Source organism: Modestobacter sp. SSW1-42 (assembly GCF_046635825.1).
GTDB lineage: Bacteria > Actinomycetota > Actinomycetes > Mycobacteriales > Geodermatophilaceae > Modestobacter.
This window is the reverse complement of the sequence record NZ_JBISCA010000005.1, coordinates 169,420-224,819: the sequence shown is the minus strand read 5'-3', so window position 1 is coordinate 224,819 and position 55,400 is coordinate 169,420. Positions and strand designations below refer to the sequence as shown.

Annotated in this window: 56 protein-coding genes and 1 riboswitch (2 of these 57 only partly in view); of the genes, 31 read left to right on the top strand and 25 right to left on the bottom strand. The window is 75.1% G+C overall.

Annotated elements, in window-relative coordinates; translation table 11 throughout:
• Both ACGBYP_RS18400 and ACGBYP_RS18395 read right to left on the bottom strand, forming a co-directional pair.
• Positions 1-520: the 5' portion of a DUF2382 domain-containing protein gene (locus ACGBYP_RS18400; RefSeq protein WP_411586429.1), read on the bottom strand. The gene continues 431 nt to the left of window position 1, outside the view; 520 of the gene's 951 nt are visible here — the first part of the coding sequence; it begins with the start codon at positions 518-520; its stop codon lies off the left edge, out of view.
• A gap of 211 nt (positions 521-731) precedes the next feature.
• Positions 732-1,532 carry a TetR/AcrR family transcriptional regulator C-terminal domain-containing protein gene (locus ACGBYP_RS18395; protein ID WP_411586427.1) on the bottom strand — a complete coding sequence of 267 codons (801 nt, stop codon included), beginning with the start codon at positions 1,530-1,532 and terminating at the stop codon, positions 732-734.
• Between the two features lie 205 nt (positions 1,533-1,737).
• On the opposite strand from ACGBYP_RS18395, the gene ACGBYP_RS18390 reads away from it, so the two are divergent.
• Entirely contained in the window at positions 1,738-2,733 is a 996-nt protein-coding gene (locus ACGBYP_RS18390; protein WP_411586426.1) for a ferritin-like domain-containing protein, read from the top strand.
• 126 nt (positions 2,734-2,859) lie between these two features.
• Entirely contained in the window at positions 2,860-3,321 is a 462-nt protein-coding gene (locus ACGBYP_RS18385; RefSeq protein ID WP_411586424.1) for a hypothetical protein, read from the top strand.
• Between the two features lie 31 nt (positions 3,322-3,352).
• Here ACGBYP_RS18385 and ACGBYP_RS18380 read toward each other — a convergent pair whose 3' ends face one another.
• From ACGBYP_RS18380 to ACGBYP_RS18365, 4 genes are read right to left on the bottom strand one after another with little or no spacing between them, the layout of a single operon-like run.
• Positions 3,353-3,721: a PaaI family thioesterase gene (locus tag ACGBYP_RS18380; protein ID WP_411586423.1), complete on the bottom strand. Its 369-nt coding sequence runs from the start codon at positions 3,719-3,721 to the stop codon at positions 3,353-3,355.
• A gap of 44 nt (positions 3,722-3,765) precedes the next feature.
• Positions 3,766-4,056, bottom strand: a complete 291-nt coding sequence (locus tag ACGBYP_RS18375) for a UBP-type zinc finger domain-containing protein (RefSeq protein ID WP_411586421.1) — start codon at positions 4,054-4,056, stop codon at positions 3,766-3,768.
• Position 4,057: 1 nt separating this feature from the next.
• On the bottom strand, positions 4,058-5,503 hold the full coding sequence (locus ACGBYP_RS18370) for a sensor histidine kinase (protein ID WP_411586419.1): 1,446 nt from the start codon (positions 5,501-5,503) through the stop codon (positions 4,058-4,060).
• Positions 5,500-7,164, bottom strand: a complete 1,665-nt coding sequence (locus ACGBYP_RS18365; protein WP_411586418.1) for an FAD-dependent oxidoreductase — start codon at positions 7,162-7,164, stop codon at positions 5,500-5,502. The genes ACGBYP_RS18370 and ACGBYP_RS18365 overlap by 4 nt, the downstream gene beginning before the upstream one ends.
• Positions 7,165-7,335: 171 nt before the next feature.
• Here ACGBYP_RS18365 and ACGBYP_RS18360 point away from each other — a divergent pair, with 171 nt between their 5' ends.
• Positions 7,336-7,998, top strand: coding sequence for a maleylpyruvate isomerase family mycothiol-dependent enzyme (locus ACGBYP_RS18360; protein WP_411586416.1), 663 nt, complete (start codon positions 7,336-7,338; stop codon positions 7,996-7,998).
• 6 nt (positions 7,999-8,004) lie between these two features.
• Here the strand turns inward: ACGBYP_RS18360 and ACGBYP_RS18355 are convergent, their stop codons facing one another.
• The 3 genes from ACGBYP_RS18355 to ACGBYP_RS18345 form a co-directional block, all read right to left on the bottom strand.
• The gene (locus tag ACGBYP_RS18355; protein ID WP_411586414.1) at positions 8,005-9,252 is read right to left on the bottom strand and encodes an MFS transporter; all 1,248 of its coding nucleotides are present in this window, start codon (positions 9,250-9,252) and stop codon (positions 8,005-8,007) included.
• Positions 9,253-9,284: 32 nt separating this feature from the next.
• Positions 9,285-10,295 carry an alcohol dehydrogenase catalytic domain-containing protein gene (locus ACGBYP_RS18350; RefSeq protein WP_411586412.1) on the bottom strand — a complete coding sequence of 337 codons (1,011 nt, stop codon included), beginning with the start codon at positions 10,293-10,295 and terminating at the stop codon, positions 9,285-9,287.
• Positions 10,286-10,395: riboswitch (TPP riboswitch) on the bottom strand. Its footprint overlaps the gene before it by 10 nt.
• Before the next feature lie 4 nt (positions 10,396-10,399).
• Entirely contained in the window at positions 10,400-10,603 is a 204-nt protein-coding gene (locus tag ACGBYP_RS18345) for a hypothetical protein (RefSeq protein WP_411586409.1), read from the bottom strand.
• A gap of 180 nt (positions 10,604-10,783) precedes the next feature.
• Here ACGBYP_RS18345 and ACGBYP_RS18340 point away from each other — a divergent pair, with 180 nt between their 5' ends.
• Entirely contained in the window at positions 10,784-11,998 is a 1,215-nt protein-coding gene (locus tag ACGBYP_RS18340; protein WP_411586407.1) for a DUF222 domain-containing protein, read from the top strand.
• 57 nt (positions 11,999-12,055) lie between these two features.
• Here the strand turns inward: ACGBYP_RS18340 and ACGBYP_RS18335 are convergent, their stop codons facing one another.
• From ACGBYP_RS18335 to ACGBYP_RS18325, 3 genes are all read right to left on the bottom strand, one after another.
• Positions 12,056-12,706 (bottom strand): DUF6518 family protein, encoded by a 651-nt coding sequence (locus ACGBYP_RS18335; protein WP_411586405.1) that lies wholly within the window; start codon positions 12,704-12,706, stop codon positions 12,056-12,058.
• A 184-nt stretch (positions 12,707-12,890) separates the two neighbouring features.
• Positions 12,891-14,102 carry an amidohydrolase family protein gene (locus ACGBYP_RS18330; RefSeq protein WP_411586403.1) on the bottom strand — a complete coding sequence of 404 codons (1,212 nt, stop codon included), beginning with the start codon at positions 14,100-14,102 and terminating at the stop codon, positions 12,891-12,893.
• A gap of 13 nt (positions 14,103-14,115) precedes the next feature.
• Positions 14,116-15,036, bottom strand: a complete 921-nt coding sequence (locus ACGBYP_RS18325; RefSeq protein ID WP_411586401.1) for a succinylglutamate desuccinylase/aspartoacylase family protein — start codon at positions 15,034-15,036, stop codon at positions 14,116-14,118.
• Between the two features lie 295 nt (positions 15,037-15,331).
• On the opposite strand from ACGBYP_RS18325, the gene ACGBYP_RS18320 reads away from it, so the two are divergent.
• The 13 genes from ACGBYP_RS18320 to ACGBYP_RS18260 all read left to right on the top strand — a co-directional run bounded on the left by ACGBYP_RS18320 (position 15,332) and on the right by ACGBYP_RS18260 (position 28,722).
• Positions 15,332-16,861: an ABC transporter substrate-binding protein gene (locus ACGBYP_RS18320; protein WP_411586398.1), complete on the top strand. Its 1,530-nt coding sequence runs from the start codon at positions 15,332-15,334 to the stop codon at positions 16,859-16,861.
• Between the two features lie 45 nt (positions 16,862-16,906).
• The gene (locus tag ACGBYP_RS18315) at positions 16,907-17,866 is read left to right on the top strand and encodes an ABC transporter permease (RefSeq protein WP_411586396.1); all 960 of its coding nucleotides are present in this window, start codon (positions 16,907-16,909) and stop codon (positions 17,864-17,866) included.
• Complete coding sequence (locus tag ACGBYP_RS18310; RefSeq protein WP_411586394.1) at positions 17,863-18,744, top strand: ABC transporter permease; 882 nt, start codon at positions 17,863-17,865, stop codon at positions 18,742-18,744. Before ACGBYP_RS18315 ends, ACGBYP_RS18310 begins: the two co-directional genes overlap by 4 nt.
• 2 nt (positions 18,745-18,746) lie before the next feature.
• Positions 18,747-19,793: an ABC transporter ATP-binding protein gene (locus ACGBYP_RS18305; protein WP_411586391.1), complete on the top strand. Its 1,047-nt coding sequence runs from the start codon at positions 18,747-18,749 to the stop codon at positions 19,791-19,793.
• Positions 19,790-20,833, top strand: coding sequence for an ABC transporter ATP-binding protein (locus ACGBYP_RS18300; RefSeq protein ID WP_411586390.1), 1,044 nt, complete (start codon positions 19,790-19,792; stop codon positions 20,831-20,833). The genes ACGBYP_RS18305 and ACGBYP_RS18300 overlap by 4 nt, the downstream gene beginning before the upstream one ends.
• A complete protein-coding gene (locus ACGBYP_RS18295; RefSeq protein ID WP_411586387.1) occupies positions 20,830-21,666 on the top strand; it encodes a M55 family metallopeptidase in 837 nt (278 codons plus the stop codon). The genes ACGBYP_RS18300 and ACGBYP_RS18295 overlap by 4 nt, the downstream gene beginning before the upstream one ends.
• The gene (locus ACGBYP_RS18290; RefSeq protein WP_411586385.1) at positions 21,663-22,583 is read left to right on the top strand and encodes an isoaspartyl peptidase/L-asparaginase family protein; all 921 of its coding nucleotides are present in this window, start codon (positions 21,663-21,665) and stop codon (positions 22,581-22,583) included. Before ACGBYP_RS18295 ends, ACGBYP_RS18290 begins: the two co-directional genes overlap by 4 nt.
• Before the next feature lie 31 nt (positions 22,584-22,614).
• On the top strand, positions 22,615-23,520 hold the full coding sequence (locus ACGBYP_RS18285; protein WP_411586383.1) for a MurR/RpiR family transcriptional regulator: 906 nt from the start codon (positions 22,615-22,617) through the stop codon (positions 23,518-23,520).
• Positions 23,513-24,211 carry an SDR family NAD(P)-dependent oxidoreductase gene (locus ACGBYP_RS18280; protein ID WP_411586380.1) on the top strand — a complete coding sequence of 233 codons (699 nt, stop codon included), beginning with the start codon at positions 23,513-23,515 and terminating at the stop codon, positions 24,209-24,211. Before ACGBYP_RS18285 ends, ACGBYP_RS18280 begins: the two co-directional genes overlap by 8 nt.
• 19 nt (positions 24,212-24,230) lie before the next feature.
• Positions 24,231-25,934, top strand: a complete 1,704-nt coding sequence (locus ACGBYP_RS18275; RefSeq protein WP_411586377.1) for a DUF885 domain-containing protein — start codon at positions 24,231-24,233, stop codon at positions 25,932-25,934.
• The gene (locus tag ACGBYP_RS18270) at positions 25,925-26,770 is read left to right on the top strand and encodes an alpha/beta fold hydrolase (RefSeq protein ID WP_411586375.1); all 846 of its coding nucleotides are present in this window, start codon (positions 25,925-25,927) and stop codon (positions 26,768-26,770) included. The genes ACGBYP_RS18275 and ACGBYP_RS18270 overlap by 10 nt, the downstream gene beginning before the upstream one ends.
• Before the next feature lie 24 nt (positions 26,771-26,794).
• A complete protein-coding gene (locus ACGBYP_RS18265) occupies positions 26,795-27,841 on the top strand; it encodes a zinc-binding dehydrogenase (RefSeq protein WP_411586373.1) in 1,047 nt (348 codons plus the stop codon).
• A gap of 71 nt (positions 27,842-27,912) precedes the next feature.
• Positions 27,913-28,722, top strand: a complete 810-nt coding sequence (locus ACGBYP_RS18260; RefSeq protein WP_411586370.1) for an SDR family NAD(P)-dependent oxidoreductase — start codon at positions 27,913-27,915, stop codon at positions 28,720-28,722.
• Positions 28,723-28,772: 50 nt separating this feature from the next.
• Here ACGBYP_RS18260 and ACGBYP_RS18255 read toward each other — a convergent pair whose 3' ends face one another.
• Entirely contained in the window at positions 28,773-29,786 is a 1,014-nt protein-coding gene (locus ACGBYP_RS18255) for a LacI family DNA-binding transcriptional regulator (RefSeq protein ID WP_411586368.1), read from the bottom strand.
• 260 nt (positions 29,787-30,046) lie between these two features.
• Between ACGBYP_RS18255 and ACGBYP_RS18250 the strand changes: the two genes are divergently transcribed.
• From ACGBYP_RS18250 to ACGBYP_RS18215, 8 genes are read left to right on the top strand one after another with little or no spacing between them, the layout of a single operon-like run.
• On the top strand, positions 30,047-33,469 hold the full coding sequence (locus ACGBYP_RS18250) for a TM0106 family RecB-like putative nuclease (protein ID WP_411586367.1): 3,423 nt from the start codon (positions 30,047-30,049) through the stop codon (positions 33,467-33,469).
• Positions 33,466-33,927 carry a DNA mismatch endonuclease Vsr gene (gene vsr, locus ACGBYP_RS18245; RefSeq protein WP_411586364.1) on the top strand — a complete coding sequence of 154 codons (462 nt, stop codon included), beginning with the start codon at positions 33,466-33,468 and terminating at the stop codon, positions 33,925-33,927. Before ACGBYP_RS18250 ends, vsr begins: the two co-directional genes overlap by 4 nt.
• Before the next feature lie 60 nt (positions 33,928-33,987).
• Positions 33,988-34,983: a siderophore-interacting protein gene (locus ACGBYP_RS18240; protein ID WP_411586362.1), complete on the top strand. Its 996-nt coding sequence runs from the start codon at positions 33,988-33,990 to the stop codon at positions 34,981-34,983.
• 18 nt (positions 34,984-35,001) lie between these two features.
• Entirely contained in the window at positions 35,002-35,154 is a 153-nt protein-coding gene (locus ACGBYP_RS18235; RefSeq protein ID WP_411586360.1) for a hypothetical protein, read from the top strand.
• On the top strand, positions 35,151-35,573 hold the full coding sequence (locus ACGBYP_RS18230; RefSeq protein ID WP_411586358.1) for a hypothetical protein: 423 nt from the start codon (positions 35,151-35,153) through the stop codon (positions 35,571-35,573). Before ACGBYP_RS18235 ends, ACGBYP_RS18230 begins: the two co-directional genes overlap by 4 nt.
• On the top strand, positions 35,570-36,577 hold the full coding sequence (locus ACGBYP_RS18225; RefSeq protein ID WP_411586357.1) for a dihydroxyacetone kinase subunit DhaK: 1,008 nt from the start codon (positions 35,570-35,572) through the stop codon (positions 36,575-36,577). The genes ACGBYP_RS18230 and ACGBYP_RS18225 overlap by 4 nt, the downstream gene beginning before the upstream one ends.
• Positions 36,574-37,194, top strand: a complete 621-nt coding sequence (gene dhaL / locus ACGBYP_RS18220; RefSeq protein ID WP_411586355.1) for a dihydroxyacetone kinase subunit DhaL — start codon at positions 36,574-36,576, stop codon at positions 37,192-37,194. Before ACGBYP_RS18225 ends, dhaL begins: the two co-directional genes overlap by 4 nt.
• Positions 37,195-37,216: 22 nt before the next feature.
• Positions 37,217-37,813 (top strand): TIGR03086 family metal-binding protein, encoded by a 597-nt coding sequence (locus ACGBYP_RS18215; protein WP_411586353.1) that lies wholly within the window; start codon positions 37,217-37,219, stop codon positions 37,811-37,813.
• A 3-nt stretch (positions 37,814-37,816) separates the two neighbouring features.
• Here the strand turns inward: ACGBYP_RS18215 and ACGBYP_RS18210 are convergent, their stop codons facing one another.
• Entirely contained in the window at positions 37,817-38,776 is a 960-nt protein-coding gene (locus ACGBYP_RS18210) for a hypothetical protein (protein WP_411586351.1), read from the bottom strand.
• A 235-nt stretch (positions 38,777-39,011) separates the two neighbouring features.
• Between ACGBYP_RS18210 and ACGBYP_RS18205 the strand changes: the two genes are divergently transcribed.
• Both ACGBYP_RS18205 and eutC read left to right on the top strand, forming a co-directional pair.
• On the top strand, positions 39,012-40,427 hold the full coding sequence (locus ACGBYP_RS18205) for an ethanolamine ammonia-lyase subunit EutB (RefSeq protein ID WP_411586349.1): 1,416 nt from the start codon (positions 39,012-39,014) through the stop codon (positions 40,425-40,427).
• Positions 40,424-41,200, top strand: coding sequence for an ethanolamine ammonia-lyase subunit EutC (eutC, locus tag ACGBYP_RS18200; RefSeq protein ID WP_411586348.1), 777 nt, complete (start codon positions 40,424-40,426; stop codon positions 41,198-41,200). The genes ACGBYP_RS18205 and eutC overlap by 4 nt, the downstream gene beginning before the upstream one ends.
• On the opposite strand, the gene ACGBYP_RS18195 is transcribed toward eutC, so the two are convergent.
• Positions 41,160-41,477 (bottom strand): hypothetical protein, encoded by a 318-nt coding sequence (locus ACGBYP_RS18195; protein WP_411586346.1) that lies wholly within the window; start codon positions 41,475-41,477, stop codon positions 41,160-41,162. The genes eutC and ACGBYP_RS18195 overlap by 41 nt on opposite strands.
• Positions 41,478-41,496: 19 nt before the next feature.
• Here ACGBYP_RS18195 and ACGBYP_RS18190 point away from each other — a divergent pair, with 19 nt between their 5' ends.
• The gene (locus tag ACGBYP_RS18190; RefSeq protein WP_411586345.1) at positions 41,497-42,168 is read left to right on the top strand and encodes a hypothetical protein; all 672 of its coding nucleotides are present in this window, start codon (positions 41,497-41,499) and stop codon (positions 42,166-42,168) included.
• A gap of 4 nt (positions 42,169-42,172) precedes the next feature.
• On the opposite strand, the gene ACGBYP_RS18185 is transcribed toward ACGBYP_RS18190, so the two are convergent.
• Genes ACGBYP_RS18185 through ACGBYP_RS18165 form a run of 5 tightly spaced genes read right to left on the bottom strand, consistent with a single transcriptional unit; the run spans position 42,173 to position 49,337 of the window.
• The gene (locus ACGBYP_RS18185) at positions 42,173-42,547 is read right to left on the bottom strand and encodes a DUF1801 domain-containing protein (RefSeq protein ID WP_411586344.1); all 375 of its coding nucleotides are present in this window, start codon (positions 42,545-42,547) and stop codon (positions 42,173-42,175) included.
• Between the two features lie 30 nt (positions 42,548-42,577).
• A complete protein-coding gene (locus ACGBYP_RS18180; RefSeq protein WP_411586342.1) occupies positions 42,578-43,309 on the bottom strand; it encodes a GAF domain-containing protein in 732 nt (243 codons plus the stop codon).
• A 38-nt stretch (positions 43,310-43,347) separates the two neighbouring features.
• Positions 43,348-46,758, bottom strand: a complete 3,411-nt coding sequence (gene cydC / locus ACGBYP_RS18175; RefSeq protein ID WP_411586341.1) for a thiol reductant ABC exporter subunit CydC — start codon at positions 46,756-46,758, stop codon at positions 43,348-43,350.
• On the bottom strand, positions 46,755-47,771 hold the full coding sequence (cydB, locus tag ACGBYP_RS18170) for a cytochrome d ubiquinol oxidase subunit II (RefSeq protein WP_411586339.1): 1,017 nt from the start codon (positions 47,769-47,771) through the stop codon (positions 46,755-46,757). Before cydB ends, cydC begins: the two co-directional genes overlap by 4 nt.
• Before the next feature lie 12 nt (positions 47,772-47,783).
• Positions 47,784-49,337, bottom strand: coding sequence for a cytochrome ubiquinol oxidase subunit I (locus ACGBYP_RS18165; RefSeq protein ID WP_411586338.1), 1,554 nt, complete (start codon positions 49,335-49,337; stop codon positions 47,784-47,786).
• A 113-nt stretch (positions 49,338-49,450) separates the two neighbouring features.
• On the opposite strand from ACGBYP_RS18165, the gene ACGBYP_RS18160 reads away from it, so the two are divergent.
• Both ACGBYP_RS18160 and ACGBYP_RS18155 read left to right on the top strand, forming a co-directional pair.
• On the top strand, positions 49,451-49,813 hold the full coding sequence (locus ACGBYP_RS18160; RefSeq protein WP_411586337.1) for a BlaI/MecI/CopY family transcriptional regulator: 363 nt from the start codon (positions 49,451-49,453) through the stop codon (positions 49,811-49,813).
• A gap of 2 nt (positions 49,814-49,815) precedes the next feature.
• Complete coding sequence (locus tag ACGBYP_RS18155; RefSeq protein ID WP_411586336.1) at positions 49,816-50,745, top strand: M48 family metalloprotease; 930 nt, start codon at positions 49,816-49,818, stop codon at positions 50,743-50,745.
• Positions 50,746-50,850: 105 nt separating this feature from the next.
• On the opposite strand, the gene ACGBYP_RS18150 is transcribed toward ACGBYP_RS18155, so the two are convergent.
• From ACGBYP_RS18150 to ACGBYP_RS18135, 4 genes are all read right to left on the bottom strand, one after another.
• A complete protein-coding gene (locus tag ACGBYP_RS18150; protein WP_411586334.1) occupies positions 50,851-51,198 on the bottom strand; it encodes a helix-turn-helix domain-containing protein in 348 nt (115 codons plus the stop codon).
• Between the two features lie 73 nt (positions 51,199-51,271).
• The gene (locus tag ACGBYP_RS18145) at positions 51,272-51,757 is read right to left on the bottom strand and encodes an Hsp20/alpha crystallin family protein (protein WP_411586332.1); all 486 of its coding nucleotides are present in this window, start codon (positions 51,755-51,757) and stop codon (positions 51,272-51,274) included.
• A 219-nt stretch (positions 51,758-51,976) separates the two neighbouring features.
• A complete protein-coding gene (locus ACGBYP_RS18140; protein WP_411586330.1) occupies positions 51,977-53,092 on the bottom strand; it encodes a YihY/virulence factor BrkB family protein in 1,116 nt (371 codons plus the stop codon).
• Positions 53,093-53,129: 37 nt separating this feature from the next.
• Positions 53,130-53,741 (bottom strand): TetR/AcrR family transcriptional regulator, encoded by a 612-nt coding sequence (locus ACGBYP_RS18135; protein ID WP_411586328.1) that lies wholly within the window; start codon positions 53,739-53,741, stop codon positions 53,130-53,132.
• Between the two features lie 68 nt (positions 53,742-53,809).
• On the opposite strand from ACGBYP_RS18135, the gene ACGBYP_RS18130 reads away from it, so the two are divergent.
• Positions 53,810-54,949, top strand: coding sequence for an MFS transporter (locus ACGBYP_RS18130; RefSeq protein ID WP_411586325.1), 1,140 nt, complete (start codon positions 53,810-53,812; stop codon positions 54,947-54,949).
• Here ACGBYP_RS18130 and ACGBYP_RS18125 read toward each other — a convergent pair.
• Positions 54,912-55,400, bottom strand: the 3' portion of a protein-coding gene (locus ACGBYP_RS18125; protein WP_411586324.1) for an oxidoreductase. The gene runs 402 nt beyond the window's last position; 489 of the gene's 891 nt are visible here — the last part of the coding sequence; the start codon falls outside the window, past its right edge — the gene reads right to left on this strand; its stop codon occupies positions 54,912-54,914. The two genes, ACGBYP_RS18130 and ACGBYP_RS18125, sit on opposite strands and share 38 nt — an antisense overlap.

Genomic DNA, 55,400 nt, shown 5'->3' with positions numbered 1-55,400 from the left:
GGAGCTGCTCCTCCGAGCGCGTCATGGCGTCGTCGGTCGTCGGGCCGGAGGTGTCGTGGCCGACGGTGCCGTGGCGGTTGGTGTCGGTGCCGACGCCGGTGGTGCGGTCACGGTCGGTGTCGATCCCGGCGGTGCCCGCGGCGGCGTAGCCGGTGGTGTCGGTGCCCGTCGTCCGGGTGGTGTCGGTGTCGTAGCCGGCGGTGCCGGTGCCCACGCCGTAGTAGCGGTAGAGCTCCGACTCCTCCTCGGGGGAGAGGTGGCCCTGGTCGGCGTCGACGCGGGGGGCGTCCTTGATCTTGGCCTTCTGGTACGGCACGGCGAGGGTGCCGCCGGAGACGCTGGCGTCGGTCAGCGGCACGAAGTGCTCCTGGCTGCCGAACAGGCCCATGCTGATGGTCGCCCACTCCGGGCTGCCGGTCTGGTCGTCCAGGTAGACCTGGCCTACCTTGCCGAGCTTGTCGCCGTCGGCGTCGACCGCGTTGCTGCCGATGATGTTGGTGATGTCGTTCTGGGTGATCACAGTGCTCCTCCAGGGGGGATCTGGGTGGTCTGTGGACGGCGCGGACTCGCGCTCGCCGTCCGACGGACAGCACTGTGCCCGACCGTTTACGGTGTAAACGATCACGGGCTCACGAATTGTCACTTCTCCCCGGGCGGCACCTGACCTGCGATCTCGCCGTGGCCGGGAGCGCTGATCGGTCACCGCTCGCTCACTCGCGGTGACCGCACCCTCAGACCAGGTCGGCGACGTGCCCGTCGGAGTTCCTGGCCTCGTGCAGCACCCGCTCCAGCCGGTCGAGCAGGTTCTCCAGGGCCTCCTCGAACTCCGCGGCCGACTTGTCCAGCGACAGCAGCTCCTCGGTGCGCAGCAGCGCCGGGAACCGGGTCAGGTCGGTGCGGGCCTGCGCCTCGGGATCGCCCTCGGGCTGGTCGAGCAGGCTCACCTGGGCGCCGATCTGGGTGACCTCGAGCAGCAGGTGGCCCAGCAGGAAGCTGGAGTAGGCGCGGTACGCGGCGACCGCGGCCTGGTCGGAGAAGCCGGCGTCGGTCAGCGTGCCGAGGAAGGACTCGACCATCCGCAGGCTGCGCAGCGGCGGCCGGACCCACGGGGCCGCCGGCGGGCGGCTGGCGACCAGCGGGAAGACCGACGGGTGGGCCAGTGCGATCCGGCGGACGCCGTGCGCCAGCCGCATGAGGTAGTCCTGCCAGCCGTTGTGGTCCTCGACGTAGATGTCGTCGCCGTCGTCCTTGTCGAACAGGGTCTCCACGACCCGGTCGACCACGCCGTCGAGCAGGTCCTCCCGGCCGGGCACGTAGCGGTAGAGGGCCATCGCCTCGACGCCGAGGGCGGCCCCGAGCCGACGCATGGTGAGGGCGGACAGGCCGTTCTCGTCGATGAAGGCGATGGCCGCGGTGAGGATGCGGTCCCGGTCCAGCCCCACCGGGCGGGTCATCTCGCCGGCGGCCGCGGTGCCCTCCTGGACCGCCACCAGATCCGGGTCCCGCGGGTCGTCGCTCGTCGTCTTCGCCACTGCCTTCTCCTCCAGAGTCACCGCCCACTGTCCTCGCCTTCGCGGAGCGGGGCCGACCTGCCCGTCCTGCCTACCCCGCCCGGGGTGGTCCCGCGCGCGCGGGGGTGACGCCCCTCACTGCTAGCCGTGTGCTTGCTCCTGTTAGCGCCCCCGCTGGACGGGGCATGGAGGAGGTGCCCGGTCGCACCCCACCCTTGGAGTCCCCATGGCCGCCACCACCACCCAGACCGCCACGCTCATCACCCAGCTCCGTGCCCTGCTGCAGCTCACCCAGACCGAGCAGCAGATCGCCCGGATCCGGATGGGCCAGGCCCGCACCGACGCCGTCCGCCGCGAGCTGGCCCAGAACGCCGAGCACGCCGGCGAGCGCAGCGCCGCCATCGCCGAGCAGCTGCGCGAGCTCGGCGGGATGACCGACGTCGTCACCCCGGCGCTCGGCCGGCTCGCCGCCCTGGTCAAGGGCACGCTGGAGCAGGCCGAGCCGATCGACGAGGCGCTGCTGCAGGACCTCCAGCTGGAGCACCAGCTGCTGGACCGGGCCACCTACCTCAAGGTGCTGGCCCAGGCCGCCGATCAGCCGCAGGTGCACGCGCTGGCCGAGCGGCTGGTCACCGCCCACTCCGCCACCGTGGAGTGGCTGACCGTGGTGCTGGCCGAGGAGGCCCTCGGTGGCCCGGCGGCGCTGCGGGCCACGCCGCTGCAGCGCGTCGCGGGCGGGGCGACCCGGCTGGCCAACCTGCCGGTGCGGTTCGCCGCCAACACCGTCAACCGGGCCGTGGACTCCGTCCAGCAGGCCGGCGGTCAGGCCGGGGGCGCCGTCACCGGCGTCGTCGACGACGTCACCGGCCGGGCCGGCGCCCTCACCGACGCCGTCCGGGAGACGCTCACCGTGGGCCGGATGGCCTCGCTGCGCCGCGCCGAGCGGATCGCGCAGCGGGAGGGCGACACCGCGGCGGCCGAGGCGGTGGCCGCCACCCGCCGGGAGCTGGGCGACGTCACCGCCGACGAGCTGCCCATCCAGGGCTACGACTCGATGACGACCGCCCAGATCGCCCGGGCGGTGCGCGCTCTCACCGACCCGCAGCAGGTGCGCACGGTCATCCGCTACGAGGAGACGCACAAGGCCCGGGCCAGCGTCGTCAGCGCCGTCCAGACGCGGCTGGCGGCCTTGGCGAAGGAGGCCGTCGGGGTCCAGGACTGACGTCCGTGGAGCGGGGTCGGGACACACCGTCCCGACCCGGCTCCGCAGCGCCAGCACCCCGCCCACCTCCGAGATGAATGTCACGACGGCGTCACACCCCGTGTGGTTGCAGGCAATACTGGCGTCATGACGACGATTCCGGAGGTCGCCACCACCCCCGATGTGCTCGAGCGCGAGTTCTCGCTCATGACGGCGGTGTCCCGGCTGGACTTCCTCAGCCGGCGGGACAACGTGGTGGTCGACGCGCCGAACGACAGCGCGGACGACGACGACGACTGGGCCAGCTTCAAGGCCGGCACGAACACGCAGCTGGACACCGAGGAGGCGCTCGAGCTGCTCGCCCTCGGGGAGGTCGTGGCCCGCAAGGCGCACGAGAACCGCCAGCTGGGCATCGCCGCCGCGCTGCGCGGCGGCGCCGACTGGACCCGGATCGCGCGGGCCCTCGCGGTCACCCCGCGCTCGGCCTGGGAGCGGCACGTCTCCTGGCTGGACGCGCAGGCCGCGGCCCGGCGCAGCGGCGAGCCCGACGCCCTCACCGCCGAGGAGGTCGCGGTGGCCCGCACCCGCGCCGGCCGCCGTCCGGCCTAGTCCGGAGCCGACCCCGCCCGCCCGGGCGGGGTCAGCGGTGGAGCACCGCGAAGGTGGCCACCGCGTGCACGAGGGTGCGGCCGTCCTGCTCCACGTCGGCCTCGCAGACGGTGAGGTGCTCGCCCTGGGTGACCACCCGCCCGGTCACCTGCAGGGTCCCGGGCGCGCCCGGGTGCAGGTAGGTGACCGTCAGCTGGCTGGTCGCCGGGACGTCGTGCTCGCCCGTGCTACTGCGCACCGCCGCCCCCATCGCGGTGTCGGCGAGCGTGGCGAGGACCCCGCCGTGGAGCGTGCCGGCGGGGTTGAGGTGCTCCTCGGTCGCGTCGAGCCGCAGCCGCGCCGTCCCGTCCTCGGCCGTCGTGCCGTACACCCCGAGCCGGTCCACGAACGTCTGCGTCATGCACCGCCCGCTACCCGCCGCGGCCGGGCGCACACGGCCGGCCGTCAGGGACGGGGGAGGAGCAGGGCCCGGTCGGGGTAGCACCAGGCCCAGTGCTCGCGGGGCTCGGCCGAGGCGACCACCGGGTGCTCGGTCGCGGTGGCGTGCGCGGCGGCGTGCCGGTGCGGCGAGGAGTCGCAGCAGCCGACGTGGTCGCAGGTCAGGCACCGCCGCAGGTGCACCCACCGCCCACCGGTGCGCAGGCAGTCCTCGCACGCCTCCGCCGGTCCGAGCGCCGGTGGCAGCCCGTCGGCGTGCGGGCAGACCGCGCCCGCCTCCACCCGCCAGCCGGTCACGTCACCGCGACCGGCGCAGCGGCAGGCGCACGCAGAACGTCGTCCCCTCCGGCCCGGTCGTGTAGCTCAGCGACCCGCCGTGCCGGCGCTCCACGATCCGCCGGGCGTTCTCCAGGCCCAGGCCGCTGCCGCTCCCGGCGGACTTGGTGGTGACGAAGGCGTCGAACAGACGGGTGCGCACCTCCTCGGGAACGCCCGGCCCGTCGTCGGCGATCTCGACGAACACCGCGTCGGCGTCGGCCCGGGTGCGCAGGGTGAGCACGCCCCGGGCGACGCCGTCGCGGGTCATGGCGTCGGCGGCGTTGTCGATGAGGTTGGTCCAGACCTGGTTGAGCTCGGCGGGGTAGCCGGGCACCGCGGGCAGGGCGGCGGTGTACTCGCGCTGCACGCGGATGCCGGTGAGCTTGCGGGCCAGCATGACCAGCGTGCTCTCCAGCCCGGGCTTGACGTCGAGGTCCTGGTGCTGGGCCTGGTCCAGGTGCGAGTACTGCTTCACCGCGCCGACCAGCGAGGAGATGCGGGTGGCCGCCTCCTCGATCTCGCTCATCAGCGTCTCGGTCTCCAACGTGTACCGCAGCCAGCCGAACGCCGCGGACCACTCCAGCCCCGAGTCGACCTGCTCGACGACGTCGTCCACCCAGTGCGCGTCCATGCCGGCGGCGGCGAACACCGGCGCCAGGTCGTAGGCCTGGGCCTCCTCGACGCCGACCTCGACCAGCCGCTCGGCGATCGCGTCCTCGAGGTCGCTCTCCTGCAGGGCGGTGAGGTCGGGACGCGGCTTGAGCGCGCGCTCGACCGCGGCGTCCTGGGCGCGCACCAGCCGGGACACCAGCTCCGGCGACAGCCCGCTGTCGGCCAGCAGCGCGAGCTTGTGCCGCATGGCGCTGGTGCGCCCGCGCAGCTGCTCGGTGGCCCGCACCGCCGCGGCCGCGGGGTTGTTCAGCTCGTGCGCCAGGTTCGCCGACAGGTGCCCGAGCTGCACCAGGTGCTCCCGCTGGCGCAGCGCCGACTCGGTGGCCCGCACGCCCTCGTAGAGGCCGTCGAGCAGGTGCACCGCCATCGGACACTGCTCGCGCACGAGCGTGGTGAAGTCGTCGGCGGCCAGCCGCAGGAACCGGCTGGGCCGGGTGGTGCGCATCGTCGTCGGGTAGGCCTCCGGGGCGCCGGTGGCGTAGGCCCGGGTCGCCCCGGAGTAGGCCCCGCGGTGGGTCGTGTCGTTGATGACGACGTCCTCGCCGTCGGCGTGCTTGGTGAGCAGCAGCCCGCCCTCGAGCAGGACGTACAGCGACTCGGCCGGTTGACCCTCGGAGAAGACGACGACGTCGGCGTCGAACACCCGGATGTCGGCGCGGGCGGCGGTCCAGGCCAGCTCCGCCTCGCCCAGGGTCTCGAAGAGGAAGAGCGTGCGCAGCTCGGCGGTGCTGATCTGCGGGCTGGTCGCGGTCATCCGATGGCCTCCAGGTAGCGGTGCACGAGCGTGACGGCCATGGCGCCCTCGCCGACGGCGGAGGCGACCCGCTTCACCGACTCGGCGCGGACGTCGCCGGCGACGAAGACCCCGGGGACCGAGCACTCCAGGTGGTACGGCGCGCGCGACAGCGGCCAGCCCCGCGGCGGGCGGCCCTCGGCGTCCAGCAGCGAGGGGCCGGTGCGCAGGAAGCCGCGCTCGTCGCGGGCGAAGTCGTCGCCGAGCCAGGACGTCGGCGGCTGCGCGCCGATGAAGACGAACAGCCGGGACGCCGGCACGGTCGTGGTGTGCCCGTTCGCGGAGTTGGCCAGCACCAGCTGCTCGACGTGGTCGGTGCCCTCCACGGCGACCACCTGCGTGCAGGTGAGCACCTCGATCGCCGAGTTGGCCAGGATCCGGGCGACCAGGTACTCGGACATGCTGGCCCGGATGTCGGTGCCGCGGCACAGCAGCACGACCCGGCTGGCGAACTTGGCGAAGTGCAGCGCCGCCTGCCCGGCCGAGTTGGCCGCGCCGACGACGTAGACCTCCTCGCCCTGGCAGTCGGCGGCCTCGTGCGCGGCGGCGCCGTAGTAGACGCCGCGGCCGGCGAAGTCCTCCGCGCCGCGGGCCGGCAGCCGGGTCCAGGAGACCCCGGTGGCCAGGACGACGGCGTGCGCGGTGACCTGGCTGCCGTCGGCGAAGCTCAGCGCCCGGCCGTCGCCGTTGGGCGTGATCGCGGTGACCTCGCTGGCGGTGAGCACCTCGACGCCGAAGCGGACCGCCTGGTCGCGGGCCCGCTGGGCGAGCTCGGCGCCGGAGACGCCCTGGGGGAAGCCGAGGTAGTTCTCGATCCGGCTGGACTGCCCGGCCTGCCCGCCGGTGGCGGTGCGCTCGACCAGCAGCGTGCGCAGCCCCTCGCTGGCGGCGTACACCGCCGAGCCGAGCCCGGCGGGGCCGGCGCCGACCACGACGACGTCGTAGAACGGGCTGCCGGCGGTGGTGGCCAGCCCGCAGCGGGTGGCCACCTCGCGCAGCGACGGGCGGCTGAGCACGGTGCCGTCGGGCAGGACCGTGGCCGGCAGCGCGGCGTCGTCCTCCAGCCCGGCGGCGGTGCGGATGGCGGCGGCGTCCTCGCCCTGCAGGTGCCGGTAGGGCACCTGGTTGCGGGCCAGGAACTCCTTGAGCTCCTGGGTCTCCGGCGACCACTGGTGGCCGAGCAGCGTGAGGCCCTCGAACGGCGCGGGGGTGGCGCGCGACCACTGCTCCAGCAGCTCGTCGAGGACCGGGTAGAGCTGCTCCTCCGGCGGGTCCCAGGGCTTGAGCAGGTAGTGGTCGAGGTCGACGTCGTTGATCGCCCTGATCGCGGCGTCGGTGTCGGCGTACGCGGTGAGCAGCACCCGCTTCGCGCCGGGCACCAGGTCCATGGCCTGCTCGAGGAACTCGACGCCGGTCATGCCGGGCATCCGGTGGTCGGCCAGCAGCAGCGCGGTGAGCTCACCGCGGGCGGTGAGCTCGCGCAGCGCGGCCAGGGCGTCGGCGCCGCTCTCGGCGCGCACCACGCGGTAGCGGTCGCCGTAGTGGCGGCGCAGGTCGCGGGCGACGGCGCGGCTGACCGTGCGGTCGTCGTCGACGGTGAGCAGGACGGGGCGAGCGGGCACGGCACCTCCGGTCTGGGGCCGCCGGGGCGGGCGCCCGGTGGGGCCGCTCCCGGTGGCACCTCCATCCAACCCCTTCGCACCCGCCACCGGAAGCCGCGCGGGCTCCGCTCGCCGCGACCGGTCGCAGGCGGCAGGGTGGAGGCGTCCCGCCCCGCGACCCGAGGAGACCCGATGACCGCGCCGACCGAGCAGCTGGACCGGTGGCGACGAGGGGAGGAGCACCTCGGGACGGCGCTGGGGCGGCTCACCGACGAGGAGTTCGACGGTCCGTCGCTGCTGCCCGGGTGGACCCGCGCGCAGGTGCTGGCCCACGTGGCGCACGGCGCGGACGCGCTGGCCGCCCACCTGACCGAGGCCCGCACCGGCGTCGCCCAGCAGGTGGCCGACGACCTCGCCGGCCTGCCGCCGGCGGAGCTGCGTGCCGCGGTGCTGGCCGCGACCCAGCGGCTGGCCGAGACGGTGCGTGCGGTGCCGGACGACGTGTGGAGCGCGCAGGTGCGCACCGGCGAGGGACACGTCGTCCCCGCCGCCGACCTGCCCTGGCTGCGGGCCCGCGAGGTGTGGGTGCACGCGATCGACCTCGACGCCGGGATCGGGTTCGCCGACGTCCCCGACGACGTGCTGGCCGCGGTGGTCGACGACGTGTTCCGCCAGTGGGACGCCCGCGACACCGTCCCCGACGTGGCGCTGTTCGCCGGCGACCGCGAGTGGGGGACCGGCGCGCTGGCCGTGGCCGGCACCCTGCCGGCGGTCACCGCCTGGATCACCGGCCGCAGCGACGGCGCCGGGCTGCAGGCCGACGGCCCGCTGCCCACCCTGGCGCCCTGGCTGTGAGGTGGGTCAGGCGGGCGTGACGGTGCGGGGCATCGCCAGCGCGGCGAGCAGCCCCAGGCCGAGCACGCCCGCGCTGACGGCGAAGGCCACCTGGAAGGAATAGGTGTCGGTGAGCCAGCCGGCGGCCAGCGGGCCGGCCACGGCGCCCAGGTCGGCCACCATCTGGAAGACAGCCACCGCCTTGCCGCCCTTGGCCGGGCTCACGTCGCCGACGATCGCGGCGGGCACGCTGGCCAGGAACGAGGCGCCCAGCCCGAAGGTGGCCATCGCCAGCAGGAAGACGCCCGTGGCCGGCGGCAGCACCAGGACGGCGATCGACGTGGTCGCGAGCCCGGTGCCCACCAGCAGCGAGGGCCGGCGTCCCCAGGTGTCCGACAGCCGCCCGGCGCGCAGCAGCCCGAGGGCCTGGGCCACCGACCCGGCGAGCAGGCCTGCGCCGGCCCAGGCGACGGTCTTGCCCAGCTCCTCGGTCACGTAGAGCGGCACCAGGGAGTTGCGCACCCCGAACAGCACCCACCCGACGCCGAGGTTGGCCACGAGCGCGGCCAGGTAGGCCCGCGAGCGCAGCGCCGCGCGCAGCCCACCGCCGTCCGTGCCGGGTGGGGGCACCGCGGCGGTGGAGGGCTCGCCGCCCCCGCCCTGGTCGACGGCGGGCGTGACCGGCGGGTCGGCCGGCGGCAGCGCCGCCGGGCGCAGCAGCACCAGCGCGACGCTGCCGGCGACGAGCAGGAACGCGGCGTAGACGAAGAACGGCACCCGGGGGGAGATCTCGGCGAGGAAGCCGCCGGCGGCCGGGCCGGCGATGCCGCCGAGGATGAAGCCGCCCTGGTACGTGGCCGCGGCCCGGCCGCGGGAGGCCGCCGGTGAGGTGCGCAGCAGCAGCGACAGCGCGGCCACGGTGAACATCGCGCTGCCGATGCCGCCGGCCGCCCGCAGCGCGACGAACAGCGGGAAGTTGCCGGCCAGCCCCGCCAGCCCGCTGGTCACCGCGACGATCCCGAGCCCGGCGGCGAGCACCACCCGCTCACCGACCCGCTCGACCAGCGCCCCGCCGCCGAACGCCGAGACGAACCGGAAGAAGGCGAACGCGCTGATCGCGAAGCCGACGGCCGTCGTCCCGACGCCGTAGTCGCGGACGAAGAGCGGGATGGCCGGGGCCACGACACCGAAGCCGAGCGCGACGACGAAGGCCACGATCGCCAGGACGCCGACCTCGCGGGGGAGCGGGTCGGCCTTGCTGTTGCGTCGGGCCACGGGGGTCGATGGTTGCACGGCCCCCCGAAGGGTCAGGGGTGCAGGACCAGCCGGCCGGTCACCTCGCCGGCTCGAAGACGGTCGAGCGCATCGTTGACCTGGGACAACGGCATCGTCGCCGCGACCGGCGGGCTCAGCTGGCCGGTGGCGGCCAGCGAGACGGCGGTCTCCAGCTCGGCCAGGGTGTTGCCGACGCTGGCGATCACGCGCTGCTCGGCGACCACCATCCCCAGCGGGCTGACGGTGAGGGGGTCGGCGCTGTAGCCCACGAGCACGAGCCGCCCGCGCCGCCCGAGCACGCTCGTGGCCAGCTCCAGGGTCGCCGTCACCCCGGCCAGCTCGACCACGACGTCCGCGCCCTGCCCGCCCGAGAGCCGGGCCACCGCGTCAGCGGTCTCGCCGGGGGTGACCGCGGCGGTGGCGCCGGAGCGCAGCGCGGCCTCGCGGCGGGCGGCGTCGCGGCTGACCGCTATCACGGTCGCCCCGCGCCGGCGTGCGTCCTGGACGACGGCCAACCCGACGCCGCCGCTGCCCAGCACCACGACCACCTCACCCGGTTCGACCGCAGCCTCGGTGAGCGCGTGCACCGCCGTCGTCCCCGCGCAGCACAGCGGTGCCGCGGCGTCGAAGGACACCGCATCGGGCAGCCGGACCAGGCAGTGCGCCGGGACGACGAGCTGCTCGGCGAACGCGCCGTCGGCGGCGAAGGCCAGGACGCCGCGCGGGGCCAGGCACAGGTTCTGCCGGCCGCGCAGGCACCAGCGGCAGCGGCCGCAGAACAGGTAGTAGTACACGGCCACCCGGTCGCCGGGCGCCCAGCCGGTGACGTCGGCGCCGACCGCGTCGACCACGCCGGCGGCCTCGTGGCCCAGCGTCATCGGCGTCCGGGACGGGGCGTACAGCCCGTCGGTGAAGTGCAGCTCGGTGCCGCAGACGCCGGCGGCGTGCACCCGCACGCGCACCTCGTCCGGGCCGGGGTCGGGCACCGGGACGTCGTCCAGGGCGAGTGGCTGGTGGGCTCCGTGAAAGCGCGCCGCGAGCATCGGGCAGCTCCCTCCGCCGGCATGAACCGGATCAGGTGTGGACGGTCGGCGGGGGACGTCCGCCATCTCAGCCCGCGCCCGGGCTCCCGTGTGCACGGGCGAACCTACCGGGGCTGCTCCAGGGGGTCGACGCGGCGGAGGAAGCCGCGCACCGAGAGGTGGTCGGAGAGCTGGTCGCGGTGCTGGGCGCAGGCGGCCCAGACCTTCTCCCGGTCGGGGGTGTGCAGCTTCGGGTTGTTCCAGATCAGCCGGAAGGCCGCCGGCTCGCGGCAGCCCTTCGCCGAGCAGATCACCGGGTCGGTCGTCACCGGGCGAGTCTGCCGCGCGGTCTGGGACGTCGTACGGCCGGTCGCCGATCGGGTTGACCTGTTGCGCGTCAAGAGGTCTGGCACATCTGTGGATGAGCATGTGACCTGCGGTTTCGCGTTGCTCTGGTCGGTCGTCATGGATAGGATTCGTACACCTGTTCGAACGGCTGAGGGGGTGTCGTGAGCGAGTTGCAGTCGGCTCTCGACGCCCTGGCGACGGATGAGCTGCACGTCTTGTCGGATGGTCAGGTGCTGGACCGGGTGGCCCTGCTGGTGCAGGTGGTGAACCGGGCCAGCGCCGAGCTCACGCGCACGGTGCGGCACGGAGAGGCGACACAGGCCGCGGAGCACGACGGCATCAGGACGATGCGGTCGTGGCTGGTCGGGCGCGCTCGGCTCGCACCAGCGGAGGCGTCGCGGATCGTGCGGTCGGGACGGGTGCTGGAGCACTTCCCGGTGCTGGCGAACGGGTTCGCCGAGGGTGCCGTGAGCGCGGGGCAGGTGGACGTGGTGGCCCACGCGGTCGGCGCGACGGAACGGGCCCGAGCCGAGGAGCAGGGCATCGACCTGGCGCCGTTCGACGAGGCATGGACGACCGTGGCAGCCGAGGCGCCGCATCAGACGCTGGTCGTCGCGGTGCGGGCCTTCGAGGCCGCACTCGATCCCGACGGCGCCGAACCGGACCCGACCGAGGGGCGGCGGTTGTCGATCGCGAAGCACGCTGATGGCAGCGTCACGGGTCGGTTCGACCTGGATGCGGTGGGTGGGGAGAAGGTGCAGGCTGCCCTCGAGTCGATCGTGCAGGCCGACCGCCCGAAGGGCGACACCCGCACCCGGAGCCAGCAGAATGCCGATGCCCTCGTGCAGCTGGCCGACAACCAGCTCGCCGGCGGGAGCCTGCCGGTGCTGCGGACGGTCAAGCCGCACGTCGTGATCACCGTCGACCTGGAGGACCTCGTCGACCCGTCCACCGGCCCGGACGCCGCTCGGACCGGGTTCGGCGCGACGCTGTCGGCGGCGCGGGCCCGCTGGGTGGCGTGTGACGCGACGGTCACCCGGATCGTGCTGGGGCCCGACGGGTTGCCGTTGGACGTGGGTCGCACCCACCGGGTGGTGCCGTCGCACCTGCGCCGGGCGGTGGAGAACCGGGACGGGCACTGCGTGTTCGCCGGGTGCGGGGCGCCGACGCACTGGTGCGACGTCCACCACCTCGTCGAGTGGATCAACGGCGGCGAGACGTCGTTGGATAACTCCGCGCTGCTCTGCGAGCGGCACCACACCAAGGTCCACCACGGGTTCCGGGTCGAGCGCGACGACGGCGCGCCGCCGGGGCACCGCTGGCGCACCTGGAGACCCGACGGCACCGAGATCCTGATCGGCTCCCTCCTGACCTGAACGGCTCGCCGCCTCGTTGGTGCGGCCGGGCGGCCGGGGGAGAGGCGTCCGCCTGGGTCAGAGGGAGCCGGTGATCAGCAGCTGCTCGAGGAGGTCGGGAGCCGAGACGAGCACCCAGCCGGCGGCTGCCGCCGGCACCGTCCAGAGGGCGACCTCGGCGAGCTGCCGCGGCGAGCGGACGGCGACCGCCAGCACCGCGACGGCGGCCAGCACGGCGAAGCCGACCACCACGACGGCGTCCGCCGGGTAGTTCGAGCTGCGGCGGTAGGCGTCGGCGAGCAGCAGTCCCAGCGCCGCGGCGGTCGAGGCGGCGCCGGCGTGCCCTGGGCGGCCGATCCGGCGGAACGCCCAGCCGAGCAGCGAGCCGGCGACCACCGACAGCACCAGCCACTGGACGAGCTCGCCGAGGTCCACCGCGTACGGCTGCCCGGGGTACTCGATCCCGTACATGACGTCCTTGCCGACGTAGAACGCCACGACTGCGGTTGCCAGCGCCAGCACCGACCGCAGCACCGCCTCGCGCACCGGGCGCCGGGCGCTGAGCAGCGCCAGCAGCGCGATCCACAGCCCGAAGCTGTGCGCCAGCGGCCGGAACGCCTCGCCGTAGTACGCCCAGGCGGCGAACCCGCCGGTGACCAGCCCGCCGGCGACCGCCAGCACGGGGCCGGCCGCCGCACGCGTGCCGGGGGAGACGGTCAGCTGCGTCATCGGTGCACCTCCGCTCGAGCGTGCGGGCGAGCGTGGCAGGTCCGGGGCCGACGACGGCGGCGGCGCGCGCGGGAAACCGGTACGGGATCGTCCCGTCAGCTGGCCAGGGTGCCGCCGTGAACAGCACCGAGCCGGCGAGCCAGGTGCGGCGCAAGGCCGTCTGCCCCGCCGAGCGGGAGGCCGGTCAGCCGGCGACCACCCGGCCGCGGCTGACGACCGTCGCCAGCGTCTCCTCCGGCCGCGACAGCACCCGTACGTCGACCGAGGGGTCGGTGCGGCAGAGCAGGACGTCGGCGGCCGCCCCCGGCGCCAGCACGCCCAGCCGGCCGGCCTGCCCGAGCAGCTCGGCGCCCACCAGGGTGGCGCTCTCCAGCACCTCCCACGACGACTGCACCGCGGCCCGCAGGGTGAACTCGCGGTTCTGCTCGGCGGCCATCGGGCCGAGCAGGTCGGTGCCCAGCGCGATCCGCACCCCGGCCGCGGCGGCGGTGCGCACGGCCGCGGCGCCCCGGTCGGCCACCGCGGCCAGCTTGGTCATGCTGTCGGCCGGCAGGCCGAACTCGAGTCCGCGCTCGGCCAGCACCGCGTAGGCGCTCAGCGTCGGCACCAGGAACGTGCCGGCCTCGGCCATCAGCTCGGCGTCGGCGGTCTCGATGAGGTTGCCGTGCTCGATCGTGCGCACGCCCAGCCGCACCGCCCGCTGCACCGCGGCCCCGGCGTAGGCGTGCCCCGCGCAGTACAGGCCCAGCCGGTCGGCCTCCTCGACGGCGGCCCGGATCTCGGCGTCGGAGAACTGCACGCCGTCGACCCGGTCGGCCGGGCTGGTGATCCCGCCGGACAGCATCAGCTTCACGAACGTCGCCCCGCGCCGGCCCTGCTCGCGCACCGCCCGCGCCACCTCGTCGCCGCCGTCGACGATCCGGCCGATGCCCGGGACGTCGGGGTGGGCGTCCCACAGCTCCCGCCCGCGCGGGCGCAGGTCGGCGTGCCCGCCGGTCTGGGACAGCGCCTTGCCGCAGGTGGACAGCCGCGGGCCGGTCAGCACGCCCTCGTCCAGCGCGCGCGCCAGCCCGGCGTCCGCGCCGCCGGCGTCCCGCGCGGTGGTGAAGCCGCGCCGCACCATCGCCGCCAGCGCCCGGGTGGCGTGCGCGGCGACGTAGCTGGCCGGGTGTCCGGAGTCGGCCCACTCGTCGGCCGACAGCGACGTCACGTGCACGTGGCAGTCGATCAGCCCCGGCAGCGCGAACAGCCCCCGCCCGTCGACGTCCCCGGCCTCCAGCGGGCCGTCGTCGTCGGGGCCCACGGTGGTGAGCACGTCGCCGTCCCAGGCGAGCAGCTGGTCGGGGACCGTCCGGCGGGCGGCGACGTCGACGACGGAGACGGAGCGGATGCGCATGACCGGCACCCTCTCAGGCGCGGGCGAGCCCCAGCAGCAGCCCGTCGGCGTCCACCGCCGGGCTGGAGGTGAGGAACAGCGGGACGCCGTCAGCCGGCGCCACCACCCGGTGCAGCTCGGCGCCCCACGGGTCCAGCAGCACGCCCAGGACGTCGCCGGTGCGCACGTCCGCGCCCACCGCCACCGCCGCCTGCCAGAAGCCGCGGACCGGGCTGCGCAGCCACACCCACCCCTCGTGCTCGACCGGGGCCGCGACGGGGACGGCCACGTCACCGGGCAGCATCCCGAGCGAGGCCAGCACGTTGAGCACCCCCTGCAGGTGGCCGGCGACCGACGCCGGGTCGCAGATGCCGTTCGCGCCGATCTCGGCGGTGATCGCCGGGACGCCGATGTCGGCGGCCGCCGCGCTGGTGCTGCCGCCGACCGTGCGCGCCGCCCGCGACTGCCGGACGACGTGGCCGGTGCCGTAGGCCAGCGCGAGCGCGCGGGACTGCTCCTGCACCGGCGACTCCTCGTACAGGCAGAACGGCTCCAGCGCCTCGGGCAGGTCGCCGGCGTGCAGGTCGACCAGCACGTCGGTGGGCCGGATGAACGCCTCGAACAGCCCGTGCGCCAGCGCCTCGGTGTAAGAGCCGGCCGGGTCGCCGGGGAAACTGCGGTTCAGGTTCGCCCCGTCGACCGGGACGACGAACGGCGTCCGGGCCCAGAACGCCGGCTGGTTGAGCACCGGCACCACGGTCAGCCGCCCCCGCAGCCGGCGGGCGTCCAGGGTGGCGATCAGCCGCAGCAGCGCCGCCATCCCCGTGTACTCCGCGCCGTGCACGCCGGCGACCACGGTCAGGTGCGGGCCGGCGTTGCCGCCGGTCACCGAGGCGTAGGGCACCTCGACGGGCGGTCCGGGCAGGTCGTCGAGCGTCAAGGTCGTCCGGTCCACGACCGCATCGTGCAGGTTGCGATCCGGCAACGAAAGCGTGCGCCAGGTCACTTTCCAAACGTAACAACGGGGTAATGTCCGCCTCCTACTGTAACGATCACTACAGCCGAGGGACGCCGCTCGCGACGGCTCCCGCGGCACCTCCCGCGCCGTCCCGACCGGTCTCGAGCACGCCCGGCCGGACGGCGGAACGGTGCTCCGCTGTCCCGGAAGTCCCCACCCACCCGCTGCGGCGGTCCGAACGATGAGGCAGTCCATGACACGTGCAACCCGATTGAGGTCCGCAGGGATCGCGGTGACCGCCGCGGTCGCGCTCACCGCCTGCGGCGGTGGCTCCACCAGCTCCACCGGCACAGCAGCCGGCTCCGGCCCCGTGGAGGGCGGCGACCTGACCATCGCCCGCGCCGCGGACATCCTGGCGATGGACAAGACCACGACGTTCGACAACAACTCGATCTACGTGATGCAGCAGATCATGGAGCCGCTGTTCACCGTCAGCGAGGACGGCAGCGAGGTGCAGCCGCTGCTGGCCACCGACTACACCGTCTCCGACGACAAGCTCACCTACACGATCAAGCTGCGGCAGGGCGTGACGTTCTCCACCGGCGCCCCGATGACGGCGAAGGACGTGAAGTTCTCGATCGACGAGAACACCAAGACCGGCGCCGACGGCTGGGGCTTCGTCAACGCCGCCATCGACACCGTCGAGGCCACCGACGACTCGACCGTCACCATCACGCTCAAGTACGCCTGGGCCCCGCTGCTGGCCGACCTGGCACTGTTCAGCAACGGCGTCATCCCGGCCGACTACGGCGGCAAGACCGTCGAGGAGTTCTACGAGGCCCCCGTCGGCACCGGCCCGTTCCTGTGGAACGAGTGGAAGCAGGGGCAGTACCTCAAGCTGACCAAGAACCCCGACTACTGGGGTGAGGACGGCCCGTACCTCGACAGCGTCACCTGGACCGTCGTCCCCGACGCCAACACCCGCAAGCTGCAGGTGCAGGGCGGCCAGGTCGACATCGACGAGTTCCCGGACTGGTCCAGCTTCGAGTCGCTGAAGACCGCCCCAGGCGTCACCGCCACGGCCTTCCCCTCCACGCGCATCGACTACGTCGCCTTCAACCAGCAGAAGACGCCCTTCGAGGACGTCCACGTGCGCCGGGCGATCAGCTACGCCATCGACCGCGAGTCGATGGTCAAGACCGTGCTGTACGGCAACGGCCAGGCCGCGGACTCGCTGCTCTCCCCGGGGACGCCGTTCTACGCCGCCAACCCCGACGCCCCGCAGCTGGACCTGGAGAAGGCCAAGGCCGAGCTCGCGCAGTCCTCGCAGCCGGGCGGCTTCGCCACCAGCATCCTGATCAACGCCGGTGACCCGAACCAGGCCTCGGTCGCCCAGATCATGCAGGCCCAGCTGAGCGAGCTGGGGATCCAGCTGGAGATCAAGACGCTGGACCCGACCGCGGTCAAGCAGGCCCGCAACGCCGGGGACTTCGACATGATCATCAGCGGCTGGACGATGGACATCCCGGACCCCGACCAGTGGACGTCGTTCGCGGTGGACCCCGAGGGCGGCTCGCACTCGGCCTACACCTACTACGACAACCCCGAGGTCGTGGCGCTGAACAAGCAGGCGCAGGCCGAGACCGACGACGCCAAGCGCGCCGACCTGTACGAGCAGCTGCAGAGCCAGGTCGCCGAGGACAGCTTCGCGGCCTACCTCTACTACTCGCCGTACGCCTACGCCATGAGCACCAAGGTGCAGGGCTTCCAGGTCACGCCGCTCGGCAACTACCCGCTCGCCGGGGTCTACAAGACCCAGTGATCCCCGGCCCCCTCCCCGCGAGTCCCCGAGTCAGGAGGTGGGCGCGTGCTCGACCGTTTCAGGTTCGTCCCGGCCAGGTTGCTGCAGTCGGTCCCGGTGGTCTTCGGGGTCACCGTCCTGGTCTTCTTCATGGTCCACCTGCTCCCCGGCAACCCGGCGCTGACCATCCTCGGTCAGTCGGCGACCCCGGAGCGGGTGGCGGCGCTCAACACCCAGCTCGGCCTCGACGAGCCGCTGTGGGACCAGTACCTGCTGTTCCTGCAGCACCTGGTCACCGGCGACCTGGGCACCAGCCTCACCTACCAGCGGCCGGTCTCGGAGCTGGTGCTCGACGCCGTCCCGATCACGCTGTCGCTGCTGTTCTTCGCGCTGGTGCTCTCGCTGCTGATCAGCGTCCCGCTCGCGGCGATCGCCGCCTCGGCCCCGGGCCGCGGGCGCGACCTCGCCGTCCGGGTGTTCACGCTGCTCGGCCAGGGGATGCCCCAGTTCTGGGTCGGCATCATGCTCATCCTGCTGCTGGCGGTGAAGGCCCGCGCCTTCCCGGTCGGCGGGTACGGCCTGACCGCCGCCGACCACCCCTACTTCCTGTTCCTGCCGGCGCTGACCCTGGCCATCGCCATGTGCCCGACGACGATCCGCAGCCTGCGCGCTTCCACGATCAACGTGCTCGGCTCGGACTACGTCGGGACGGCGCGGTCGAAGGGCGCCGCCGGCGTCTCGCTGTTCCGCGGGCACGTGCTGCGCAACGCCGCCATCCCGACCGTGTCGATCATCGGCGTCAACCTCGGCTACCTGGTCGGTGGCTCGCTGGTCATCGAGAAGGTGTTCGCCATCCCGGGTCTGGGCTCGCTGATGATCAACGCGATCTTCACCCGCGACTTCCCGACCATCCAGGCGGTGGCCCTCTTCGTGGCCCTGTTCGTCATCGTCGTCGGGATCCTCACCGACGTCGTCTACACCGCCATCGACCCGCGGGTCGACCTCTCCAGCAAGGAGCGCGCATGACCACCGTCGCGGTCGCGACCGCGACCAGGGCGATGCGCCGGCCGGCCCGGTCGCGCTCGCTGCGCGCCTGGTACCGCAACGGCACGCTCGTCACCGGGCTGGTGATCGTCGGCCTGCTCGTGCTCGCCGCCGTCTTCGCCCCGCTGCTCACGCCTTACGACCCGATCCAGCAGGACCTGCAGAACGCGCTGCAGTCGCCGAGCTCGGCGCACTGGCTGGGCACCGACAAGTACGGCCGCGACGTGCTCACCCGGCTGCTCTACGGCGCCCGCGTCGACCTGCGGATCGGCTTCCTCGCCGTCCTCATCCCGTTCGTCGTCGGCTCGGTGCTCGGCGCGCTGGCCGGCTACTTCGGCGGCTGGTTCGACACGCTCGTGATGCGGGTGGTCGACGTGTTCTTCGCCTTCCCGTTCTACGTGCCGGTCATCGCGCTGGTGTTCATCCTGGGCGCCGGCGAGAGCAGCATCTACCTGGCCATCGCCGCGGTCTCGTGGGTCTCCTACGCGAAGATCATGCGCGGCGAGCTGCTGGTGGCCAAGAAGCAGGACTACGTGGTCGCCGCCCGCCTGGGCGGCATGTCGCACACCCGGATCCTGGTGAGGCACATCGGGCCGAACGTGCTCAGCCAGGCCCTCATCTACGCGATGAGCGACATCGTCATGGACATCATGGCGATCGTCACCCTCGGCTACCTGGGCCTGGGCATCGCCCCGCCGACCGCCGAGTGGGGCTCGATGATCCTCGACGGCCAGGAGTTCATCACCACCCAGTGGCTGCAGGCCACCATCCCGGGCCTCGCCGTCGTGGTGACCAGCCTCGGGCTCTCCCTGCTGGGCGACGGGCTGTCGGACCAGTTGTCCCCGGAGCGGAGGAAGTGACCATGTCGATCGACCAGGCGCAGCCGGCCGGCGCCACGGCCAGCGGGCACCAGCCGCTGCACGCGGGCGTCCCGCTGCTGCGGGTGCAGGGCCTGTCCGTCGGCGTCCGCAGCGGCGCCCGCGCGGTGCAGATCGTCGAGGACGTGTCCTTCGACGTCGACCCCGGGCAGCGGATGGGCATCGTGGGGGAGTCCGGGTCGGGCAAGTCGCTGACCCTGCGCGCCATCGCCGGACTGCTGCCCACGCCGGTCGAGGTGCTCTCCGGTGGCATCGAGTACAACGGCGCCGACCTGCTCGCGATGCCGGCGAAGAAGCGCCGGGCGCTGATGGGCCCGGAGATCGCGATGATCTTCCAGGAGCCGATGACGGCGCTGAACCCGGTGATGCGGGTCGGCGACCAGATCGCCGAGGGCCCGCGCCGGCACCTGGGGCTGTCGGCGAGGGCCGCCGGGGAGCTGGCCGTGCAGATGATGGCCCGCACCGGCATCCCCGACCCGGCCCGCCGGGCCCGGGCCTACCCGCACGAGCTCTCCGGTGGGCTGCGCCAGCGGATCATGATCGCGATGGCCGTCTCGTGCGGCCCGCGGCTGCTGCTGTGCGACGAGCCGACCACCGCCCTGGACGTCACCGTCCAGCTGCAGGTGCTCCGGCTGCTGGAGCGGCTGTGCGCCGACACCGGCACCTCGCTGGTCTTCGTCACCCACGACCTGGCCGTGGTGAACCAGACCTGCTCGGAGCTGGCCGTCATGTACGCCGGGCACATCGTGGAGTCCGGCCGGGTCAAGGACACCTTCCGCCAGCCGCGGCACCCCTACACCCGCGGCCTGCTGGAGTCCGCCCCCGACTTCGACCGGCCCGACCGGGCGCTGGTGCCGATCCCCGGCTTCCCGCCGAACGTCTCCGACCGGCCTGCGGGGTGCCCGTTCGCCCCGCGCTGCGGCTACGTCCGCGACCACTGCACCGAGGCCGTGCCCCCGCTGGCCGAGGTGGCCCCCGGGCGGCTGGCCGCCTGCTTCGAGAGCGACCGGCTGGACGAGGTGCTGGCATGAGCGCGGCCGTGCAGGACCCCACCCTCGAGCCCTCGGTGCTGCGGGTCAGCGCGCTGACCAAGCGCTACGGCGGGCACGGCTCGTGGCTGTCCCGGCTCACGTCGGGGCCGTCGGTGGCGCTCAAGGCCCTCGACGGGATCGACCTGCACCTACGGCCCGGGGAGATCCTCGCGCTGGTGGGGGAGTCGGGGTCGGGGAAGTCGACGCTGGCCAAGATCCTGGTCGGCAGCTCCACCCCGACCAGCGGCGACGTGTCGGTGGCCGGGCAGCCGGCGCCGGCCCGGCGGGACAAGGAGTCCTCGCGGCGGGTGCAGATGGTCTTCCAGGACCCGTACTCGTCGCTGAACCCGCGGATCACCGTGGGCAAGATGCTCGCCGAGCTGCTGCTGCTGCACCGGATCGTGCCGCGGTCGCAGGTGCGGGCCGAGAGCGTGCGGCTGCTCAACCTCGTGGGCCTGGAGGAGGACGTGCTGGGCGCCTACCCCAGCCAGTTCTCCGGCGGTCAGCGGCAGCGGCTGGCCATCGCCCGGGCGCTCGCCGTCCGGCCCGACGTGCTCATCGCCGACGAACCGGTCTCGGCGCTGGACGTGTCCGTGCAGGCCACCATCCTCGAGCTGTTCGCCACGCTGCGGTCCGAGCTGGGCCTGAGCATCCTGTTCATCGCCCACAACCTGGCCGTCGTGCAGCACCTGGCCGACCGGGTGGCGGTCATGTACCTCGGCCGGATCGTCGAGGTCGCCGAGACCGCCGAGCTGTTCACCGCACCGCGGCACCCCTACACCCGGGCGCTGATCGACTCGATCCCGCGGATGACCGAGACCAGCGTCAACGACGGCTTCGAGCTCGACGGCGAGCCGCCGAGCCCCTACGACGTCCCGGCCGGCTGCCGGTTCCACCCGCGCTGCCCGCTGGCCAGCGAGGTCTGCACCCAGAACGACCCGCCGCTGCTCACCGTCGGCCGCGCGCACGAGAGCGCCTGCCTCAAGGCCGACGAGCTGGCGGCCATCCCCGTCCCCAACGCCCCGCAGGAGCACGCATGAAGATCTGGATCAGCTTCGACATGGAGGGCGTCGCCGGCATCGTCGACTGGGACCAGTGCCGGCCCAGCGGCGGCGCGCGCTACGACCTCGGCTGCCAGCTGATGCTCGCCGAGGTCAACGCCGCCATCGAGGGCGCGATCGCCGGCGGCGCGACCGAGGTCGTGCTCAACGACTCGCACGGCACGATGGCCAACCTCGACCCGCGCGCGGTGGCCGGCAACGCCAGCTACATCGCCGGCCGGCACAAGCCGCTGTACATGATGCAGGGGCTGGACGAGACCGTGGACGCGGCGTTCCTCGTCGGCTACCACGGGTCGATCTCCGGGCAGCCCTCCACGCTGAGCCACACCTACAACCCCGAGGTGTTCGCCGCGGCGCGCGTCAACGGCGTCGAGGTGGGGGAGAGCGGCATCAACGCCCTGGTCGCCGAGCACTTCGGCGTCCCGATCGCGTTCCTGTCCGGGGACGCCGTCACCTGGGAGCAGACCGCTGCGTTCGCCCCCGGCGGCGTGCACGTGGTGACCAAGGAGTCGCTGACCCGGTTCAGCGCGGCGAACCTGCACCCGAGCGAGTCCTGCCGGCTGATCCGGGAGGGCGCCGAGGAGGCCGCCCGCCGGGTCGCCGGCGGCGCCGTCGGCACCCCGGGCATCACCCGGCCGGCGACGCTGGAGCTGGACGTGCAGACCGGTGACATGGCCGAGGTGGCCACCTGGGCGCGCGGCGTCGAGCGGGTCGCCGAGCGCACCGTGGCGATCTCCGGCGAGGACCTGCTCGCGGTCTTCCGCTCCTTCGTCGCCGTCAACTACATCACCCGCCAGGCCGGTGGCCGGTGACCGTGCAGCTGTTCCAGGTGCCCCCGTCGGGCAGCGGCTGGGCGCTCGTCCTGCACGGCGGCGCCGGCGGCCGGGTCGAGGAGCTCTCGCTGGAGGAGGCGGGCACCTACGCCGAGGGCCTCACCGCCGCCCACCGGGCCGGCGCCGCGGTGCTGGCCGCCGGCGGCAGCGCGCTGGACGCCGTCTGCGCGACCGTCGCGTGCCTGGAGGACGACCCGCTGTTCAACGCCGGCCGCGGGGCCGCGCTCACCTCCGAGGGCACCGCCGAGCTCGACGCCTGCGTGATGACCGGGGAGGGCCGGGCCGGCGCGGTCGCGGCGTCGCAGTTCGCCCGCAACCCGGTGCACGCCGCGCGCAAGGTGCTGGAGGAGACCCCGGCGGTGCTGCTGATCGCCCCCACCGCCGAGCGGATCGCCGGCTGGGACCTGCAGACGGTGACCCCCGACCACTTCACGACGCCGGCCCGCCAGCAGCAGCTGCGCCGGGTGCAGGACGGCCTGCTCGCGGGCTCCCGGCACGGCACCGTCGGCGCGGTCGCCGTCGACGCGCACGGCCGGGTCGCGGCCGCCACCTCCACCGGCGGCATGGTCAACCAGAGCGAGGGCCGGGTCGGCGACACCCCGATCGTCGGGGCCGGCACCTACGCCCGCGACGGCATCGGCGCCATCTCCTGCACCGGCGAGGGCGAGGCGTTCATCCAGGGTGTGGTCGCCCACGACGTCGCCGCCCGGGTGCGCTACCTCGGCGTCGGCCTGGCCGAGGCGATCACCGACACCGTGACCGCCGAGCTCGCCCCGCGGGCGGCCACCGGCGGGCTGATCGCGGTCGGCGCCGACGGCTCGGTCGTGGTCGCGCACAACTCCCCGGCGATGTTCGCTGCCTACCACGACGGTGACCGCCTCGTGGTCCACAGCTGAGCGGGCCGGGCGTGCACACGGGGGAGGACGGATGACCGCCATCCGGGACGAGGTCTTCGACCGGATGGACGAGCTGACGCCGGCGGAGAAGAAGGTCGCCCGCTCGCTGCTGGCCAACTACCCGAGCGCGGGGCTGGCCAGCGCGGCGACGCTGGCCCGCACGGCCGGCACCAGCACGCCGACGGTGCTGCGGCTGGTGGCCCGGATCGGCTTCGGCAGCTACCCGGAGTTCCAGGAGCGGCTGCGCGAGGAGGTCACCCAGCGGCTCAGCTCACCGGTCAGCCGGGCCGCCGACCGGCTCACCGGCGAGGGGGACGGGACGCTGTTCCAGCGCTCGCTCACCCAGCGGCTCGGGCTGGTCGAGGGGCTGGCGGCGACCGTCCCGCCGAGCGAGTTCGACGCCGCGGTCACGCTGCTGGCCACCCCGGCCCGCAGCATCGTGGTCAGCGGTGGCTACTTCTCCCGCTTCGTGGGGCAGATCCTGGCGCTGCAGCTGGACCAGCTGGTGCCCGGCGTCGAGCTCGCCCACGAGCCGCTGGGCCGCGACATCGGCCGCTACCTGTCGATGGGCCGGGACTCCGTCGCCGTCATCTTCGACCTGCGCCGGCACGAGCTGCCGGCCAAGCGGCTGGCCGCGCTGGCCAGGCAGCAGGGCGCCGCGGTCCTGGTGATCACCGACGAGGAGCTCTCCCCGGCCGCCGACGACGCCGACGTCGTCCTGCCGGTGCCGGTCGACGGCGTCCCCTTCGACTCCTTCGCCGGCCTCGTCGTGCTGGTCGAGGCCCTGGTCGAGGGCGTGTTCCAGAAGGTCGGCACCGCCGGCCTGGACCGGATGCGGCAGTGGGAGGAGTCGGTGGTCATCCACCGCGCCTTCCGCGCCGGGCCCGAGCCCGCCGAGGTCGAGGACGACGACGAGGAGGAGGACGGCGATGGGTGAGCTGGACGGGAGGGTCGCCGTGGTCACCGGCACCGCGCAGGGCATCGGGCAGGCGATCGCCGGCACGCTGCGCGCGGCCGGGGCCACCGTGCACGAGGTCGACCGCGACACCGTGGACCTGTCGGTGACCGCCGAGGTCGAGCAGTTCTTCGCCTCCGTCGGCGACGTCGACGTCCTGGTCAACAACGCCGGCGGGGTCACCGGCCAGACGCACGTCCCGATCGACGAGCTCACCGACGACGCCTGGGACGCCGTGGTCGACGCCAACCTGCGCACGACGATGAACTGCACCCGCGCCGCGGCCCGCACCATGAAGCGCCGCGGGTTCGGCCGGATCGTCGTCATCTCCTCCGGCGCCGGCCGCAGCGTGAGCCTGACCGGCATCCAGGCCTACGCCTCGGCGAAGGCCGCGCAGATCGGGTTCACCCGGCAGATGGCCCACGAGCTCGGCCCGCACGGCGTCACCGTCAACTGCATCGCCCCGGGCTTCGTGCTGTCCAACCCCACGACCCGGGCGCAGTGGGAGAGCTACGGCCCCGACGGCCAGCAGGCGCTGCTGGAGCGGATCGCCGTCCGGGCCACCGGGACGCCCGACGACATCGCGCGCGGGGTGCTGTTCTTCGCCGTCCCGGCGGCCGGCTGGGTCAGCGGCCAGACGCTGTCCATCGACGGCGGCCACTCACTCTTCTAGACCGATCGGGACGGGGACCATGACCCAGGCAGCAGCGAGGCTCGCCGAGCTCGGCGAGCGGTACTTCCGCATCCAGCACACCTACGACCCCTACAACGCCACGCTGCTCGGGATCCCCGACTTCGACGGCCTGGCCGGGGACCCCAGCCGGGCGGCGAGCGAGGCCGCGGCGGCGGCGTTCGCCGCCCTCGACGCCGAGATCGCGGCGATCGACCCGGACGAGCTGGACGACGCCGGCCGGGTCGACCTCGGCGTGCTGACCGTGCTCTCCCGGGGCGCAGGCCGGGACGCGCACCACGCGCTGTGGGCGGCCAACGCCTCGGCCAAGGGCTACGTCAGCCGGCAGGGCCTGGTCTTCCAGGCGGTCCCGGCGATGACGATCGCCGACGCCGACTCCGCCGCGCGCTACGAGTCGCGGCTGGCCGGGCTGGGTGCGTTCTTCACCGCGCTCGCGCAGCGGTACGCCGAGGAGGCCGCCGCCGGCCGGGTCTCCACCCGGCTGGGCATCGAGCACGCGATCGGCCAGCTGACCGGGCACCTGGCCCGCGACCTGGACGACGACGCGCTGCTGGCCCCCACGGCCGGCGCCGACGCAGGCCTGCGCGAGCGCGCCCGGGAGGTGGTGCGGGGGCAGGTCCGCCCGGCGATGGCCGCGCTGGCCGACCAGCTGCGCGCGCTGCAGCCCGGCGCCCGGCCCGACGACGCCGTCGGGATCAGCAACGTCCCCGGCGGGGAGCAGGCCTACGTCGACGCGGTCGCCCGGCACACCACGACCGAGCTGACCCCGGCGCAGGTGCACCAGATCGGCCTGGACACCCTCGCCGAGCTGCGCCCGCGCTGGCTGGAGATCGGCGCCCGGGCGCTCGGGGTGGGCACCTTCGGCGAGATCGCCGAGCGGCTGCGCACCGACCCGGCGCTGCGGTTCCAGACCAGCGGGCAGATCGTGGAGGTCGCCGAGCAGGCGCTGCAGCGCGCGCAGGCCGCGCAGGACTCCTGGTTCCCCCACTACGACATCCCGCCGTGCGTCGTCGAGGAGATCGACCCGGTCGACGCCGCCGGCGCGGCGATGGCCTACTACCGGCCACCCGCGGTCGACGGCAGCCGGCCGGGTGCCCACGTGCTGCTGGCCACCCACCCGACCGAGCGCTTCCGGTTCGAGTACGAGGCCCTGGCCTTCCACGAGTCGGTGCCCGGCCACCACCTGCAGCTGGCCACCGCCCAGACCCTCGACCTGCCCCGCTACCGGCAGCACCTCGACATCGAGGCGTGCAGCTTCAACGAGGGCTGGGGGCTGTACGCGGAGTCCCTCGCCGAGGAGATGGGCCTCTACAGCGGCGACGTCGCGCTGCTGGGCATGCTGTCGTTCGCCTCGCTGCGGGCCTGCCGGCTGGTCGTCGACACCGGGGTGCACGCCTTCGGCTGGTCCCGCGAGCAGGCCGTGCAGTTCATGCTCGACAACACCGCCACCATCCGCGAGCACGTCGTCAGCGAGGTCGACCGCTACATCTGCTGGCCGGGGCAGGCGCTGGCCTACGTGATCGGCAAGCGCGAGATCGTCCGGCTCCGCGCGCAGGCCACCGCCGCGCTCGGCGACCGCTTCGACCTCGTCGGCTTCCACGGCGCCGTGCTCGGCAGCGGCGCGCTGCCGCTGCCGGTGCTCGAGCAGAACATCGCCCGCTGGACCGCCGGTCTGGCCTCCACCGAGGAGCACGCATGGACCTGACCGTCAACGGCGCCCGGCTCACCGTCGAGGTCTCCGGGCCCGAGGACGGTCCGGTCCTCATCGCCCACCACGGCGGCGGCGGGATCGGCTCGCTCGCCGAGCCCCGGTCGACCTTCGGCACCCTGGCCGACCGGTTCCGGGTCGTCGTCTTCGACGCCCGCGGCTGCGGCACGAGCGAGGGCGTCCCGCCGTACTCGCACGAGCAGTGGGCCGCCGACGTCGAGGGCCTGCGCGCGTGGACCGGTGCCGAGCAGATCGTGGTGGCCGGCGGCTCCTACGGCGGGTTCATCGCCCTCGAGTACGCCGTCCGGTACCCGGGCCGCGTGCAGGCGATGGTGCTGCGCGACACCTCCGCCGACGGCAGCAACCTGGAGCTGGCGTTCCAGAACGCCCGCGACCAGGACCGGGTCGAGATCGACTGGGAGCGGTTCAACCGCTACTGGCACGGCGAGACCCGGGACGACGCCGACCTCAAGCAGCTCTGGTCCGAGCTGATCCCCCTGTACGACAAGCACTACGACGCCGAGGAGTCGGCCGCCGCGGTCGAGGCCGGGCACTACCGGCACGAGGCGCACAACTGGTGCTTCCAGCACAACTGGGGCAGCTACGACCTCAAGGCCGACCTGCCCGCGGTGACCGCGCCGACCCTGGTCACCGTCGGCCGCCACGACTGGGTCACCCCGGTCAGCTCCTCGGAGACCATCGCCGCCCTGCTCCCGAACGCCGAGCTGGTGGTGTTCGAGGAGTCCGGGCACTCACCGCAGAACGAGGAGCGCGAGCTCTTCCAGGCCACGATGCGCGGCTTTCTCGACCGCGTCGTGCCCGCCACCCGCTGACCCCCTCCCGAGAGGAACCCCCCCATGCGCGCTGCCCTCTACCAGGGCGCCGGCGTCGTCACCGTCGAGGACGTCCCCGACGCGGCGATCGCCGAGCCCACCGACGCCGTCGTCCAGGTGCTCCGCTCCTGCATCTGCGGTTCCGACCTGTGGTCCTACCGCGGCGTCGTCACCCGCGCCGCCGGCGGCCGGCAGGGCCACGAGTTCCTCGGCGTCGTCACCGACGTCGGCGCCGAGGTGACCACGGTGCGCCCCGGCGACCTGGTGGTCGCCCCGTTCACCTGGTCGGACAACAGCTGCCCGGCCTGCGCCGACGGGCTGCAGAGCAAGTGCGACAACGGCGGCACCTTCGGCGCCCCCGGCACCGACGGCGGCCAGGGCGAGGCGGTCCGCGTGCCGCAGGCCGACGGCACGCTCGTCGCCGTCCCCGGCGGGGTGGACGGCGTGGACGACGCGATGCTGCCGGCGCTGCTGGCGCTGTCGGACGTGATGGCCACCGGCCTGCACGGCGCGGTGCTCGCCGGGGTGACCGAGGGGTCGACCGTCGCGGTCGTCGGCGACGGCGCCGTCGGTCTCTGCGCGGTGCTGGGCGCCCGGCACGTCCTCGGCGCGGAGCGGGTCGTGCTGATGAGCCGGCACGCCGACCGCAGCGCGCTCGGGCGCACCTTCGGCGCCACCGACGTCGTCGCCGAGCGCGGCGAGGAGGGCATCGCGGCGGTGCGCGAGCTGACCGGCGGCCGGGGCGTGCCCTTCGTGGTCGAGGCCGTGGGCACCCCGGAGTCCTGGGAGATGGCGCTGGGCATGGCCCGGGTCGGCGGCCACGTCGGCGCCGTCGGCATCCCGCACACCATGCCGGAGCTGCCGCTGTTCCCGATCGTGCGCTCGCACCTCACCGTCGGCGCCGGCATCGCGCCGGTGCGCCGCTACCTGCCCGACCTCATCGACCGGGTCACCAGCGGGCGGCTGGACCCCGGCCCGGTGTTCGACCTGACCCTGCCGCTGGCCCGGGTCGCCGAGGGCTACGCCGCCATGGACGAGCGCCGGTCGATCAAGACGATGCTGGCCGGCTGAGGGGCGCCCCGGGCCGCACCCGGCCGCCCCGCGGGGTTCGGCGGGGTGCGGCCGGGGGTATCCGGCACCGCATGACCCAGAACGTCACCGAGCCCCAGACCAAGCCCCTCGCGCTCGTGACCGGTGCCTCCAGCGGCATCGGGTTCGAGCTGGCCAAGCAGTTCGCCGAGCACGGATTCGACGTCGTGGTGAACGCCGAGGACGCCGGCATCGAGAAGGCCGCGATGCTGGTGCGCGCCTCCGGCGCCCACGTCGTCCCCGTCCAGGCCGACCTCCGCACCGAGCAGGGGGTGGCGCAGCTGTGGTCGGCGGTCCAGCAGCTGGGCCGGCCGCTGGAGGCCGCCGCGCTCAACGCCGGCGTCGGGCAGAGCGGTGCCTTCGTCGACACCGACTGGGCCGACGACCTGGCGATCATGCAGCTCAACGTCGTGGGCACCGCCGCGCTGCTCAAGCTCGCACTGGTCGAGATGACCGCCCGCAACTCCGGGCGGATCCTGGTCACCTCCTCGATCGCCTCGACCATGCCCGGCGCCTACCAGCCGGTCTACAACGCGTCGAAGTCCTTCATCCAGTCGCTCACCGAGGCCGTGCAGGCCGAGTTGGCGGACAAGGACTCCGCGGTCACCGTCACCTCGCTGATGCCCGGCCCCGTGGACACGAACTTCTTCGACCGGGCCGGTCTCGACGACACGGCCATGGGCCAGGGCCCCAAGGACGGCGCCGACGCGGTGGCCGCCCAGGGCTTCGAGGCGCTGATGTCCGGCGAGCGCAAGGTCGTCGCGGCATCGCTGGCGACCAAGGCGCAGGAGGCGGCCACCAAGGTCATGCCCGACGCGCTGAAGGCCGCCGCCCACAAGGTGATGGCCAAGCCGCGCGACTGACGGGCACCGGCCGGGGACGGCGGTGACCGGCCGCACCGCCGTCCCGGGGGTCAGCGCGGAGGGGCGGTGGACGCCCGCTCGACCAGCTCGGGGTCGACCAGCTCGACGCGCCGGACCGGGGGGTCGCCCACCGTGCCGGTGAGCTGCTCGAGCAGCAGCTCGGCCGCCCGCCGGGCCAGCAGTTCGGCGCGGTTGTCGACCGTCGTGAGCGCCGGGGACCACCAGGCGTAGAACGGCTCGTCCTCGGTGCAGATCACCGACAGCTGCGCCGGCACCTGCAGCGGGCCGTCGCCGAGCACCGGGAGCGCGCCGAACGAGGCCTCGTGGTTGCTGATCAGCAGCGCCGTCGGCGGCTCGGGCAGGGCCAGCAGCTCGGTGGCCGCCTCCCGACCGAAGTCGGGCGTGAACGGCCCCCGCCGCACCAGGTCCTCGTCCAACGGCACGCCCGCGTCGGCCAGCGCGCCGGCGAACCCCGCGTGGTGCAGCCGGCCCGAGGTGATGTGCGGCAGGCCCTCGATCGCGGCGATCCGCACGTGCCCGAGGCCGAGCAGGTGCCCGGTGGCCACCCGGGCCGCCGTCTCGTAGGCCGACATGACCGACGGCGCCAGCGAGCCGGGCACCTCCCGGTTCATGGTGACCACGGCCTGCCCCTCCTGGACCAGGGTGTTGACCAGCTCGGTGTTGGCCCCGGTGCCGGCCACGACCACGCCGTCGAACCGGTGCTGGCGCACGGTCTGCAGGAACGCCGCCTCGCGCGCCGGGTCGCCGCCGGTCGTGCAGACCAGCACCTCGTACTGCTCCTCGACGGCCCAGGCCTGCAGCGTCTCGGCGATGGTGTGGAACGTCGCGGTGCGCAGGTTGTTCACCACCAGCCCGATCAGCCCGGTGCGTCGGGTCCGCAGGGCGCTGGCCATCCGGTTGGGCTGGTACCGCAGCGCCACCGCGGCGGCCTCGACCCGGGCGCGGGTCGAGGGCAGCACCGCGGGATGGCCGGACAGCGCCCGGCTCGCGGTGCTCGTGCTCACCCCGGCGGCGGCGGCCACGGAGTTCAGGGTCGCCGTCACAGCTGTTTCCTACCGGTGCTCCTCCGACCTCAAACGGTCACCCCCCTGTCCGGGGTGGGTGTGTAGGTGTGCCGTCGAGCAGGACACATCCGGCCATGGGCCGAAGGACACATCCGCCGGTGTCCATGCTGGTCAGGCGGTCGATGGGCGGGGCCATGACCCCGCCGCGCGCGCCGGGGTGGGGCGTCCCGGGAACCGTCGGACCCCCGTCGTACGGTCGCCCGAGGTCCTCCGCCGGAGGGTCGCCGAGAGGGGGAGACGTGTACGAGGTCGACGGCGGGCTGGTGGTCAGCGCCAGCGACCTCACCGGCTTCCTGGAGTGCGAGCACCTCACCCGGCTGTCGGTGGAGGTGGCCCGCGGCGCCCGCGACCGGCCGCCGGCGGTCGACCCGATGACCGCGCTGGTGGCCGAGCACGGCATCGCCCACGAGGCGCGGCACGTCCAGCGGCTGCGCGACCGCGGCCTGGGCGTGGTCGAGATCGCCGGCCCGGCCGGCAAGGACGCGGCCGGGCTGCTGCGCGCCCAGGCCGAGACGCTGGCCGCCATGCGCGCCGGCGCCGACGTCGTCTACCAGGCGACCTTCTTCGACGGCACCTGGCGCGGGCACGCCGACTTCCTGCTCAAGCGCACCGACCGGGTCAGCGCCCTGGGCCCCTGGGCCTACGACGTCGCCGACACCAAGCTCGCCCGGCGGGTCAAGGTACCCGCGCTGCTGCAGATGGCGCTCTACGGCGACCTGCTCGCCGGCCTGCAGGGCGTACCGCCGGAGCTGCTCACCGTGGTCACCGGCGACCAGCAGGAGCTGGTCTTCCGGTACGCCGACGCCGAGGCCTACACCCGTGCGGCGCGCGCCCGGTTCCTGGCCCGGCTGGCCGACGGCGAGCTGGCGCCGCCGTACCCGAACGCGCACTGCGGGGTCTGCCCGTGGCGCGAGACCTGCACCGCCCGGTGGCGGGCCGAGGACTCGCTGTCGCTCGTGGCCACCATGCGCCGCGACCACGCGACGGCGCTCGCCGAGGCCGGCATCACCACGGTGGCCGCGCTCGGCGCCCGCCGTCCCGAGGAGCTGCCGGAGTCGATCGGCCGCACGTCGGCGCAGCGGCTGACCCAGCAGGCCCGGCTCCAGCTCGACGAGCGCGCGACCGGCGTGCCCTCCTACGAGTTCCTCCCGCGCGAGGCCGGCCGCGGCTTCCAGCTGCTGCCCCCGCCGAGCACCGGTGACCTCTTCCTCGACATCGAGGGCGACCCCTTCGCCGGCGACGCGGGGCTGGAGTACCTGTGGGGTGTCCTCGACACGGCGGGGGAGTTCACCGCGCACTGGGGGTGCGACCCGGCCGCCGACGACCAGTCCGCCGCCGAGCAGGCCGCCTTCGAGGCCGTCGTCGACCAGCTGACCGCGGCGCACGCGGCCGACCCGACCATGCACGTCTACCACTACGCGCCCTACGAGCCGACCCGGCTGAAGACCCTGTCGGCGCGGCTGGGCACCCGCGAGGCCGCGGTCGACCGGCTGCTGCGCGCCGACGTCCTGGTCGACCTGTACGCGGTGGTGCGGCAGGGGCTGCGGCTGAGCAAGGAGTCGTACTCGATCAAGCAGGTCGAGGACTACTACCGCGGCCACACCCGGGCGCACGGCGAGCAGGTCTCCGACGCCGGCGAGAGCATCGTGGCCTTCGAGCGCTGGCTGGCCACCCGCGACCAGCAGCTGCTCGACCAGATCGAGGCCTACAACCGCGACGACTGCGTCTCCACAGCTGAGCTGCGCGACTGGCTGGAGGAGCGGCGCACCGAGCTGCTCGCCACCGGCGCGGGGCTCGGCCGGCCCGAGGACGGCGACCCCGAGGGCTCCGCGGAGAACCTCGCCGCGCAGGGGCTGCGCGAGGCGCTGGAGGGCCGGCTGCTCGCCGGGCTGCCCGAGGTCGGCCGCACCCCCGAGCAGGAGGCCACCTGGCTGCTGGCCCAGCAGCTGGGCTGGGACGCCCGCGAGGCCCGGTCGGCCTGGTGGGAGTACTTCCGGCTGCGCGACCTCACCGCCGAGGACCTCGAGCGCGAGACCCCGGCGCTGGGCCCGCTGGAGGGCCCGGAGCTGCTCGGCGTCTCCGGGCGCTCGCAGCAGTGGCGCTACCGCTTCCCGCCGCAGGAGACCAAGGTGTCGGCCGGCAGCCGGTACGAGCACCTGCTCGCCGCCGCCGACGGCACCCGGGTCACCAGCTCGGTCGTCGCCGTCGACCCGACCGCCGGCTGGGTGGTGCTGGCCCGCGCCGCGAGCTCCGTGCACGAGCACCCCACCGGGCTGCTGCCCACCTCGCCGCCCAGCGACCGGCTGTTCCGCGCCGCGCTGCACGACCTGGGCGAGCAGGTCGCCGGCAGCGGCATCGACGGGCCCGGGCCGGCCCGGGCGGCGCGCGACCTGCTGCTGCGCCGGCCGCCGCGGCTGGTGCCCGGCGCGCCGCAGCGGGAGCCGGGGGAGGGGTCGGCCGCCGCGGCGCAGCGGTTGGCCGGGCTGCTCGACGGGGGCGTGCTCGCCGTCCAGGGCCCACCCGGGGCGGGCAAGACGTACACCGGCGCCCGGGCGGTCGTCGAGCTGGTCCGCGCCGGCCGGAAGGTGGGGCTCACCGCCTCCAGCCACAAGGTGATCGGCAACCTGCTCGACGCGGTGATGGCCGCCGCGCGCGAGGCCGGCGTGCCGGTGCGGGCGCTGCAGAAGGCCGACGACGCGCAGCGGTGCAGCGACCCCGGCGTGCGGTGCGTGACCTCCAACACCCAGGTGGTCGACGCCCTCGACGGCGGCGACGTCGACCTGGTCGCCGGCACCTCGTGGCTGTTCGTCCGGCCCGAGCTCGCCGGGCGGCTCGACGTGCTCGTCGTCGACGAGGCCGGTCAGCTGAGCCTCGCCCGCACGCTGGCGGTGAGCCGGGCCGCGACCAACCTGGTCCTGCTCGGCGACCCGCAGCAGCTGCGCCAGCCCGGTCAGGGCATCCACCCCGAGGGCGCCGACGTGTCCGCGCTGCAGCACGTGCTGGGTGCCGACGCGGTGCTCCCCGCCGACCGCGGGGTCTTCCTCGACCGCAGCTGGCGGATGGCCCCGGCGCTGTGCCGGGTCGTCTCCGACCTCTCCTACGGCGGGGAGCTGCAGCCGGCCCCGGTCACCGCCGACCACGCCCTCGACGTCCCAGCGCGGTGGCCGGCCCCGGCGGGCCTCGGCTGGGTCCCGGTGGTGCACGAGGGCAACGGGTCGGCCTCGGTCGAGGAGGCCGCGGTCGTCGCCGAACTGGTCGGCGACCTGATGGGGCGGCGGTGGCGCAGCGGCGGCGTCGACCGGGTGATGGGCCCGGCCGACGTCCTGGTGGTCACGCCGTACAACGCCCAGGTCAACCAGGTGCGCAGCGCGCTGGCCGCGGCCGGGCTCGCCGGGGTCGAGGTCGGCACGGTCGACAAGTTCCAGGGCCGGGAGGCCGCGGTCGCGGTGTTCTCGCTGGCGGCCTCCAGCGGTGCGCACGTGCCGCGGCGGCTGGACTTCCTGCTCGACCGGCACCGGCTCAACGTGGCCCTGTCCCGCGCCAGGACCGTCGCCTACCTGGTCGGCAGCCCGGCGCTGCTCACCTCGCCGGTGCAGACCCCCGACCAGCTGCGGCTGGTCAACGGCCTGTGCCGGCTGGTGGAGATCGCCACCGGCCGATGACGTCCGGCCCGGTGGACCTGCGCACCGCACCGCCGCCCAGTTCGGCGGCGGTGCAGGACAAGTTCCGCCGGCAGGGTCGCCGCGACACCGCGCCGGAGCTGGCGGTGCGCCGGCGCCTGCGCGCCCGCGGGGTGCGGTTCCGGGTCGACGTCCGGCCCTGCCGGGAGACGCGTGCCCGCGGAGACCTCGTGTGGAAGGGCCGCAAGCTGGTCGTCTTCGTCGACGGGTGCTTCTGGCACGCCTGCCCGAGCTGCGGTCACCTGCCCACCGCCAACGGCGGCTGGTGGGCCGAGAAGCTCGCCGCGAACACCGCCCGCGACCGGCGCACCGACGCGGTGCTGGCCGGGCTGGGCTGGCGGGTGCTGCGCTTCTGGGAGCACGAGGACCCCGACGCCGTGGTCGAGGTGATCTGCGCGGAACTGGACCGGATCGGGGCTCGACCCGGTGTGAGTGGTTAGGCTAACCTCACTGACATCCGGTGGCGCCGTCGCCGGGACGACCAGGTTCGGGAGACAGCGATGACCACCGCGGTGCGCGAGACCGGACGGGTCCAGACGGCGGTCGCCGAGCCCGGGCTGCGGGTGGTCCCGGAGCCCGTCGCCGCTCCCGGCTACCGGTTCTTCCCCGTGACCGTGGCCCGCGTGCAGCGGCTGAGCCCGAGCTTCCTGCGGCTCACCCTCACCGGCCCCGAGCTCGCCCGCTTCGGCGCCGGCCGCGACGACCAGCGGATCAAGCTGGTGCTCTCCCGCGACGGCTCCCCGGTGGTCGACCTGCTCACCGACGGCCCCGGCTGGTACGCCGAGTACTGCGCCCTGCCCGACGAGGTCCGTCCGCACCTGCGCACCTACACCGTCCGCGCCGCCCGCCCCGACCTGGCCGAGCTCGACGTCGACGTCGTCCTGCACGGCGTCGACGGCGGCAACGCCGGCCCGGCCGCGAGCTGGGCGGTCGCCGCGCAGCCCGGCGACCCGATCGTCGTCCTCGGCCCCGACCGGCCCCGCCCCCGCAGCGCCGGCAGCGGCCGGGCCTGGGGCGTCGAGTGGACCCCGCCGGCCGACGGCACCCTGTTCCTCGCCGGCGACGAGACCGCCGTCCCGGCCATCAGCGCCATCCTGGAGGCGCTGCCCGGCGGCCGCCGCACGGTCGCGGTGCTCGAGGTCCCCGAGGCCGGCGACGTCCTGAGCCTGGACCTCGCGCCCGGCATCGAGGTGCACTGGCTCGTCCGTGGCCGCCGCGAGCACGGCGCCGCCCTCGGCCCGGCCGTGCACGCCGCGCTGTGCACCCTGGGGCTCGCCCGGGCCGGTGCCGGTCAGGAGCCCGAGGACATCGACCTCGACGGCGGCATCCTCTGGGAGGTCCCCGACGTGCGGCCCACCGGCTGCTACGCCTGGCTGGCGGGGGAGGCGGGCATGGTCAAGGCGCTGCGCCGCCGGCTGGTGCGCGACCTCGGCATCCCGCGCACGTCGGTCGCCTTCATGGGCTACTGGCGCCGCGGCGCGGCCGAGGGCGCCTGACCCGCCACGGTCGCAGAGGTGCGCCCCTTCCTGCTCGTCCTGCTGGTCCTGTTCGCGGTCTGGGTCGTCCTCACCGTGATCGGCTCCCTCGTCACGGCCCTGTGCTGGCTCGCCGTCGTCGGCCTCGTCTGCGCGCTCATCGCGGCCCGAGGCAGGTCCCGCCGCCGGTGACGGTGCTGCTGGTCGACGTCGCCAACACCCTCGGCGCCCGGCCCGACGGCTGGTGGCGCGACCGCGCCGGGGCGACCGCCCGGCTGCTCGACCGGCTCGCCCGGCTGCCCGGCCGCACCCTCCCCGGCTCCGACGGCGCGCCCGTGCCGGTCACCGCGCTGGTCGCCGTGGTCGAGGGTCGCGCCCGGGACGTCATGGCCCCGCCCGGGCTCCGGCTGGTGCGCGCCCCCGGCAGCGGGGACGACGCCCTGGCCGCGGCGGCCACCGAGCTGGCCGGCGACGACCTGCTGGTGGTCACCGCCGACCGCGAGCTGCGCACCCGGTTGCCTCCCGGCGTCCGCACCGCCGGCCCGGGCTGGCTGCGCACCCTCGCCGACCAGGCGGTCGGCGCGGAGGAGGAGCAAGATCGGGGCTCGTGAGCGTCAAGAAGTTCCTCAACGACCCCGACGACCTGGTGGTCGAGGCGCTGGAAGGCCTGGTCACGGCCTCGGCCGGCCGCCTCCGCCTGCACCGCGACCCGCTGTGGCTGCAGTCCGCGGCCGGCGACGAGGGCCGCCGGGTGGCGCTGGTCTCCGGCGGCGGCTCCGGCCACGAGCCGCTGCACAGCGGCTTCGTCGGCCCGGGGATGCTCGACGCCGCCGTCCCCGGCGCGGTCTTCGCCAGCCCCACCGCGCTGCAGGTGGTCGCCGCCGTCCGCGGGGTCGACCGCGGCGCGGGCGTGCTGCTCGTCGTGAAGAACTACACCGGCGACGTCCTCAACTTCCGGATCGCGGCGGAGATCGCCGCCGAGGAGGGCATCGAGGTCGAGACCGTCCTGGTCGACGACGACCTGGCCAGCGAGTCCGACGACGGCCCCGGCCGGCGCGGCACCGCGGCCACCGTGGTCGTGGAGAAGGTGTGCGGCGCCGCCGCCGCACGCGGGCTGCCGCTGGCCGAGGTGGCCGCCCTCGGCCGCCGGGTCGCGGCCGGCGCTCGCAGCATGGCCGTCGCGCTGGAGGGCGCGGTGCACCCGGGCGAGGACGTGCGCTCCTTCGACCTGGCCCCCGACGAGGTCGAGCACGGCGTCGGCATCCACGGCGAGCGCGGCATCGACCGTCGCCCGATGTCCACCGTCCACGAACTGGTCGGCGCGCTCACCGAGCCGCTGGTCGAGGCGCTCGGGCTCGCCGACGGCGACCGGGCGGTCGTCGTGGTCAACGGCCTGGGCTCGACCCACCTGCTGGAGCTCTACGTGGTCCTCCGGGAGGTCGCTGCCCTGCTGGAGGCCCGCGGCATCGGCCTCGCGCGCAGCCTGGTCGGCCCCTACGTGACCGCGCTCGACATGGCCGGCGCCTCGGTCACCCTCGTCCGCGCCGACGACGAGCTGCTCGGGCTCTGGGACGACGCCGTCACCACCACCGCGCTGACCTGGGAGAACCGATGACCGCCGCGCTCGACCGCACCGCCGCCCGCCGCTGGGTCGAGGCCTTCGCCGCCGACTTCGAGACCCAGCGCGAGCGGCTCACCGAGCTCGACCGGGCCGCCGGCGACGGCGACTTCGGCGCCAACCTGCGTTCGGCGCTGGGCAAGGTGCAGCAGCGGCTGGCGGCCGACCCCGACACCGCCCGCGGGGTGTTCGCCGCCGTCTCCGACGCCTTCCTCGACACCGGCGGCACCAGCGGCCCGCTGTTCGGGATGTGGTTCCGGGCGCTGTCCCGGGCGCTGCCGGAAACCGACCCGGCCGACCTGACCCAGCTCGCCGAGGGCGTGCGCGAGGGCACCGCCACCGTGCAGCGGCTGGGGGGCGCCGAGGTGGGCGACAAGACGATGGTCGACGCGATGGTCCCGGCCGCCGCGGCGCTCGTCGACGCCGCAGGTGCCCAGAAGGCGCTGACCGCCGCGGCCGAAGCGGCGGAGCAGGGCGCCGCCTCGACCGAGGAGCTGGTCGCCCGGCGCGGGCGGGCCAGCTACGTCGGCGAGGTCGCCCGCGGGGTGCTCGACCCCGGTGCGCTCGCCGTCGCGCTGTTCTTCCGGGCCGGCGCCCGCGCGCTCGACGGCTGACGCCGTCGGGCAGGGTGGCGGCATGACCGGGATCCCGCCGTCCGCGGTGCGCGCCGCCGCCGACCTCGCCTCCACCGCGCTGGCCGCGGTGACCCCCGACCGGCTCCTCGCACGCACGCCGTGCCGAGACCTCGACGTACGTGCGCTGCTGGACCACCTGGCCTGGGCGGCGGTGCTGTCGCAGCGGGCGGCGGTGCGCATGCCGCTGGAGCACGACGCGCGCAGCCTCACCCCGGCGCCGTTCCTCGACGGCCTGCCGGTGGAGCAGTGGGCCGCTGCCGTGCCGGTCGAGCTGGACACCGCCGCCGACGCCTGGGCCGACCCAGCCGCGTGGGAGGGCGAGACGCTGATGGGCACCGCGCCCATGCCGGCCGCCGTCGTCGGCCCGCTGATGCTGGCCGAGTTCGTGCTGCACGGCTGGGACCTCGCCCGGGCGGTCGGGGCGCCCTACGACGTCCCGGCCGCCCTGGGCGAGGTCACGCTGGCCGCGGTCGTGCCCCTCGCCCCGCTGGGCCGCGACGGCGGGTGGTTCGGCCCCGAGGTGCCGGTGCCCGCCGACGCCCCCGCGTTCGACCGCGCGCTCGGGCTCACCGGCCGCGACCCCGGCTGGACGCCCTGAGGGTCAGTCCAGCGGCTTGACCAGGGTGAGCCGGGTCGAGCGGCGACGGCCGGGCAGGCAGGCCACCGCGGCCAGGGTCAGCGCGACGCCGTCCTCGATCAGCCCGGCCCGCAGCGCGGGCATCCGGGTGCTCGCCCACTGACGCCAGGCCAGGCCGCCGAACGAGCCGGCCGCCGAGCCGACCATGCCGGCGACCACCGGCCACGCGGCGTTGGCGCCCTGCCGCCGGGCGAGCAGTCCGGCACCGGTCGCGCCGCTGGCCAGCCGCGGCGGCAGGCCGGCGCCGCTGGTGCGGTCGGGGGTGCTCGGCTGCTTGTCGGCGTACAGCTCGCCGCCGAGGGAGGTCAGCGACGCCAACTTCTTCAGCGCCCCGGTGTCGGCAGCGGTGAGCGTGGGGGCGGCCAGGCCCAGCGAGCTGCGGCTGCCGGTGGCGATGCCGAGCAGCAGCGAGCGGCGCACCAGGTCGGCGGAGGCCTTCTGCCGGGGGAGCACCCGCTCCTTCGGCGTCGGCAGGCTCTGCACGACCGCCTGCACGGCCGCGCCGTAGGCCAGGTGCGGGAGGGCGTCGGCGAGCCAGTCCTCGCGCGACCAGGTGCGCGGGTCGCTCACGCCGAGCAACGCCACCGGGACGTCGGTGGTGGCCATCGACGCCGCGCCCTTGACCACGGTGCCCACCGGGAACGGCATCCGCACGCCGGCGGATCGGACCACGCTCGACACCACCCCGACGGTGAGCCCGTTGGCGATGCCCAGCAGCGCGCCCAGGCCGGTGGCCCGGCTCGCCTTCTCGGTGCCCGAGCCGGTCAGCCGCTGCCCGGTCGCGGCCAGCAGGGCCTGCACGGTCTGCTCGGGCACCGTGCTGGCCGGACGGCCGCGGTAGGTCATGTCGAGGTAGGTGGCGGCGGTGAGGGCGGTGGTGCCGGCGGCGCCGGCCAGCAGCCCCCGGGTCAGGGTCCCGGTCATCGTCCGAGCCTGCGTGGCCCGGGCGCGTCCGGCAACCGCAACGCCGGGTCGCCGGGGAGCGGGCGAGCCGCCGGGCCGGTCCCCGCCGACCACCCTTCCCGTGCACCTGTCGACCCGGCCGACGCCGCTGACCCCCTCCCGGCTCGCCGCGGCGCCGGAGCCGGGTGCGTGAACGCCGTGTTCCGTTCCGTCGCACCCCGTTGACGGGCGTTCCCGGGAGCGGTGAGGTGGGCCGGTGACCATCCGCCGGACGACGCTGGGCGGGCACACCCACGCGTTCGCCTCGCTGTCGGACCTGCTGGCGAAGGCCACCCCGGCGCGCTCCGGTGACGTGCTGGCCGGGGTCGCCGCCGAGTCGCAGGCGCAGCGGGTCGCCGCGCAGGCCGTGCTCGCCGAAGTCCCCCTGACGGCCTTCCTCACCGAGCAGGTGGTCGGCTACGACGAGGACGACGTCACCCGGCTGATCGTCGACACCCACGACCCGGTGGCCCTCGCCCCGGTCGCCGGGCTGACCGTGGGGGAGTTCCGCGACTGGCTGCTGGTCCGGGCCGCCGAGCGCGACGAGGCGGCGATCAGCGCGCTGGCCCCCGGGCTCACCCCGGAGATGGTGGCCGCGGTGTCCAAGCTGATGCGCACCGCCGACCTGGTCGCCGTCGCCCGCCGCACCCGCGTCGTGACCGGGCTGCGCAGCACGCTGGGCCTGCCCGGGCGGCTGGCCTCCCGGCTGCAGCCCAACCACCCCACCGACGACCCGGTCGGGGTGACCGCCTCGATCCTCGACGGGTTGCTGCACGGCAGCGGGGACGCCGTCATCGGGATCAACCCGGCCACCGACTCCCCGGCGCAGACCATCGCGCTGCTGGAGCTGGTCGACGCGGTCATCGGCCGCTACGAGATCCCCACGCAGTCGTGCGTGCTGGCGCACGTGACCACCACGCTGCGGGCCCTGGACGCCGGCGCCCCGGTCGACCTGGTGTTCGCCTCGATCGCCGGCACGCAGGCGGGCAACCGCGGCTTCGGGATCACCCTCGACCAGCTGGCGGAGGCCCGGGCCGGCGCGCTGGAGCTGGGCCGCGGGACGGTGGGGAGGCAGGTCACCTACTTCGAGACCGGCCAGGGGTCGGCGCTGTCGTCCGACGCGCACCGCGGTGTCGACGGCCGCGCGGTCGACCAGCAGACGCTGGAGTGCCGCGCCTACGCCGTCGCCCGGCACTTCGACCCGCTGCTGGTCAACACCGTGGTCGGCTTCATCGGGCCCGAGTACCTCTACGACGGCAAGCAGGTGCTGCGGGCCGGGCTGGAGGACCACTTCTGCGGCAAGCTGCTCGGCCTGCCCATGGGCGTCGACGTCTGCTACACCAACCACACCGACGTCGACGGCGACGACACCGACGCTCTGCTGCTCCTGCTCGGGGCGGCGGGCTGCGCGTTCGTCATCGCCGTCCCGGGCTCGGACGACGTGATGCTGCACTACCAGTCGCTGTCGTTCACCGACGTGCTCACCGCCCGGTCGGTGCTGGACCTGCGCCCGGCGCCGGAGTTCGAGGCGTGGCTGGCGCGGATGGACCTCCTCGACGACGCCGGCCGGGTCCGCGACCTGGCTCCCGACTCCGCCCCGGCCCGCGCCCTCCTCGCTGCGGCCCGCCCGTGACCGACCCCGACAGGGGCCGAAGTCGCGATTTCGGCCCCTCGGACGACCCGTGGGCGGTGCTGCGTGGGGCGACCCGGGCGCGGGTGGCGCTGGGCCGGGCCGGGGACGGGCTGCCGACCGCACGCGAGCTGGAGTTCCGCGCCGCGCACGCCGCCGCCCGGGACGCCGTGCACACCGCCCTGGACGCCGACCGGGTGCGGGCCGCGCTGACCGCGGCCGGCGTCGGGCTGGACGTGCTCGAGGTGCACAGCGCCGCTCCGGACCGCGCCACCTACCTGCAGCGCCCGGACCTGGGACGGCGGCTGGCGCCGGGCGTGCAGCTGCCCGACGGGGAGTTCGACCTGGCGCTCGTGGTCGCCGACGGGCTCTCGCCGCGGGCGGTGCACGAGCACGCCGCGGGCACGGTCGCCGCGGTGCTGGAACGGCTGCCGGGCTGGTCGGTCGCGCCCCTGGTGCTGGCCCACCAGGCGCGGGTCGCCCTCGGTGACCCGGTCGGCCAGGCGCTCGGCGCGGAGGTCGTCATCGTCCTGGTGGGGGAGCGGCCGGGGCTCAGCTCCGCCGACAGCCTGGGGCTGTACCTGACGCACCGTCCCCGGCCGGGTCGCGCGGACTCCGAGCGCAACTGCATCTCCAACGTCCGCCCCCCGCACGGGCTCGGCTACGCGCAGGCCGCCGACACCCTGGTGGCGCTGCTGCAGGCCGCCCGGCAGCTGGGCGCCTCCGGGGTGGTGCTCAAGGACGAGGGGACGGCTCTCCCGCCGGGGGCGGGGTGACCCGGCCCTCGAACCGGCGCAGCGGCCGGATCCGCATCACCGCACTGAGCGCCGCCTCCAGAGGGTGGCGGCGCGGGGGCTCGACCTCGGCCGGCCAGTCAGGGGCCAGGTCGGGGTCGAGGGAGGCGTCGGCGACCGCGGCGACGCGGCCCTGCAGCCGGGCCCGCACCTCCTCGGCCGAGTAGGCACGCCGGGACCGTTCGTGTCGGACCAGCACCGCACCGGTCGTGGCAACGCCGACGATCCCGGCGACTCCGAGCAGCTTCGTGAGGCGCATGAGGCGGTAGCGTAGTGACGTGGCTCACTCCCGTGTGGTCTCCCGCGCCTCCGTGCCGGCCCTGTCGCTCGCCGAGGCCGTCGAGCTGACCCGGACCGGCGACGTCTGGGTGTTCCGTGGCGGCTCGCTGGCCGACCGGGCCATCCAGACGGTCACCAACGCCCCGGTCAACCACGTCGGCATGGCCGTCGTCCTCGACGACCTCCCGCCGCTGCTCTGGCACGCCGAGCTCGGGCACTCGCTGGCCGACGTCTGGTCGGGCCGGCACCAGCGCGGGGTGCAGCTGCACGACCTCTCCGACGCCGTCTGCGTGTGGGCCAAGCGCTACGGCCAGCAGGGCTGGCTGCGCCAGCTGGTCGGTCCGGCCGACGACGGCGGGGTGACCCGGGAGATGGAGGACGCCGTCCTGCGCACCATCGCCCGGCTCGACGGCAAGCCGTTCCCGACCACGCGGAACCTGGCCCGCGGCTGGGTCAACGGCAGGCTGCGCCGGCACCAGAGCAACGACACCGTCTTCTGCGCCGAGCTGGTCGCCGCCACCTACACCGCGATGGGGCTGCTGGCCGCCGGCCGGCCGCTGACCGCCTACGACCCGGGCAGCTTCTGGTCCGGCGACGACCTGCCGCTGGTGGGCGCCGAGCTCGGCACCGAGATCCGGGTGGACGTGCCGGCCGGCCCGGTCTGCGGCTAGGCCGTCAGACCCGCACCCAGCGCTCCACCAGGCCGACGATCGCCGCCTCCTTCGCCGCGACGTCGGCGCTGTCGCCGAGGGTGAGCACGGCCCGGTCGGTGTCGGCCCAGCGCAGCAGCCCGGTGTCGTCGGGGAAGCTGAACCCGGCGGTGTCCTGCGGCTTCGGGCCGCGGTGGAACACCAGCTGCAGGTGGTCGACGGGGAACAGCCGGAACGTCACCCGGTCGACGCCGGCGGCGCAGAAGCTGGGTGCCCGCCACTTCACGTGCTCGGTCAGGCCGGCGTCCGAGGCCATGATCGCCGCGCGGAGCCGGCGGACGTCGTCGGCGCGGGGGTGGTCGAGCTCGGCCAGGAACTCCTCGACCGTCTGCTGTGCCATGCGCCCAGGGTGCACCACGCCGCCGACGGTTCAGGCGGCGTCCAGCAGGTCCTGCGGGGCGAGTCGGCCGCTGAGCAGGTCGGCGGCGACGGTGTCCACCGAGGACCCCTGGACCCAGGCACGGGCGCGCAGCAGCGCCAGCGCCTCGTCGGTGTCCCGCCCCAGGGCCAGGCCGGTCTCGCCCAGCGCGCGCCACACCGCGGCCCGGTGCACCGCCGGCGGGCCCTGCAGCCACGCCGGGCCCTCGGCCGCCGACCAGGTCGACATCAGCGCGGCGTCGCTGAGCGCCACGGTGAGCAGCTCGATGACCGACAGCGCGTCGAAGACGTCCATCCGGGCGACGCCGCCGGGGTCGGTGAAGAACAGGTCCAGCGCCCCGGCGACCCCGCGCGGCCGCCGCACCGGCAGGGAGACCACGCCGCGCCAGGGCGTCCGCCCGAACAGCTGCTCGGCGTAGAGCGGCCAGCGCCGGCGCAGGTCGGCGTCCACCGCGAACACCGGGTGGCCGGTGTCCCAGGCCTGCAGGCACGGCCCGCTGCCCACGGTGAACTGCAGGCGCTCGGCCAGCTCGGCGTCGGGGGAGCTGCCGCCCAGCGGCGTGCGGCGCGCCGGGTCGCCCAGCGCGCACAGCCCGGCGCCGTCCACCGGCAGCACCCGGACGACGGCGCGGGCCAGCCGGCGGGGCAGCAGGTGCCCCTCGGCGTCCCCGGCGGCCGGCTCCTCCGCGGCCAGGGCCGCGGCGAACCGGGCAGCGAGCGTCATGCCGGCCATGGTCACAGACATCGGACCCGCCGGAGGCCTCAGCGGCGCGCGGTCGCCGGCGCGTGCCCGCCGGTCAGCACCAGCTCGCCGTCCCGCTCGCCGGCCAGCGCCGGGTCGTGGGTGACGCAGACGACCAGCCGGTCGGCCAGCGCCCGGCGCAGGTCGGCCACCAGCGCGGCGGCCGTGGGCGGGTCCAGGTGCGCGGTCGGCTCGTCGAGCAGGACGACGTCCCGGTCGGCCAGCAGCGCGCGGGCCACGGCCAGCCGCCGCCGCTCGCCGCCGGACAGCGAGGTGCCGCCGGCGCCGACCGGGGTGTCCAGGCCGGCGGGGAGGGCGGCCAGCAGGTCACCGAGCCCGGCGTCGGTCAGCGCCCGGCGCATCGCCTGCTCGCCGTCGCTGCCGGCGAGCTCACCGCGCGGCCGGGCCAGCGCCAGGTTGGCCCGCAGCGTCGCGTCGAACACGTGCGCGTCCTGCGGGCACCAGGCGATCGCGGACTGCACGTCGGCGCGGGCCATCCGGTCGACCGGCACCGGGGCGCGGCCGTCGCCGAGCACGTAGTCTCCGGCGGCCGGCCGCAGCGAGGCCATCAGCACCGACAGCAGCGTCGACTTGCCCGAGCCCGACGGGCCGGTGACCACCAGCCAGCCGGTGCCGGCGGTGGCGACCAGGTCCAGGTCGGTGAGCACGGCAGGACGGCCCGGCCAGCCGGCGGTGAGGTGCTCGCTGGCCAGCTCGCGCACCGGCCGGGGGACGGCGAGCCGGTCGGCCGGCGCGGGGTCGGCGGCGACGGGCTCGGCGAGCACCGCCTCCACCCGAGCGCGGGCGTCGCGCCAGGCGAGCCGGTTGCGGCAGGCGGCGCCGATCGCGGTCAGCGGCTCCAACATCGCCAGCGGTGCCAGCGCCAGGACGGCGGCGACCGGCGCGGACAGCTCCCCGGCGCGCACCGCGGCGCCGGCGACGGCGACGGCCAGGACGGCGGCCGCGCCGGTGGCCAGGACCGCGATCGCGTCGCCGGCCGCGGCCGCGGCGGCACCGGCCTGCGCGGCGCGGCCCTGCCGGCGGCCCAGCGCGTCGAGCCGGTCGACCTCGCCGGCGGCCAGGCCGTGCACCCGCAGGTCGCCGGCGGCCTCCAGCACCGCGCTGGTCTCGCGCAGGGTGACCGTCTGCAGCTCCGCGGCGGCGCGGGCCACGCCGCGGTCGGCCCACCGGTGCACCGCGAGGACGGCGAGCACCGCCGCAGCGACCACCGAACCCACGAGCAGGCCGGCCGGTGCGTCGAGGACGGTCAGCGCAGCCGTCGCCCCGGTCAGCACGACGGTCGAGACCAGCGGCGGGGTGACCACCCGCACCGACAGGTCCTGCAGCAGCCCGACGTCGCCGACCACCCGGGCCAGCGCGTGCCCGGGGGTGCGGTCGGCGGACGGCCCCTGCGCGATGAGCGCGCTCCACAGTCGCAGCCGGGTGCGCCCGGCCAGCTGGAAGGCGGCGTCGTGGCTGGCCAGCCGCTCCAGCCAGCGCAGCACCGCCCGGCCCAGGCCCGAGCCGCGGACGGCGACGATGGCGATCATCAGGGTGAGGATCTGCGGCTGCTCGGCGGCCCGGACGATCAGCCAGCCCGACACCGCGGTCAGCGCGATGCCGAATGCCGAGGACGCCGCCCCCACGGCGACCGCGCGCGCCACGGCGCGCCGCGGCCAGCTCAGCCCCGCCGTCCCCGAGCCGCCGGCAGCCCCTCCGCCACCCGCCCCCGCCCCCGCCGCCGAGATGGCCATGTCGGTGGCGGTCGGGGCCGGAGACGGGGTCGGGGCCGGGGCGGGGACGGTGGTCAGCGCCGGGACGCCGGCGCGGGCGGGCAGCTCGACGGTGCGGTCGGCGAGCGCGGCCAGCGACGGCTCGTGGGTGACCAGCACGGTGCACAGCGAGCCGCGCAGCCCGTGCAGCAGCTCGGCGACCCGGGCGGTCGCGGTCGCGTCGAGGGCCGCGGTGGGCTCGTCGAGCAGCAGCACCCGGGCGCCGCGCTGCACCCGCACCAGCGCGCGGGCCAGCGCGACCCGCTGCAGCTCACCGGGGGAGAGGGTGCGGCAGGCCCGGTCGCGCAGGTGCTCGGCGCCCACCCAGCCCAGCGCGGTGTCGGCCAGCTCGGGAGCGCGGTCGGCGGCGCCGGCGTGCCGGAGCAGCTCCTCGAGCACGGTGTCGGCCACGGTGACCGGGAACTGCGGGACGACGGCGACGTCGGCGGGCCGCAGCACGGTGCCGCTCACCTGCGCGGTGCCGCCGTCCTGCAGCTGCCCGGCGAGGACCGCGAGCACGGTGGACTTGCCCGACCCGCTGGGGCCGCGCAGCGCGACCAGCTCGCCCGGCGCGACCGTGAGGTCGACGCCCTCGAGCGCGGGGGCGCCGCGGCCCGGGAAGGTGACGGTGAGGCCGGTGACGGTGACCCCGCGCAGGCCGCCGTCGGGGAGCTCGCCGACGACCGGCCGGGGCGCGGGCGTGGCCAGCACCGCGCGCGCGGCGGCGGCGGCCTCGGCGGCGTCCTCGGAGGCGTGGTGGGCCGCGCCCAGCGCGCGCAGCGGCGCGAACGCCTCGGGCGCGAGCAGCAGCGCGAGCAGGCCGACGGAGAGGTCGAGGGTGCCGTGGGTGAGCCGCAGGCCGACGGTGACGGCGACCAGCGCCACCGACAGGGTGGCCAGCACCTCCAGCACCAGCGCGGACAGGAAGGCCACGCGCAGGGTGGCCAGGGTGCGGCGGCGGTGGTCCTCGCCCAGGTCGGCGAGCGCGGCGAGCTGGTCGGCGGCCCGGCCCAGGCCGACGAGCACCGGCAGGCCGCGGACGAGCTCGGCGACGTGCCCGGCGATCCGGTTCAGCGCTCGGGCGGCCTGCGCGGTCTGGTCGCGGGTGTGCAGCCCGACCAGCGCCATGAACAGCGGCACCAGCGGCAGGGTGACCGCGACCAGCAGCGCCGACAGCCAGTCGGTCACGCCCAGCACCAGCAGCAGCACCGGCGGGACGACGACGGTCTGCGCCAGCGCGGGCAGGTAGGTGGCCAGCGCGGGGCCGAGGTCGTGCAGCCGGGTCGTGGCCAGCACCGCGGCCGGGCCGGTGCCGCCGGCGGTGGTCACTGCCTCGCCCTCGCCGTCCAGCAGCCGGGTGAGCAGCTGCCGGCGCAGGGCGTCCTCGGCGCGGCGGGCGTCGCGGGTGGCCAGCACGCTGCCCAGCCCGCCGGCCGCGGCCCGCAGGAGCACCCCGCCCAGCGCCACCGCGAGCGCGGTGCCAGGGACGACGCCGGCGGCGACGTCGGCGATCGACCGGGCCAGCCCGGCGGCGAGCAGGACGACGCCGACGGTCTGCACCAGTGCGACGGCCGCGGCCCGCACCAGCGCGCCGGTCAGCCCCGGCACTCCCGCCAGCGCACCCAGCGGACCCCGTCCTGCCCCCGGCCGTGCACTCATGCGCTGATCTTCTCCGCCTGCGGCGTCCCGGGCTCGGCGGACAGGCGCTTGCGGAAGACCCAGTAGGTCCAGGCCTGGTAGCCCAGCACGACCGGGAGGCCGATGCCGGCGGCCCAGGTCATGACGGTGAGGGTGTAGTCGCTGACCGAGGCGCTGGTGATGGTGACGTCGTAGGCGCTGCTGATCGTGGAGGGGACGACGACGGGGTAGAGCGCGCCGAAGATGGTGGCGGTGGAGGCGAGCAGCACCACCGCCCAGGCGGTGAAGGCCTGGCCTTCGCGGTCGAGGCGGATGCGGGCCCAGGCCACCAGCACGGCGAGGGCGGCGACCAGCCACAGCACGGCGGTGATCGCGGTGCCGCCGCGCAGGTGCACCAGCCCGGCCCAGGTCAGCAGCGGCAGCGCGGCGACCGGTGCCCAGCGGCGGGCGAAGGCGCGGGCGGCCAGCCGGACCGGCCCGTCGGTCTTGAGTGCGAGGAACACCGCGCCGTGGACGAGGGAGAAGCCGAGGACGGCGACCGCGCCGAGGACGGCGGGCCAGCCGATGCCGGCGAAGGCCCCGCCGACGCGGGTGCCCTCGGCGTCGATGGGCAGGCCGATCGTGGTGGCCCCGAGGGCGGCGCCGATGCCCAGGGCGGCGATGAGGGAGCCGGTGGTGATGACCCGGGTCCAGGTGGTGTCCCACTGGGTGGTGTGGTGGGAGTGCCGCCATTCGAAGGCGACCGCGCGGATGATCAGCCCGACCAGGACGAGGACGAAGGGCAGGTAGAGGGCGGGCAGCCAGGTGGCGTACCAGCCGGGGAAGGCGGCGAACACCGCGCCGGCGGCGGTGATCAGCCACACCTCGTTGCCGTCCCACAGCGGGCCGATCGAGCGCAGCATCAGGTGCCGGTCGGTCTGCTGGCGGCCGAGCACCGGCAGCAGGGCGGCGACGCCGAAGTCGAAGCCCTCCAGCAGCAGGAAGCCGGTCCAGAGCACCGCGACGGCGACGAACCAGACGGTCTGCAGGTCCATGGTCAGGTCTCCCTAGTAGGCGAAGGACAGGACGTCGTCGTCGGCCCTGCGGTCGCCGCCGGTCGTGTCGTCGTCCGGCGTCCCCTCGGGGGTGGAGCCGGGGGTCGGGGCGCCGTCACTGGTGGTGATGCCGCCGCGGACGAACCGGACGAGCAGCCAGGCCTCGACGATCGCGAGCGCGCCGTAGAGCACGGTGAGCGTGCTCAGCGAGGTGAGCACCTCTCCGGCGCTGACGCCGGGGGAGACGGCCTGCGCGGTGAAGAAGTACACCTGCTCGGCGCGCGGGACGTCGGGGTTGGGGTAGACGACGAAGGGCTGGCGGCCCATCTCGGTGAAGATCCAGCCCGCCGCGTTGGCCACGAACGGGGCGCCGACGGCGGCCAGCGAGCCGTAGACGGCGATCGGGTTGGTGGGCACCCGGCCCCGGCGGGTGGCCCGCAGCGCGTAGGCGCCGACGCCGGCGGAGACCATGCCCATGCCGATCATGAGCCGGAAGTTCCAGTAGGTGACCGCCAGCAGCGGGGTGTAGTCGATCTCCTCGCCGGCCTTGTCGCCGAAGCTCGGGTCGTCGGGGTAGGTGGCGCCGTAGGCGGCCGCGTACTCCTGCTGCAGCTCGTTGACCCCCGGCACCGCCGTGGAGAAGTCACCGTGCGCCAGGTAGGAGAGCAGGTAGGGGACGGTCCAGGAGTGCACGTCGTCGCACTCGTTGGAGCCGAGCTTGCCGAAGGCGAAGATCGAGAAGGGCGCCGGTGCCTCGGTGGTGCACAGCGCCTCGGCCGAGCTCATCTTCAGCGGCTGCTGCTGGTACATCAGCTTGGCCTGGTAGTCGCCGGTGACCGCGGTGAGCAGGAAGGCGGCGACGGAGACGTACCCGCCCAGACGCACCGAGCGGCGCCACACGCTGTGGTCGACGTCGGTGGTGGGGGCGCCGGCGAGCTTCCGCTTGCGCAGGTGCCACAGGCCCACGCCGACCAGCGCGGCGCCGGCGACCATGAGCGCGGCGACGATGGTATGGCTGAAGGCGGCCAGCGCGGTGTTGTTGGTCAGCACGGCGAGGAAGTCGACCTGCTCGGGCCGGCCGGTGGCGTCGTCGGTGACGACGCCGACGGGGTGCTGCATCCAGGAGTTGGCCGCGATGATGAAGTACGCGCTGACGATCGAGCCGATGACCGCCGCCCACAGGGTGGCCAGGTGCACCTTCTTGGGGATCCGGCCCCAGCCGAAGATCCACAGGCCCAGGAAGGTGGACTCGAGGAAGAACGCCAGCAGCGCCTCCAGGGCCAGCAGCGAGCCGAACACGTCACCGACGAAGCGGCTGTACTCACTCCACGCCAGGCCGAACTGGAACTCCTGCACCAGACCGGTGGCCACGCCGAGCACGAAGTTGATCAGGTAGATGCGGCCCCAGAAACGGGTCATCCGCAGCCACTCGGGTGAGTCGGTGCGCACCCACATCGTGTGCATGACCGCGACCAGCACGCCCAGGCCGATGGTCAGCGGGACCATGAGGAAGTGGTAGACGGTGGTGATGCCGAACTGCCAGCGGGCGATGTCCAACACGTCCACGGTGACCTCCCCGGTTGCTGTCGTACGATCTACACGTTCTTTCTACGCTGAGTAGAAGATGCTTTCTACGTCTCGTAGAAGACATGCTGTGTGAGCTGGCCGACAGGAGATCGATGAACATCCTGGGGGACCTGGAGCGCTCCGTGCTGGAGCACCTGTGGGCCGTCGGCGGCCCTCGCACGGCCACCCAGCTCAAGGACGACCTGGCCGACCGCGGCCTGGCGCTGACCACCGTGCACACGGTGCTGACCCGGCTGGAGTCCAAGGGCTTCGTCGCCCACGACGACGCCCGGCCCCGGCAGTTCCGTGCCGTGGGCACCCGCGAGGAGCACGTGGCCGAGCTGATGCACGAGGTGCTCGGCCAGGCCGGTGACCGGCAGGCCGCGCTGGCCCGCTTCGTGGGCAGCGTCGACGCCGCGGAGGCCGCCATGCTGCGCGAGCTGCTGGCCGGCGCCGACCGGGACCGCCGCGGCTGACCGTGCTCCCCGCGACCGCGATCGCCCTGGGCGTGCTGGCGGCGCTGCTGGCCTGGCCGGTGCCCGCCGCGCTGGCCCGCGCCGCCTGGCCCCGCCGCGACCCGCTGGTCGCGCTGGTCTGCTGGCAGGCGATCGGGCTGGCCGGTGGCCTGTCGATCATCGGCGCGCTGCTGGTGCACGGGCTCTCTCCGTGGGGCCACTCGCTGCCCGAGGCGTGGTGGCACTGGGTCACCCGCCAGCCCGCCCAAGAGGCGGTGCGCGGTGACCACTGGGTCGCCCAGACCCTCGCCGCGGTGCTGGCGCTGGAGCTGCTCGGCGTCCTGCTGCTGTCCTTCGTGCGCACCTCGCGCACCCGGAAGCGGCACCGCGAGCTGCTCGAGCTCGTCGTCCGGTCGGTGCCGGGGGAGGACACCCGGCTGCTGGACCACCCCGCCCCGATCGCGTTCTGCATCCCCGGCGCCCGGCCGCTGCTGGTGCTGTCCTCCGGCATCGTCGCCGAGCTCGACGGCGCGCAACTGGATGCCGTGGTCGCCCACGAGCGGGCGCACCTGCGCGAGCACCACCACCTGCTGCTGCTGCCGTTCGTGGCCTGGCGCGCGGCGCTGCCGGTCCTGCCGGCCGCCGACCGGGCGCACGACGCCGTCCGCGACCTGGTCGAGATGCGGGCCGACGACGTCGCGCTGACCTCGCTGGGCTGTCCCGACCCGCGGCACACCCTGGCCGCGGCGATCGTCGCCGCCGCCGGGGGAGCGGGCGGCCAGGTGCCCGAGGGGGCGCTGGCCGTCGCCGGGGGCTCGGTCGCGGTGCGCGTGCGCCGGCTGCTCGCCCCCGCCCGGCCGCTGTCGCTGGTGGCCCGCGGGACGGCGCTGCTGTGCGCGATGGCCCTGCTGCTGGTGCCGCCGCTGCTGCTGGTCCTCCCCGCCGTCGTCTGAGTCCGGGATCAGGTGACCTGATCGTGCTCGCTCCTGACTCGGTGCAGGAGGTGAGCCAGGAGCACGTGCGGTGAGCCAGGACGACGGACGGCGCCGCCGGCGCGGTCAGTCGGCGGCGCGGTCGCGCAGCTCCTGGCGGGCGGTGTCGCGTTCGGCGCGGGCGGTGTCCCGGTCGCTGGCGGCCTCGGCCAGGTCGTCCTGCAGCTGCACGATCACCTGGGCGGAGCTGAGCAGGTGGCCGTCGTCGAGCAGGACGCGCACCCGGGCGGCCAGCCGCAGCTGGTGCCGGGAGTAGCGGCGGTGGCCGCCGGCGGAACGGTGCGGGTGCAGCACCCCGGCGGAGTCGAGGCTGCGCAGGAAGGCGGCCTGGACGCCGAGCAGCTCGGCCGCCTGGCTCATGGTGAGCACCGGGTGGTCGGGGTCGTCCAGCGACCGCAGCGGGTCGGTGCTCATCGGGTCTCCAGACGTACGGACGACGGGAGGGGCGGGACCGGCCGGTCCCGCCCCTCCCGGGGTGTGGGTGCGGTCAGCTCTCGACCGCGGGCTGCTCGCCCTCGATCGCGTGCGACTGCACCCGGGTGGGGGTGTCGGCGCGGGTGACGGTGATCGTGCGGGCCTTGGCCTTCTCGGCCACCGGGATGCTCACGGTCAGCACGCCGTCGTGGTAGCTGGCCTCGAGCCGGTCGGTGTCCAGGCTGCGGCCGAGCACCAGCTGTCGGGTGTAGCTGCCGAAGGGACGCTCGGCGACCTGCCACTGCGCGCCCTCGAGCTGCGGGACTGAGCGCTCGGCGCTGATCGTGAGCGTGGTGCCCTCCAGCGACATCTCGATCGAGCCCGGGTCGACGCCGGGCAGGTCGAAGTGGGCGACGAAGTTGTCGCCGATCCGGTAGGCGTCCATCGGCATCCCGGCGACCGGGTGGGCCGTGGTGGTGCCGGCGCGGCCGGCGAGCTGGTCCAGCGCCCGGAACAGCGACGAGGCGTTGGCGAAGGGGTCGTGGGAAGTCAGCGCCATGGCTGAGCACCTCCGTGTCGTGCGGTCTCTCTGCGATCGGGGCCGCTGCCACATCTCCAGCGGCGACTACAGATTACCTCGTCCGAGCAGGACAGCAAACATCCGGCGCGAGAAAATCTGCAGCAGCCGGTGGAGGTCTGTCGTCGCTCGGGACATGCCCCCGGACGGGGACAGGGTCCCGACTGCCCGGGCGGGGACCCGCCGCGCCGGCAGGCCGCGTCACCGGGGCGGTGGGGACCCTCCGGGGGTGGTCGACCCGCGGGCGGTGGACCCGTGCGCGACGGACTCCTGACCGGCGTCCGGCGGGGTGGGGTCCGGGTGCCCGGAGACCTCCTCGGCGCCGTCCGCATGCGCGGCGTCGTCCCGGCGGTGCGCGGGCGGGTCGAAGGTGACGTGCACCTGCTCGAAGCCCTTGCTGCGCTGCGCCTTGGCCTGGCCGGTGTAGCTGCGCTTGTCGCCGGCGGTGAGGTCGACGGCGTCGGTGAACGGCGTCAGCAGGGCGCGCGGGTGCAGCTTGTCGACCCGCACCACGTTGATCTCCACGCAGAGCACCCCGACCACCGCGGCCAGGTAGAGGAAGGCCAGCAGACCGAGCACCAGCGCGAACACCCCGTTGGTGGCGCTGGCGTTGGACACCACGTGGCCGACGTAGCCCACGCCGAAGGTCTGCAGCAGCTGCCACAGCACCGCGGCGATCAGCGCGCCGGGCAGCACCTGCGGGACGGTCAGGTGCCGGGCGGTGGCCAGCCGGAAGGCGAACACGAACACCACGGCGTTGACCCCGACCGAGCCGACCAGGGCCACGACCTTCAGTACCGTCCCGAGCGAGCCGGCGTTGCCCGCGCCGAGCGTCGACAGCGCCGTCGTCCCGATCACCGCGACCCCGGCCGTCGCCAGCAGCAGCAGGCTGCGCCCGCGGGCGAGGAACGGGTTGGGTCGGCTGTTGCGCGGCACCGCCCAGGCGGTGTTCATCATGTGCTGCACGGCCTGGGCCACACCGAGCCCGCCGTACAGCGCGCCCAGGACACCGACGAGGACGCCGACCAGCCCGCCGCTGAGTCCGCGCGGCTCGCCCAGCTGGTCGCCCACCACCGGGAACTGGCTCAGCGCGGAGTCGATGAGCCGCTGCTGCAGCTCCGGGTTCCCGGTCAGCACGTGGCCCAGGATCGTGGAGAACAGCAGCAGCAGCGGGAAGAGCGAGACGAAGGCGTAGTAGGTGATCAGCGCGGCGAGGTAGGGGCCGGAGTCGTCGACGTACTTGTAGACGACGGCGATCGGGAAGCCCGCGGCCTTGTGCCGGCGCTGCAGCCCGTCGAGCCGGTCGGTGAGTGACACGGGAGCACTGCACCACGACTGCGCCGCGGCCACCACGTCAGGTGCCGGCCGGTGTCTCCTGGTCGCGTGCGGCCAGCCAGCCCGCCGCGACCCGACGGGCGTGCTCGACCGGGTCACCGCGCCCGAGTTCCGGCGTAGTGGCCTGGCGGGCCGACCGGGCCAGTGCGCCGTCGTAGAGCAGCAGCAGCGTGGCCGCGACCTCGGCCGGGTCGCGCAGGCCGGCGGCGACGGCGAGGTGCCGCAAGCGGTCGGTGAGCAGGCGGCTGTCGGCCTGCAGCCAGCGCTGGCCGGGGTGGTCCGGCGGCAGCTCGCTCGCCGCGGCCAGGAACCCACACCCCCGGCGGGCGCCCTCCTGCGCACGGAAGGCGGCGACCGCGTCGAAGACCGAGAGCAGCCGGTCGACCGGGTCGGTCCGGCCGGCGAGCACCTCGTCCCAGCTCTGCTGCCACACCTCCAGGCGCTGGTGCAGGTACGCGGCGACGAGGTCGTCCTTGCCGGCGAAGTGGGCGTACATCGTGGCCGCGGACACCCGGGCGCGGCGCAGGACCGCGTCGACCCCGGTGGCCGCGATGCCGGACTCGTAGAACAGTTCGCCGGCCGCGGTCAGCAGCCGGTCGCGCGCGGGCCGGCTCGCGGCGGAGGAGGTCACGCCCTACCGTAACGATCGTTATGGTGAAACGATCGTTCTGAAACCTCGGCGGACGTCCACCTGCCCTCGTGCCCTGGGGCGCTGCGGTCATCGCCGTGACCTACGGGCTGGCCCGCTACGGCTTCGGCCTCCACCTGCCACGGTTCCGGGCGGAGTTCGGCCTGTCGTCGGCCGCCGCGGGCGGGATCGCCGCCGGGGGCTACCTCGCCTACTGCCTCGCGGCGCTGCTCGGCCGGCGCTGGGCCGCGCGCGGCCGGGCACGGTCCGCGCTGTGGCTGGCGGCGGGGACCGCGGCGGCCGGGTCGCTGCTGGTCGCCGCGGCCTGGTCGGCGCCCGCGCTCACCGCCGGGGTGCTGGTCGCCGGCACCGGTGCCGGTGCGGCGACCCCGGCGCTGGTGGCCGCGGTGGCCGCCACGGTGCCGCCGGCTGCCGGGCCGCGTGCCCAGGCGGTCGTCAACAGCGGCACCGGCGCGGGCGTCGTCGTCGGGGGGCTGCTGGTGCTGGCGGTGCCGGAGGCCTGGCGGGCGGCCTGGGCGGGGTTCGCAATGGCCGCGGTGCTGGCGACCTGGGGCGCCGACCGCAGCACCCGCTGGGCCGCAGCCGGCGACGGCGGCCGGCGCAGCAGGCTGCGGGTGCGGGAGCTGGCCCGTCCGCTGGTGGCCGCCACGGTCGCCGGGGCCGGCTGCGCCGGCGTCTGGACCTTCGGTCGCGACCTGCTCGCCGACCCCGGCGGGCTGGCCGACGGCACGACCGGTCTGCTCTGGTGCGTGCTCGGCGCGGCGGGGCTCCTCGGTGGGATCAGCGGTGACCTGGTGCAGCGGGTCGGCCTGCGTGCCGCCTGGGCGGGAGCGGCGGCGGGCACGGCCGTCGCCACGGTGTTGCTCGCCGTCCTGCCGGGGGTCCCGTGGGCCGCCGGGGTGGCTCTGGCGGTGTTCGGCTGCGGCTTCGTCGTCCTGAGCGGGGTGCTGATCGCCTGGGGCGCGCAGGTCGTGCCGGCAGCCGCCGCGCAGGCCGCGGCAGTGCTGTTCACCGGCCTGACCGTCGGCCAGGCGGCCGGGTCGCTCGTGCTCGGGCTGGTCGCCGGCGGGGCGGGCGCGCGCACGGCCTTCGTCGTCGCGGCCGGGCTGCTGCTCGCCGCGGCGACGGTGACCGAACGCGCCGCCGGGTCCGTCAGCCGGCCGGCAGCTGCGGCAGGTCGACCCCGGTGAGGGTGGCCGAAGCCGCCCACAGTCGGCCCGCGAGCTCGCCGTCCGAGGCGGCCGGGCTGCGGCTGTCGAGGGTCGGGGCGCCGCGCATCAGCTGCCCGGAGGGGCCGGTGAAGCTGCCGCCGGGCAGCTCGGCGGTGGCGGCCATCAGCACCGGCAGGGCACCCTGCGCGGCGCTGGTGGCGATGAACCGGTTGCCCACCGCCAGGGCGGTGTCCTTGAGCCGGTTGCCCGACCGGCCCTGCAGGTTCGTCGCCGCCCAGCCCGGGTGGGCGGCGGTGGCCCGCACCGGCGAGCCGGCGGCGGTGAGCCGGCGCTGCAGCTCCAGGGTGAACAGCAGGTTGGCCAGCTTGGACTGGGCGTAGGCCCCCTCGGCGGAGTAGCGGCGGCGCTGCCAGTTCAGGTCGTCGAGGTCGATCCGCCCGCGTCGGTGCAGGAACGAGGAGACGGTGAC

Coding starts and splice junctions, on each gene's coding strand:
- ACGBYP_RS18390 (WP_411586426.1), top strand. CDS start 1,738: ATGGCCGCCACCACCACCCAGACCGCCACGCTCATCACCCAGCTCCGT.
- ACGBYP_RS18385 (WP_411586424.1), top strand. CDS start 2,860: ATGACGACGATTCCGGAGGTCGCCACCACCCCCGATGTGCTCGAGCGC.
- ACGBYP_RS18380 (WP_411586423.1), bottom strand. CDS start 3,721: ATGACGCAGACGTTCGTGGACCGGCTCGGGGTGTACGGCACGACGGCC.
- ACGBYP_RS18370 (WP_411586419.1), bottom strand. CDS start 5,503: ATGACCGCGACCAGCCCGCAGATCAGCACCGCCGAGCTGCGCACGCTC.
- ACGBYP_RS18360 (WP_411586416.1), top strand. CDS start 7,336: ATGACCGCGCCGACCGAGCAGCTGGACCGGTGGCGACGAGGGGAGGAG.
- ACGBYP_RS18350 (WP_411586412.1), bottom strand. CDS start 10,295: ATGCTCGCGGCGCGCTTTCACGGAGCCCACCAGCCACTCGCCCTGGAC.
- ACGBYP_RS18335 (WP_411586405.1), bottom strand. CDS start 12,706: ATGACGCAGCTGACCGTCTCCCCCGGCACGCGTGCGGCGGCCGGCCCC.
- ACGBYP_RS18330 (WP_411586403.1), bottom strand. CDS start 14,102: ATGCGCATCCGCTCCGTCTCCGTCGTCGACGTCGCCGCCCGCCGGACG.
- ACGBYP_RS18310 (WP_411586394.1), top strand. CDS start 17,863: ATGACCACCGTCGCGGTCGCGACCGCGACCAGGGCGATGCGCCGGCCG.
- ACGBYP_RS18305 (WP_411586391.1), top strand. CDS start 18,747: ATGTCGATCGACCAGGCGCAGCCGGCCGGCGCCACGGCCAGCGGGCAC.
- ACGBYP_RS18300 (WP_411586390.1), top strand. CDS start 19,790: ATGAGCGCGGCCGTGCAGGACCCCACCCTCGAGCCCTCGGTGCTGCGG.
- ACGBYP_RS18295 (WP_411586387.1), top strand. CDS start 20,830: ATGAAGATCTGGATCAGCTTCGACATGGAGGGCGTCGCCGGCATCGTC.
- ACGBYP_RS18285 (WP_411586383.1), top strand. CDS start 22,615: ATGACCGCCATCCGGGACGAGGTCTTCGACCGGATGGACGAGCTGACG.
- ACGBYP_RS18280 (WP_411586380.1), top strand. CDS start 23,513: ATGGGTGAGCTGGACGGGAGGGTCGCCGTGGTCACCGGCACCGCGCAG.
- ACGBYP_RS18275 (WP_411586377.1), top strand. CDS start 24,231: ATGACCCAGGCAGCAGCGAGGCTCGCCGAGCTCGGCGAGCGGTACTTC.
- ACGBYP_RS18270 (WP_411586375.1), top strand. CDS start 25,925: ATGGACCTGACCGTCAACGGCGCCCGGCTCACCGTCGAGGTCTCCGGG.
- ACGBYP_RS18265 (WP_411586373.1), top strand. CDS start 26,795: ATGCGCGCTGCCCTCTACCAGGGCGCCGGCGTCGTCACCGTCGAGGAC.
- ACGBYP_RS18260 (WP_411586370.1), top strand. CDS start 27,913: ATGACCCAGAACGTCACCGAGCCCCAGACCAAGCCCCTCGCGCTCGTG.
- vsr (WP_411586364.1), top strand. CDS start 33,466: ATGACGTCCGGCCCGGTGGACCTGCGCACCGCACCGCCGCCCAGTTCG.
- ACGBYP_RS18240 (WP_411586362.1), top strand. CDS start 33,988: ATGACCACCGCGGTGCGCGAGACCGGACGGGTCCAGACGGCGGTCGCC.
- dhaL (WP_411586355.1), top strand. CDS start 36,574: ATGACCGCCGCGCTCGACCGCACCGCCGCCCGCCGCTGGGTCGAGGCC.
- ACGBYP_RS18215 (WP_411586353.1), top strand. CDS start 37,217: ATGACCGGGATCCCGCCGTCCGCGGTGCGCGCCGCCGCCGACCTCGCC.
- ACGBYP_RS18210 (WP_411586351.1), bottom strand. CDS start 38,776: ATGACCGGGACCCTGACCCGGGGGCTGCTGGCCGGCGCCGCCGGCACC.
- ACGBYP_RS18195 (WP_411586346.1), bottom strand. CDS start 41,477: ATGCGCCTCACGAAGCTGCTCGGAGTCGCCGGGATCGTCGGCGTTGCC.
- ACGBYP_RS18185 (WP_411586344.1), bottom strand. CDS start 42,547: ATGGCACAGCAGACGGTCGAGGAGTTCCTGGCCGAGCTCGACCACCCC.
- ACGBYP_RS18180 (WP_411586342.1), bottom strand. CDS start 43,309: ATGACGCTCGCTGCCCGGTTCGCCGCGGCCCTGGCCGCGGAGGAGCCG.
- cydC (WP_411586341.1), bottom strand. CDS start 46,758: ATGAGTGCACGGCCGGGGGCAGGACGGGGTCCGCTGGGTGCGCTGGCG.
- cydB (WP_411586339.1), bottom strand. CDS start 47,771: ATGGACCTGCAGACCGTCTGGTTCGTCGCCGTCGCGGTGCTCTGGACC.
- ACGBYP_RS18160 (WP_411586337.1), top strand. CDS start 49,451: ATGAACATCCTGGGGGACCTGGAGCGCTCCGTGCTGGAGCACCTGTGG.
- ACGBYP_RS18150 (WP_411586334.1), bottom strand. CDS start 51,198: ATGAGCACCGACCCGCTGCGGTCGCTGGACGACCCCGACCACCCGGTG.
- ACGBYP_RS18145 (WP_411586332.1), bottom strand. CDS start 51,757: ATGGCGCTGACTTCCCACGACCCCTTCGCCAACGCCTCGTCGCTGTTC.